The organism is Desulfosporosinus sp. HMP52 (genome assembly GCF_000765145.1).
Taxonomy (GTDB): Bacteria; Bacillota; Desulfitobacteriia; order Desulfitobacteriales; family Desulfitobacteriaceae; genus Desulfosporosinus.
The window spans coordinates 1-44,798 of the sequence record NZ_JMGA01000026.1 but is presented as its reverse complement, the minus strand read 5'-3'; the positions used below and the strand labels follow the sequence as shown (position 1 = coordinate 44,798).

Here is a 44,798-nt window from a genome sequence, read left to right as displayed (position 1 = left end):
GCGACTTGCTTTATATTAAATTGAGTAAAGAAGGAGAGAAAAAGAATGAAAACTCCAGAACAATATGAAGAGAGCCTACGTCAACTCAAACTTAAGGTGTATCTGCAAGGTGAACTCGTAGAAAACCCAGTCGATCATCCGATCATTCGACCATCTTTAAATTCAGTGAAAGCAACCTACGAGTTGGCGCAAAAACCTGAGTATGAAGATCTAATGACAGCGACATCTCATCTTACAGGTAAAAAAATTAATCGTTTCTGTAATTTACATCGCAGTACAGAGGATCTTGTCAAGAAGGTGAAAATGCAACGACTGCTCGGTCAAAAAACAGCTTCTTGCTTCCAACGTTGCGTGGGTATGGATGCCATCAATTCTGTTGATAGCGTAACCTTTGAGATGGATCAAAAACTAGGTACAAAATACCATGAACGGTTTACTCAGTTCCTCCTCAAAATCCAAGAAGAAGACTTGGTGGTCGACGGTGCCATGACCGATCCTAAAGGGGACCGCGGTATTGCTCCTAGTAAACAGTCTGATCCAGATCTTTACCTTCACATCGTTGAGAAGCGTGAAGATGGGATTGTCGTTCGGGGGGCCAAGGCTCACCAAACGGGTGCTATCAATTCTCACTGGATCCTTGTTATGCCGACGATCTCGATGGGCCAAGACGACTCCGATTATGCAGTATCTTTCGTAACCCCTTCTGATGCTGAAGGCATCTACTATATCTACGGTCGACAATCTTGCGATACTCGTAAATTAGAAGAAGGAGATATTGATGTCGGCAATAATAAGTTCGGTGGGCATGAAGCGTTAATGGTGTTTGATAACGTATTTGTCCCTTGGGAAAATGTATTTATGTGTGGTGAATATGAGTTTAGCGGTGCTTTAGTTGAGCGCTTCGCTGGGTACCATCGCCAAAGCTACGGGGGCTGTAAAGTGGGGGTAGGCGACGTCCTCATCGGTGCCACTGCCCTTGCCGCAGAGTATAATGGTGCTCATAAAGCTTCACATATTAAAGATAAATTGATCGAGATGGTACATCTCAACGAGACTCTCTACTCTTGTGGCATCGCTTGTTCGGCTGAAGGATCGAAGACGGCTTCCGGTAACTATATTATTGACTTGATGCTTGCTAATGTTTGTAAGCAGAATGTGACTCGTTTCCCTTATGAAATTACTCGGCTTGCCGAAGATATTGCTGGCGGATTAATGGTTACCATGCCATCTGAAAAAGACCTGCGTCATCCAGAGATAGGGAAGGTTATTGAAAAATACTTTAAGGGAGTCTCTAAAGTTCCAACCGAGCACCGCATGCGCATCCTACGTCTAATTGAAAATATCACACTCGGCACGGCGGCTGTCGGGTACCGTACGGAGTCGATGCATGGAGCTGGCTCACCTCAAGCTCAACGTATTATGATTTCTCGTCAAAGCAACATGGAACAGAAAAAGTCACTCGCTAAAGTAATTGCTGGTATTCCAACTGAAGAATGATATCTAACAAGGATTAATAGTGATATGACGTTAAGCATTAAATTTTGTGGCGGGTGTAACCCGCGGATCGATCGTGGCCGTATCGCGGATCAAATCAGGAATTACTTCGTCAAGTATGGTGTACCGGTGATAACTAACGATCTAGAGGCTGATATTATCATTTATATTAGTGGTTGTTCGGCAAACTGTTCTGAGCGCTACACTAAGTGTGATAAAACGTCTGTCGTTATCGCCGGTACCACCGTGAATGCTATAACGGTGTCTGAGCGGCAGTTAAGCTCTGTCGTCATTGAAAAAATTACTGAACTACTGGAATAGGGGGACTCTTCGTGGAAGACGTTGTTATTGTTGGGGGTGCGAGAACACCCATTGGAGATTTTACAGGTTCACTCAAGGATGTTTCCGCTGTAGATTTAGGTATAGTAGCTACTATAGGAGCTCTAGAGAAATCTGGAATTAATAGTAGTGTAGTAGAAGATGTAGTAGGCGGCATGGTCTATAAAGCGGGGGTTAAAGGAAATCCGGCTCGTCAAATTCAGCTAGGCGCTGGAATTCCAAAAGAAGGTGCTGCTACGACAGTCGATCAATTGTGCGGTTCGGCTATGCGTGCTCTTGAAATTGCGTCTCACCAATTAATGTTAGGCAAAACATCAGTGGGTCTTGTCGTAGGGATAGAAAGTATGTCTAGAGCACCCCATCTACTACTCAATGCCCGGCAAGGTATCCGTTTAGGCTCTGATACAATGCAAGACCATCTTCTCTACGATTGTTTGATTGACGCTTTCACAGGGTATCACATGGGTATGACGGCTGAAAATCTTGCTGAGAAGTACAATATTTCTAGACAAGAACAAGACGAGCTTGCAATGCTTAGTCACTATAGAGCTATTGAAGCAATAAATAGCGGCAAATTTAAGGATGAGATTGTACCTGTAGAAGTAAAAACGCGCAAAGGTACTACAATCGTTGAAGTTGATGAACATCCGCGGGCGGATATATCTATTGAAAAGCTCAGTAAACTGAAGCCAGCTTTCAAGAAAGATGGGACTGTAACTGCTGGGAACGCTTCCGGAGTCAATGATGGAGCTGCAGCAGTTGTCTTAATGACAGCAAGTAAAGCGAAGGAACTAGGAGTAAAGCCTATCGCCAAAGTTCTATCCACCGCTTCATATGGTGTTGAACCCGAAATCATGGGAATTGGTCCGGCCTACGCGATCCCTAAAGCGCTAAACTATGCGAACCTTAAGCTTAGCGATATCGACTACTTTGAAATCAATGAAGCTTTCGCTGCCCAATTTCTAGCCTGTAATAGAGAACTAAAAATCAACCTAGATAAGGTTAATGCTAACGGCTCAGGGATTGCGTTAGGCCATCCCGTTGGATGTACAGGTGTCCGAATTATCGTGACAATGCTTAATGAACTTAAACGTCGTGGCGGGAAATATGGTGTTGCCTCCTTATGTGTGGGAGGTGGGCCAGCCATGGCTACCGTTATCGAAATGTTACCGTAGATTGGAAGGGATAAACGTGAAAAAAGTTGTTGTTCTTGGTGCTGGTACAATGGGTGCGGGTATTGCGCTCGTAACAGCTCAAGCTGGTATGAAGGTTATTCTTCGTGACGTTTCAGAAAGTCTCGTTCAAAAGGGTCTGAGTATTATTGAAAAGAACCTAAATAAAGCGGTTGAAAAGGGTAAAATTACAGCTGAGAAAAAGGCGGAGACTATTGGGAACCTCATAGGGGTTTATGATTCCGAACAATTCACTGAAGAATTACAGGACACGGACCTAATTATTGAAGCGATTGTTGAAAAAATGTCCGTAAAGAAAGCCGTATACCAAGAATTGGATATGCAATGTCCAGAAAAAACAATCTTTGCTACAAATACTTCTGCATTAAGTATTAGTGAAATAGCCTCATCCACAAACCGTTCCCAAAATGTAATCGGGTTGCACTTTTTTAATCCGGCAAATGTAATGCAACTTGTTGAAGTTATAGCTGGAGCATCGACGAGTCCTGAAACGATTGAACTCATTAACGATTTTGTAAACAGAATCGGGAAAGTACCCGTTCAAGTGAAAGAAGCTCCTGGCTTTATCGTCAATAGAATGTTAGTGCCTATGATTAATGAGGCAGCCTTTATTTATATGGAGAATGTAGCATCTGCGGAAGATATCGATACTGCAATGCGCCTGGGAGCGAACCACCCGATTGGGCCTCTTGCTTTGGCTGATATGATTGGTATAGATGTGTGTCTTGCTATAATGGAAACATTGTACACTGAATTCGGTGACCCCAAGTATCGTCCTTGTCTGGTGCTGAAAAAGATGGTCCGATCTGGTTTCTTAGGGCGTAAAACAGGTAAAGGGTTCTATCAATATTTGCCTTATGCTTTGGAGAAGACCAAAGAGAAGGGATGTCTGCATTTTTAGAGAAGAGATCGCCTAATTTTGTTCAAACCTAAAATGGGCTAAACCTAAGAATTCGTTAAAGGTGAAAGGAGAAATTTTAATGAAAGTTATTCGTTTTGAATATCAAGATAAAACTGGCTATGGGGAGCTCGAAGGGGAAAAAATATTTCTTTTAGACCGATCTTATCTCGAAGAAAACTGTAAACGTACTGGGGAAATGGTCAATTTAAATGAAGTTAAATTATTAACTCCAGTACAACCGAGTAAAATTATTTGTGTTGGCTTGAATTATTCAAAACATATTGAAGAAATGGGAGATATCCTTCATGAAGAACCCGTTATCTTTCTCAAACCGCTGACTTCATTAATTGGACCGGAAGATGAAGTGATTATTCCTAAAATGAGTAACCGTGTGGAGTATGAAGCAGAGCTTGTTGTAGTTGTCGGAAAGACTTTGAAGGATAAGGCAGAAGATCAGGTGCTTGACTCTATTTTTGGATACACCTGTGGCAATGACGTGACAGCGAGGGATCTTCAACAGAAGGACGGTCAATGGACTCGGGGTAAGGGATTTGATACCTTCTGTCCAATCGGACCTTGGATCGTAACAGATTTAGATGTAAGCGAACTTGGTATTCGTTCAGTTCTTAACGGAGAGACCAAACAATCGTCCAATACTAAATATTTTATTCATTCGGTTGCTAAACTGATCAGTTATATTTCTCAGGTCATGACCATAAATCCAGGTGATGTAATTATGACGGGTACTCCTGAAGGAGTAGGCCCTATGAAATCGGGGGATAAAATTGTGATCGAAGTAGAAGGAATTGGTCAGCTGCGCAATAAGATTGGATAAGATTCCTTAGAATTTTTTCACCCTTTCTTTGGATGTGTTGTGCAGCTTAATTTTTAAATTTATTATATACAATGTTAAACACCTTTAACTCGTATGTTGAGACGGGTTAAAGGTGTTTCTGTCTTGTTTCCTTTGCTCCACCATGAGTGTCGACACGGGAATATCCCTGAATCTCATAGACAGAAACTTCATCAAGTATTGGGGACCACTTCGTGGGAACAGGAAATATATCAAGAATCACCCCAACTAACATTGTTCGGTGATGTTGACATAGAAGGAATTGGCGAAGAGATCAGATGCACCGTGGAAACTTTTAAGCTATGCTGATGTTAATAGGGACGGCCTGAAGGATGAAGGAATCAATTTATCTTGATCAATCACAACGAGACAACGGGTCCGTCACGCTTCATATTTATGACAGTAGCGGCAATGATATATGGAACGAGCAGGCCGGCACTTCACATGTGGGCTGGACTTCACTTTTCCTCTGCGAACAGGGCGGAGAATATTATCTTTTGCGATATCTCCCAGGCATGTGGCAGGGTTATTGTACATATACCTATACCCTTTTCACTCTGGAAGGCGGCGCCGAGCATGCCGTCCGCAGTAACACAATCGAGTTTGACGTAAACGGCGTGAATAAACTGGACGCGCCCAATATGATCGCCTTTGCGGAGGAAGTGAATGGGTTGCTCGAAAAGAGTACCCTTCTCCTGAGCAGCGAAGGCGGAGAATATTCCTTTGGCCCGTCGTCAGCTGACCGGTTCTTTGAGCGATATTCATGGCTGGATGGAATGCCGAAGTTTATGCAGACGGTGACGACCTTAAGACACCTGGTTATGGATGGAAAAAATGTTTCTTTACATGATTTTGGACGTGCACTCACAGCTTTTGAGGGTTTTAATATGGATTTTCAGATAAGGGATCTGTCCGAAGAAGTCCTTGGGAAAGAAGGAGCTCTCCTTTTCTGAGTGGGGCAGGGAGAAGTAATCCCTTGAAGGAGAAATTGCCTGTGTGTTGAATATAGTTATTAAAGATTTAACCATAATAAATGGCTTTGACCGAAGGCGAATACACAGCGTTCCGAGTGGAAAAACAAAGGAGTTGTTTGGAAATGTTGACGTTACTGGCAACCTTAAAAGTAAAACCTGGCAAAGAGGTCGAAGTGACCGAAATTTGTACTCAATTGGCCAAGGAAGTTCTTGGTAAGGAAAAGGACTCTTTGAAAAGTACAAGGATAAAGAGGCCTTCAAAGCCCATGGGAGTTCAGCTTATTTTCAGGAAGCAGCCCAAAAGTTTGAAGACCTACTAGAGGGTAAGATCCAGGTTAAATTTCTTGAAGAAGTTTAATAGGCAGCAGCGAGCGATTGATGCCAAACATAAAAGTAATAAGTAAGAGGAGGCTTCGCGTGTCGATGCGAAAGCCTCCAGTTGCTTTACTTATCTCAAATAACTACAAGAACAAGGGCTAAGTGAGGGAGGGTTAATATGAGTAAATATCGAGCTTGGCTGTTACTTGTTGCAACCACTTTATTTTGGGCGGGGAACTATGTATTTGGCAAGTATGTAATCATGGAGATGACACCGCTTTGGATTACCTTCTCTCGGTGGCTGTTAGCCTTACTTTTATTAATTCCGATCGCTTACTTTCTTGAAAAACCGAAATGGCAGATAGTAAAAAAGGCGTGGATACCTTTAATAGGTATGGGAGTATTGGGGAGCATCGGTTACAACCTGGTTCTTTATTCAGCCCTAGCGTACACTTCGCCAACGAATGCCGCGTTAGTTAGCGCCTTAAACCCTGCTGTCATCGTCTTATTTTCTGTCTTTTTACTCCGTGAAAGAATAACATGGCTTCAAACTTCAGGGATTGTTCTTTCCCTGATAGGAGCTTTCGTGCTCATAACACAAGGCAATTTTGGACAGTTACTTCAACATGAGTATAACAAGGGAGATGTATTCATGCTTGGAGCTGTTGTTATATGGACTCTATACTCGATTATTGGAAGGCGCCTGACAAGCGTTCCCCCTATCACTTCTACGGCAGTATCCGCTGTGTTTGCAACGTTAATCTTGGCTCCGTTTGCTATCGCGCAGGGGATCGATGTGACAAAGATCAGCCCCTTAACAATGACCGGGATTCTTTACATCGCAATTTTTCCGTCAGTGTTTTCATTTATTTTCTGGAATATGTCCATTCGAGCAATTGGAATTAGCCTAGCGGGGATATTTCTGAATCTAATCCCTGTCTTTACTGCCATTATTAGCTGGATTTTGGGAGAAAGAATTACGGGAACTCAGGTCCTTGGCGGAGCGCTCGTTTTCCTGGGAGTATATCTAACATCAGGAATGTTGAATCATAGATTTGAGCGGTCCTATTTTCGAAGCACAAGTGATTAGCTGTTCAGGTTAGGGTTATGAACGTCAACGGTTGAAAGCAGCATATTGATGCATTGTTATAGGGAATAATTTTAAAAACATTAGGCAAAACTAGTGTACTGTTTTTGGGAACGAGCAAAATATTAATGGAGAATGTTGAATATTAAGTGAATTTACAAAGCTTAGGTATAACTCCAACCTTTGTAAACAGTTTTAGAAGTTAAGCCAAATAGACATCTAAGACGAAAACCCAAAGGAGGGAAGCCGGAATGACGAGATTAGGGCTCATAACAAAGAGCCGTTCCGTATTTAAGACCTTTCTGTCTCAAATTAATGATGTTTTAGGAGAACTCGTTTCTGTGGTTGGATACTGTCTTGATGAACAATCTCCTGTACCATTGGAATGTGACCTTTGCCTAGTTTCTTTTTTCGGGATTCGGGAGCTAGCTGAAGAATTGACTCATAAGAAAGTCATTGTAGCCCATCGAACACTGGATATTACTCAGCTGAATAAAGTCTTCGAGTTAAAGGAAGGCACTAAAGTATTTGTAGTCAATAACTTTAAAGAGTCTACAGAAGAAACCATTGAACTCCTTCAAACAATGGGGCTATCCCATCTTAATTTCTTCCCTTATTATCCAGGCATTGATCTTCCCTTGTGGCAATTACACCTGGAATGAGAAAATGAATAAGCAGATGCAGATCGTCTTGGACAATATTAGTGACGGGGTTATTGCTATTGATCACCATCTAAAAATCATATCCTGTAATGATTTCGCTAAAGTTTTACTCAAAGTGCCATTGGATAAGGATTTAACAAATGAACCTCTTCCTCACATTATTCCAGGTTTAGATCTCGAGTCTATTACTGCTAATGGGATACCAGAAGTCAACAAACTATGGAAAATTAATAATACTCAAATGTTAGTGACGAAGACTCCGCTTTTCGATGATCTTGGATTAAATGGAATTATGCTTATTTTAAAACATATCACTGAAGCGACAAAGACCTTAGAATGTCAGAATAGTAATCGGAACAGTGGATACCTTGCGAATAGCACAATCTGAATCGATGAAGAGAGTGATTCATACGGCTCAGAAAATTGCAACAACGGATCTTCCTGTTTTGATATTAGGGGAAAGCGGAACAGGCAAAGAGCTAATAGCACAGGCTATCCACAATGCCTCCTGGAGACAAAATAAACCGTTCATCGCCATTAATTTAGCTTCCTTGCCTGAAACCTTAATTGAGAGTGAGCTTTTTGGTTATGAAGAAGGTGCCTTCACGGGCGCACAAAAAGCGGGCAAACCCGGATTGTTCGAGCTTGCGATCGGGGGTACTCTTTTCTTGGATGAAATCGGTGAAATTTCACCGCATATTCAAGTGAAATTACTCCGGGTTTTAGAAGAAAAAGAAATAAGGCGCATTGGCGGAGCAAAAATAATCCCTATCGATCTTAGAATTATCGCGGCTACTAATCAAGATATCAATAAGATGGTTAAGGAAGGTTCTTTCCGCCGAGATCTTTATTTCCGGATATGTGTATCCCCACTCGAAATTCCACCTTTGCGTACCAGAGTCGATGATATTATGGAATTGGGTGAGTACTTTTTCTCGAGTTACAATAAAAAGAATACTAAAATTACCCCTGACACACTAAATTTAATGCTAGCTTACGATTGGCCAGGAAATGTTCGTGAATTAAAAGAAATAATTAGGTTTTGCACGCAGTTAGGAGAAGATGAGCACGAAGGTTTTGAATTGTTTAACCAAACCCTCTATCGCTTAACTGAGCGAGCAACCCTTAAGAGTATGGAGGAAGTCGTCGAATCTGCTTGGGAGTCGTTGAGTGCAATGGGGAATGTTCGGGACTTCCTAGCTATGCTACAGGAACTGATACAAGCGAAGAAAAATGGGGAACGTATCGGACGAGAGTCCCTTCAGAGGAAGCTCGAATCTAAGGGGATTCATCTTTCTCAACAGCAAGTACGGACACGTTTGGAGAGCTTGCAGAAGCTTGGATGTATTAAGAGTAGTTCAGGCAGAAGGGGAAGTTTTATTACCTCTGAAGGTGAACGGTTACTTCATTACCTAGAATCTTAAGTTTTCTGCTTCCAACAGGTTGTAATAGGTTAAGAGAATTTAACCTATTACAACCTGTTTTTTTGACTGAACCAAGATAATACCTAATATTTAGACTATTTTAAATTGGCATACTTCTTGCAATCTCAATTTACAAATTATTATAAAGGGGGCTACTACTTTGGAAAACATTCCTACTCAGGACAATCAAATCCAAGTAAAAGGAGGATCGGGGAGGGTTAGGGCTGTTACCGCAGGCGCGGTTGGTAATGTCATGGAATGGTTCGATTATGGTATATACGGCACCTTAGCACCCATTATCTCATTAGCTTTTTTCCCTAGTAAGGATCCAATAACCAGTTTGTTGTTAACATTTGTGGTTTTCGGCGTCGGTTTTGTAATGCGTCCACTTGGTGCAATAATATTTGGATACATTGGAGACAAATACGGACGCAAACAAGCCCTATCTATAACGATTTTGATTATGGCCTTTTCCACTTTTGCTATCGGGCTTATTCCTCCTTATGCCTCAATCGGAATTTTCGCACCTTTGTTACTTACATTAGCTAGGTTGCTCCAAGGAGTTTCTACCGGAGGTGAATGGGGCGGGTCAACCTCATTTATAGTAGAAATGAAAAAGGTATCATTCTGCTGGATGTAAGGTCTGAGGCTGAATACGCAGAGAAGCACATCCCCGGAAGTTTGTTAATCCCGGTTGAGACTATCGAGACACAGGCAATGGAAAAGCTTAAAGACAAGGATGCAGCCATTTTCGTTTATTGTCGAAGCGGTAATCGAAGCGCTGTTGCTGCTTAGGCACTTGCTAATATGAATTATGCCAATGTCTATGATTTAGGCGGTATCAATAGCTGGCCGTATGAAACGGAAACGACTCCCAGTCCCAATCATGAAGTCAGTAATCTGGAGTTGACTTAATCTCGTACTTCCTGAGTTTTTTATATAAGGTAACTCGACTGATTCCTAAATGGGCAGCAACTTTTGATTTGCAGTTGTTATGCTCCTTAAGCAGGCTGATAATCATATGTTTTTCGGGACTTAATTCAGGGAGAGTGGTTTCTGGTAAACTTTCAGTTGGGGGAAAGTCGATTCTATCAAAGTAATTATTTGATAGGATTGGCTCTTCACATAAGATGGCAGCTCTTTCAATTACATTCATGAGTTCTCTGACATTACCATACCAATTATAGTTGAGAAGGGAGTTCATGATGTCCTGGGAAACTTCCATTATTTCTTTCTGATACTGGGCGTTGAAAACATTTAAAAAATGCTTGATGAGCAAGGGGATATCTTCGCGTCTCTTTCTTAAAGAAGGAACTTCAAAATTTATGACATTGAGACGGTAAAAGAGGTCTTCCCGATATTTACCTTCTGTCATTAACACTCTCAAATTTTTATTGGTGGCGGCAATAAACCGGATATCAACGCTGAGAGGTTTCGTACCTCCGATTCGATCAAAGCATTTATCTTCTAAAACTCTCAGTAGTTTGGCCTGAAGGGCCAGGGGGAGATCTCCAATTTCATCAAGGAAAATAGTTCCCTTGTGAGCCAGTTCAAATTTACCGGGTTTTCCGCCTTTCTTAGCACCGGAAAATGCTCCTTCTTCATAGCCGAACAATTCGGATTCCAGGAGGTCAGCAGGTATGCTGGCACAATTAATCTTGATAAACTTTCCGGAGCGGTTGGATAGTTCGTGAACGGCATTGGCAATTAATTCTTTACCCGTACCGCTCTCCCCAAGGATCAAAACCGTAGAATTGGTTTTAGCAATGATGGGGAGCTCTCGCTTGATATTTTTAACTAAGGGATTAGCGGTAATAATCTTCTTTAAACAACTGAATTCATCAATTGCACTGTCTGCCATTAATTTAGAGGTATCAACCATTGATTCCAAGGTTTGAAGACGGGAAAGTAAGGTCTTAAGATGATCAATCGGTTTGTAGGTTATCTTGAAGATATACCCATAAATCTCCTTTTTGGAGATGATTTTATGGATAGAGACCAGACAATTAGTGTTATTAATCAATATTACTTCTGAGTAATCATCGGGGAGCAGGGGAAGTTTTTTATGGGCTAATACGGGGATGAAATCAACAATTTTCTGTTCTTGTATCCTGGAAGGGCTAAGCCCTAATAATTCGGAAAAGCTTTTACTGTTAAAGTTAATCCTTCCTAGCAGGTCAGTAATGACCAGAGCATCATAGGCATTTTCTAAAACTGTTTGCAGGGTGTTAATGAGTCCTTGGGTAGTTTTTAATTCCAGAGCAATATTATCTAAGGAAGATAATTCTTGAAATATAATGGAGACACTGTCAATCTTTTCAGACTCAATTAAAGGAAGCATGGTTACATAACAATTCAAATTCCTAAGCGCGAGTTTATTGAGGATAAGTTTTTCTTTCGTCCGAAAAATCTCTTTTAAGTAATGACCAAGTTCAGGAAAACAGTCTGTAAGCAGTTGATTATTCAGGTTGTGATGAGTCAGTCCTAAGATCTCATGACTTGCTTTATTGGAATGAATAACTTTCTTATTGTTATCCACGACAATGATCCCAATGGGAATGTTTTGAGTTATCGAATTTAAACGCTCTATAAACACATCTCGTTCCCGAAAGAATCCTTGGATTAGATCGCTTTTTGTGACTACTCCAAGGATTTTTTTTTCTTCATCCAACACGACGGCATGGGCAACATTGGCCTGAAGGAGCTTTTGACGACCACTGTGCAAATCTTCATCTGAGTTCAGAGTCAGGACATTGCTGAGATACAATCCATCGATGGTAGTATCTAAGGTTGCTCCTGCCAGGAGAGAGCGGTATATTACATATTTTGTAGTGATTCCAATCAGCAGTTCCCGGGAATCTACAACACAGGCAATATCCGAACGATATTCAATAAAGGCGGCAAGAACCTCTCTAATCGTTGATTGGGGCCTAAGTTTGATAAAGTCTGTGGTTATTAAATCCAGAGATGTATACATTAAGGCCACCCCGTTCCTGTTGCTTCTACAAGTTTGGGCTGAGCAGCAAGTCCTTTGTCAAATATACTCTAACGCAAAAAGGTTAAGAAGACAAGGTTATTGTCTGAATATTCGGTTTTAAGACAATATTTGTGTTATAGTCTTTTCAGGAGATTAGCTGCGCCAGAGCAGGTAAGATGACAGAACTTACCACTTGGTATTGAATTTGCATATCTTAAAAGGCACAAGTAGTGAGTCTTCCCCTAGTAGATGTCTGCTTGTAAGCAGGAAGTAAATTAAGTAAAGGAGAGAGTCCATGAAGAAGATTTTAGGGATCATAGCTTCCCGTCGAAAAATTGCTAATGGAGAGATCCTTTTGAAGGAAGCCTGTAAGGCAGTTGAAGAAAACTATCAGCTGGAGTTGATCAGGCTTCCTGACTTAAAACTGGAACCCTGTAAAGGTTGCTATGCTTGTCTTAACCCGGAAAAATTATGCCCTTTGGGAGATGATTTGTATTATTTGGCGGATAAAATTAAAGCAGCAGATGGAGTCATTGTCTCTTCCCCCTGCTATGTCTTGGGGCCGGCCGCTATTACTAAATTATTAAGTGATCGAACCATTGCTTTGGCTCAATTGTTAGACGATTTCTGGGGAAAACCTTGCGTGATTATTGGTACCGCCGGGATAAAAGAGTGGGAAGGGTATACCATGTCCGCACTTGTCATGATGACTCGCAGTATTGGTTTAGATGTAAAGGATGCTCATATGTTTATTGGTGCCTTGCCCGGCGAGGCTGTGGAGGCAGCTGGTGCCCTTCCTCGTATTCGGCAATTAGGGAAAGCTCTGTTTGGGGAAAAACGTGGAGCAGAAAATGGTCAGTGTCCAACCTGCTGGTCGGATCTTTGGAAGTTTCCCAAGCCTGACCTGTCTGTTTGTCCAATTTGTGGTCAAGAAGCAAACCTTATCATTAATGATTCTGGTCTAAGCTGGGAATATGGACCTAGTGGAGCGAGGCTTGGATACGAAGAACTTAAACGACATTTTCAAAAGTGGCTTCCGGAGAAGGCTCAGGAGTTTGGTGCACGGCGCAAAGAGTTGGAACTCGTTCGCAACAGATATAAAAATCAGGGACAGTGGTTAACACCACCTACTTAACGCTATTTACAGTTGTTAATTTACAAATGTAAAGGGGTAGGGGGGTCAGCCTGGGTTAAAGTGAGATTAAAGGCCAATTAATATGCCATAATAGTCATACTATTCTGGCATATTAATTGCATAAATAGATTGGCATAACAAGCATTAAGCTTAAGCAAAATTAATTTCTAACTCAGAATTGGTTAATCGGGTGAAAGGATGGAGTTGATTATGAAGTCAGTTAGGATTGGGGCTTCGGTTGGTTTTTGGGGGGATATATTTACTTCCGCCGTTGATGTTGCACGATATGGAGATGTCAAATATATCTGTGGTGATTCCTTAGCCGAGTTGACCATGGCGATCCTGCAAAAGGCAAAGAATAAGAACCCCAAGGACGGGTACACCAAAGATGTTTTTCCCTTAATGACTAGTTTGCTGCCCATCTGTAAAGAAAAAGGAATTAAGATCATCAGCAACTGCGGGGGTATTAACCCCCTGGGGGCCATGGAAGCTGTCAAGGGGATTGCTAAAAAATTGGGTCTGTCGGATCTGAAGATTGCTGTAGTCGAAGGGGACAATATCCTGGATCGTCTTAAAGAGTTTGGTGACAAGGGATATTTAGGAGATATAGGCGCGGAACATGGCGGCTTATGGGATAAGGTTCTCTTTGCTAATGTTTACCTGGGCGGAAAGGAAATTGCTAAAGCCTTGTCAACGGGTGCTGATATTGTCATAACCGGCAGAACTACGGATAGCGGACAATTTCTTGGCCCGGCAATGTATGAATTAGGCTGGCAGGAAGATGACTGGGATAAAATTGCCCAAGGAATTGTCCTAGGACATCTTATGGAATGCTCCGGACAGGCGACAGGTGGAAATTTTAGCGGTGAGTGGTGGAAGGTCGATAAGCTGGGAAACCTCGGCTATCCTGTTTCTGAAATCTATGAAAACGGAGAATTTATTTTCAGCAAACCTAGAAATACCGGGGGGATGGTAAGTGTTGATACGGTAAAAGAGCAGCTTCTCTATGAGATCCACGATCCTACATGTTACCTTACCCCTGATGGGATCGTCGATTTCTCCACAGTTAAATTAGAGAATGTAGGAACTGACCAGGTCAAAGTAAGCGGAGCCACGGGAAAACCTAAGCCCCCAACCCTCAAAGCCATCTTAGGTTATACTGCTGGATTTGTTGGAGAGGGGAGTATTACTTACTCATGGCCTGATGCTCTGCCAAAAGCTCGCAAAGCCGAAGAAATCCTGCGACAACGAATTGACATGCAGGGTATTAACTATGAAGAAATACACAGCGAATATATCGGACTTAACTCCATTCATGGCCCTCTGGCCCCAGAACCGGAGTATGAAACCAATGAGGTCATGCTTAGGGTTGCTGTCCGCACAAGTAGTAAAGACGAGGCAGCTAAGATAGGCAGAGAATTTCCTGCTCTGGCCCTAAACGGACCACCCCATGCCAGCGGCCTGGGTGGGATGCATTCAATAAGGGAATTAATTGGTCAAAAAACTGCCTTGATTCCGAGAGAGGAAATTGAACCTCTCGTTAAAATATCCGTCGAGGAGGTGTAAGAATGATTGTTCAACTTTGCGAAATAGCCCAAGTGCGATCGGGCGACAAGGGTGATTGCAGCGATATATCCCTATTTGCTCAGAATAAAGAAATGTTTGAAGTGTTTAAAGTGGAAATCACCGCGGAAAAGGTTTTTGAACACTTTAAACCTATGGCCGCGGGGCCGGTACAAAGATTTGAAATGGAGAATGTGTTAGCTCTTAAGTTTTTAATCGACGGGGCTTTAGCTGGGGGCGCATCTCAATCATTACGCAGTGATAATCTGGGAAAATGCTTTGGCTCTAATCTTTTGCGGATGAAGATAGATGTTCCGGATCATATTTTGCAGGGGGCCAAGTGCTTCAGGTATCCTCACTCCTGAGGGACCTCTGAGGTCGTTAGATTTTTCAGAGTAGCCTGCCATGCCTCTGGCGCGGCACCAAGACCTTATAAGAAACGAGGAGATAACCATGGATGAAAGACAGGCCAAATATTTAAAGGAAGTGGAGAGAATTCATAAAGGAGGACCGGAAAAGTATCATCTGAAACTCAAAGAAGAAAACAAGCTCTTTGTCCGTGACCGGCTAAAGTTACTCTTTGATGAGGGATCGATTGTCGAAGAAGGGACCTTTAGTAACTGCCTGGATCCTGAGCTTCCGGAAGATGCTAATATCGTAGGAATGGCCAGGATCAACGGCAGGCAGGTTTGTTTCTCTGCCGCAGACTTTACGGTCAAGGCTGGGTCATGGGGGGCAAAGGCTGTACAAAAAATCCTGCTTCTCCAGGAGAAAGCCCTGGCTATGAAGCTCCCGATTATTTACCTCATTGATTCAGCGGGAGCTAGAATTACTGATCAAAAATTAGTATTCCCCGGCCGAAATCACGGAGGCAAAGTTTTTTACAATCAGGTGAAATTATCTGGGATTATTCCGCAAATCACGATTCTTTTTGGAGCTTCTCCGGCGGGTGCCGCTTATGTCCCGGCTTTCAGTGATTTAGTAATCATGGTGGAAGGAAAAGCCAGTGCCTTTTTAGGATCTCCGCGGATGGTGGAAGCAGTTATCGGGGAAAAGGTGTCTCTGGAGGAACTTGGAGGAGCGCGCATGCATTGCACGGTGAGCGGGCTTGGGGATGTTCTGGCTAAAGATGACACTCAGGCCATTGAACTATGTAAGAAGTATTTTGCTTATTTGCCTCAAAGTTACCTGGAAAAACCGGCGAGGTCCGGTGCTGAGGAACCCAGTCAGGGTAGACCCGTCTCAGAAATAATTCCCCATAACCAGAATCAACCTTTTGATATGCAGGAATTAATCGAGAGGATTGTGGACGAGGGCAGCTTTTTGGAGTATAAAGCTTTGTTTGCCCAAGAGCTCATTACAGGATGGGCCAGAATCAAGGGAGAGGTGACCGGGATTGTTGCCAACCAGTCAAAGGTTAAAGGAGGGACATTATTTGTAGATTCCTCGGATAAGGGAGCCAGGTTTATTTGGTTATGTAATGCTTACAATATTCCCTTGGTTTTTCTGGCGGATATACCGGGATATATGGTGGGGTCTCAGGTGGAGCGGGCGGGAATCATCCGGCATGGAGCCAAGATGATTTCAGCAGTTTCTGAAGCGACGGTTCCTAAACTCACCCTTATTGTGCGCAAATGCTATGGAGCGGGTCTGTATGCTATGGCCGGGCCCGCCTTTGGGACAGATTCTGTGCTGGCCCTCCCGTCAGCTCTCATTGCGGTAATGGGTCCGGAAGCCGCGGTTAAAGCTGTCTATTCCAACAAAATTGCCGAGTTGGAAGGGGAGGCCAGACTGGCCTATGTGAATAAGAAGAAGGAAGAATATGCGGACAATATCAACATTTATGATTTGGCCTCCGAGCTGATTGTGGATCAAATCATTGGTTTCGAAGGGATTAGGGAAGAACTGTCTTATCGTTTAGAAGCCTATGGGGGCAAAGAACGAGTATGGCCAAAGAAGAACAATCCCATTCATCCGGTGTAAAGAGGTGAGGATATGAGGTGTGACAACCTACTATATGAAGAAAAAGAGGGGATTGTCTTTTTGAAGCTTAACAATCCCCAGCGGAAAAATAGTTTAAGTGACGAGTTAGCCGAGGAACTGGCCGCACTCTTAAGAAGCTTAAATGAACGGGATGAGGTTAAAGTTATTTTGTTATCGGCTATGGGGGATACCTTTTCGGCCGGAGGGAATTTAAAGGCTTTTGAGAAGGACATAGAGCTTTCTCCCGCCCAACATTATGTGCGTTTGCGAAAGAACTTGGAAATCTTCAAGAGTATCCATGAATTGCATAAACCATTGATCATCGGAGTCAATGGAGCTGCTTTCGGAGGGGGAGTAGGATTAGTAGCTGCCGGGCATCTGGCGGTGGCCTCTGATGAAGCGGTTTTTGGACTTACAGAAATTAACCTGGGCCTGGCTCCCTTCGTAATTTATCCCATGATTAAGGAAGCTGTGGGCAGTAAGAAAGCCTTAGAACTCATGTTAACAGCAGAAAAGTTTACTGCCGCGCAAGCGTTAGAGTTCGGCTTAGTCAATAAGGTCGTACCTGGAGAAACCCTGGAACGCACTCTCTGGGAGTTTGGCAGGCGCTATGCTCGTTTAAGTCCATTAACCATGGATCTGGGGTTAAAGATTCATAACTTAAACAGAGAGGCTGACCTGGAGAAGATGATGGAAATCATGGGGGTTTACCGAATCATTTCTTTTACAAGTCAGGACTTAAAAGAAGGGATCAGCTCATTTATGGAAAAACGACCGGCAAACTTTACGGGAGTCTAAGGGTGGATAAGCAAATTCAAGGAGGTAGAAACCATGAAAATCCTGGCGAATATGAGTGGTATCATTAACGACATACGGGTCAAAGAAGGTGATCTGGTAAAAGCCGGAGATGTGGTGGCGGTTATTGAATCCATGAAGATGTTGATTGACGTCAAGGCGGAAGCTCCTGGGCTTATCATGAAAGTAGTCTGCCAAGTAGAAGATTTTGTTCAAGAGGGTCAGTTGTTGTTTGAATAAAAGCGAGGTGGAGTTATGAAGGATGTTTTAAATTCCTACTTTTCCCAAGAACATGAGAGGTTGCGCGAAGAAATTAGAGTCTTTGTGGCCCAATGCATCTCTCCCTTTATTAACGACTGGGAGGAAAAGGGCTGCGCTCCTAAAGAAGTCCTGCGGGAAATGGGAAAGAGGGGTTTTCTTGGTCTGCGTTACCCCAAAGAAGTGGGAGGATACGGCGGAGATTATTTTATGAACATTATTCTAATGGAAGAATTAGCACGATGTGGAGCGGGAGGATTCCCTTTAGGAATAGCTGTTCAGACAGATATGGCCAACCCGCCTATTCTGCAGTTTGGCACACCGGCCCAGATAGCAAACTATTTTACGAAGGCGATCCAAGGGGAAAAATTAGGTGCCATCGGAATAACTGAGCCGGATCACGGTTCTGATGTCGCCTCAATCAAGACCAGAGGGGTTAAGAAAAATGGTAAATGGGTGATTAATGGGAGTAAAACCTTTATCACCAATGGTCCCTCGGCAGACTACATCGTTTTAGTGACCAGAACAAATCCCGGACCGGGTTTTAAGGGAGTTTCCCTGATTATTGTAGATCTGGACTCACCGGGAGTAACTGTGAGCAAGAAACTTAACAAATTAGGAATGTGTTCTTCGGATACGGCTCTGCTTACTTTTGAAGATGTAGAGGTGCCTGAAGAAAATTTGTTAGGACAAGAGGGTAAAGGCTTTTATGAAATCATGTGGGAACTTCAGGGAGAACGACTGATTGGGGCGGCAGGGGCCATGGGGTATGCCGGTTACTTATTGGAAAGGTGGGATGAACTAGCCAGAGAAGATCCCGCCTGGAAGAGCATCGCGGAGAAGGCCGCTCAAGAGATTAAGCAGCTAAAGGCGAGGGTTGAGACTGCCAAACTGTTTAATTATGGCCTTGTCAAGAAATTTATCCATGGCCAATATGATACCCAGCTCGTCTCTATTGCTAAATATTACTGCGCAAGATTGGCCTACCAGGTTGCTGAACAATTGCTCCTTTTGGCAGGACCTTTGGGTGTAAAAAAGGACAATCCCTTCGAACGAATTTGGCGTGACTCCCGCGTGTATCGAATTGGCGGAGGTACGGATGAAATCATGTTAGAAGTGATCGCCAAAGATCTTAATTTAGCCTAAAGGAGGGCGGAACCATGAGTGAAGCGTCAATCTATCAGGAGACATTGGAGCGCTTTGTAAAAAGCGAAATGCAATTAACTGAGCAAACGGAAATTTCCTGGGACTACTTTCAGAGTGCGTATAAGAAGTTAGCTGAGCTGGGCTTTACAGAGGTGATCAGGCTGGAGGAGGTTGATAAGCCCCTGCTCCTTAAGAATATGGCACAAATCTTTACGAAAAGCAGCCATCTTTCCTTAGCCCTGGCCATTCTTTGGCAGCTTGCCGTAAATCTGACGGTGCTGGATGAACTTGAAGGTTTCAGTGAAGCAAAGGATAGGTTGGCAGCGAGTATCGTAAAGGGCGAGACCTATGTAAACTGGCCGTGGCATAATCTTTCCTCCGGCGATAGGATCTACCCTCTATCCTTCTGTTCACCGGACGAGAAGTATTTTATTCTCGATAGAGATGAAGATAAGGGTTTTAGAGTTTTCCTTCAATCAACGCTTCCTGAAGGCAGCCAGTCTGTGGAGAGATTTGGGTGGTCCGGTCTGAAAGAGATTCGATGGGCCAGAGAGGGGGAGCAGCTCCAAGGCAGTATCTACCTGGGGAAGCTAAGCAAACAAGGTTTCCAGACCGTGCAGGATCTTGAACGCTTTCTGACCATTGCTTGTGCCCTGGGGCTGATGGACATGACCCTGAAGGCAGGCTATAAGTTCGTCAAAGAGAGAACACAATTCGGCCAAAAAATTTGGGATTTTCAAGTGATCAAACACTATTTGGCGGATGCCTACAGCAAATATCAAGCGGTGAGCATTGCCTTCGCAGAATTAACCGAGTACTTCTCCCGGGGAAACAAGATTACAGGAGAGGGAAAAGCAATCCAACAAGTGGGGTTCGATTATTTACAGCAGGTAACTGACATTACCTTGCAGGTTCACGGCGGGAGCGGATATATGCGAGAATACCCGGTGCAAAGATTTTGGCGGGATGGAATGTTATTGATTCTCTATGGAAAATAGAAGGGAGGACTGGAGATGGACGGGGATCTGAATTATAATCTGATTTCCAGAATAGCTGCAGGGGATATTTTAAGGAGGGTAAGCCGTAAGTGTCCAAACAAAGTGGCTTTGATCGACGGTGATTATGCCATTACCTTCAAGGATTTAAACCAGCGAGCCAACCGCTTTGCTAATTATCTTCTGGCTAAGGGTTTGCAAAAGGGTGACAAAGTTGCAGTCCTTGGTATTAATTCCATAGACTTCATAACCTGTTATTTTGGAATCTTTAAAGCTGGTTTGGTTTGGGTTCCTATCAATTTCGGATTGTCAGTTGAGGATATCCATTACATTATTGAGCATTCAGAGAGTCAGTTCATCTTCGTCGATCAGATTTTGTTACCCAAACTGGGAGATCTCCCCCAAAGTCCTGCTTGGCAGAGTCGCATAGTGATCCTGGAAGGAGACGTGGAGAAGTACCCAAGATTTGAAGATTGTATCAGCGAGACAGCCATCGAACCTCGGGTCTTCATAGCAGACCGTGACCCCGTTTTAATCATATATACTAGCGGTACCACCGGAAAACCCAAGGGGGTGGTACAGTCGAACCTCAGTATTTTTACGACGAGTTTGGCCAATGCTTTAGAACTAAAACTTAATTCAACGGATGTGACCACTTCTGTTCTTCCCTTGTTTCATATTGCTCAATTTATCTTGAGTTTCTCCTGTCTTAATATGGGCGGAACTCAGGTGATTTTCCGGAGATTTGATCCGAAACAATTTGCTGAGTCGGTGGCTCGGGAAAAGATTAACTGGGTCTTTTTGCTGCCCATGATGTACAGGGCAATTATGGCCTCGCCTTACGTTAAACCTGAACAGTTCACGACCGTCCGTTTTTGTCTCTATGCCATAGCCCCTATGGACGAGGTGTCCTTAAAGAAAGGTATTGAGTATTTTAATGCCGAGTTCGCTTTGGCTACCGGTCAGACAGAGATGTGTCCGGCGACCTTATCCTTTAAGCCGGAATATCAGTTAGTAAAGTTCGGACCTTATTGGGGCGAGTCGAGTCTGATCATCGATACAGAGATCATGGATGATGAAGGGAATATTCTGGGCAAAGGCGAGGTCGGAGAAATTGTTCATCGGGGTCCGTCGGTCATGGTGGAATACTGGAAAAATGAACAGGAAACGAATCAATCCAGAGCTTTTGGCTGGCACCACACAGGTGACCTGGGCAAGCTTGATGAAGATGGTTTGCTTATCTTCGTCGATCGAAAAAAGGACCTAATTAAATCTGGGGGAGAAAACGTTCCTTCAATTCTTGTGGAATCCGTAATTATGGCTCATCCAAAAGTACTCAATACAGTCGTTGTAGGTCTGTCCCACCTTCGCTGGGGTGAGGCTGTTACGGCCTTTGTTATTCCTAAGCCCGGAGAAAACATCACCAAGGAGGAAATTATCGGACATTGTAAAGAGCGCTTGGCAAAGTTCCAGGTTCCGAAGGATGTTATTTACGTGCAGGAATTGCCGATTAATTCTAGCGGAAAAATTCAGAAATTTCAGATAAAAGAAAAGTACAGAGATCATTTTCAGGAAAGCTCTCAGGATGATGTCTTTGAGAAGAGGAGACGAGATGTTTAATAAAATTCTTATCGCAAATCGCGGAGAAATTGCTCTGCGTGTGATCACGGCGTGTAAAGAACTAAAGATACAAACCGTTGCCGTATTTTCTGAAGCGGATAGGGCGGCTTTGCATGTTAAAGAGGCCGATGAAGCGGTTTTCATTGGCCCGGCGTCGAGTTTGAAGAGTTACCTTAATATCTCCAATATCCTGGAGGCTGCCGTACAAACGGGTGCCGATGCAATCCATCCGGGTTATGGTTTTTTAGCAGAAAATGCCCGTTTCGCTGAGACGTGTGAATCATTGGGATTGACGTTTATTGGACCGTCAGCCCAAGCCATGGAAACAATGGGCGATAAAGCAAAAGCCCGCAAGACAATGATAGAAGCAGGTGTTCCGGTAGTACCCGGTTCCAGTGATGTGCTCACCGATCAAGAGATGGCAGACAGGGCTGAGAAGATTGGATATCCAATATTGGTCAAGGCCTCGGCCGGTGGCGGCGGTCGAGGAATGCGGATTGCCCGAAATGCTGAAGAACTAACTGAGGCAGTTCAGAACGCTCAAAAAGAAGCGCAAATGTTCTTTGGTAATCCGGAACTGTATTTAGAAAAATATCTGGAAGAAGCCCGCCATATCGAATTTCAAATTCTGGCAGATAAGCAGGGGAATATTGTGCATTTGGGGGAGCGGGATTGCTCGCTGCAACGACGCCATCAAAAATTACTGGAAGAAGCACCTTCCAGCGTAATCTCACCGACATTGAGAGCGAAGATGGGATTAACGGCGGTTCAAGCAGCCAAGTCAGTGAATTATTCGAGCGTTGGAACGGTAGAATTTTTGCTGGATAAGGATCATAATTTCTACTTTATGGAGATGAACACCAGAATCCAGGTAGAGCACCCGGTTACAGAAATGGTCACTGGAATTGATATCGTAAAAGAACAAATTCGTTCGGCTGCGGGAGAACCATTACGGTATGAACAAAAAGACATCCTGATTTCCGGGTGGGCGATTGAATGCAGGATTAATGCTGAGAATCCGGAGAAGAACTTTATGCCTTCGCCGGGTACTATTAAAGCGTATCAGGCTCCCCAGGGTGATGGAATTCGCGTTGATAGTGCTGTCAATCAGGGCTCTGTTATTTCACCCTATTATGACTCTATGATTTGCAAGCTGATTGTTTGGGGAGAAACCCGGCAAAAAGCTATCGGAAAAATGGAAAAGGCCTTAAGGAATCTTAGAATTGAAGGCGTCCCGACGACTGTTCCCTTTCATTTGAAAGTGCTCGGGAATCCCCATTTCCTTAGGGGGGATGTTGATACGGATTATATCGAACGATGCATACTAGTATCCAGTCCGTGAAAATGAATATTTGTCACCTAGGCATCTGCTGATGAAGGCAGATGCTTATTTTCGGGAAATGATAGCAATAAAGTGCTTGCAGGATAAAAACCCTAGGGAAGTTTAAGCCAGGCTTACATTCAGAAAGCGAGAAATATCAAACTCCAAAGCAGCAATGCAAATTTTTCTTGACAACTCCAGACTATTGCAATAGTATAAACAAAACTATTGCAATAGTCTGGAGTTGTTTTCCGAAATTCGTTTATGGAGATTATCTGGGAGCAGTCAGTAGTTCATGCTTACTAATCCTGGATTGTGAGGGAGATGATAGGTTGAAAAGGAAGATACAATTAGTTCTTATGCTTGGCTTGCTTTGTGCCTTCTTATGGTCATCGTTAGCATTCAGCAAGCCTGAAATTAGTTCAGGTAAGAGTGATCCAGAGAATACTGATGAAGGATTACCCGTGGCAGAGCTGAATTTGCATAATGGTTTTAATAACGAAAATAATTGGGCTACGATCAGCGGAAAAACAACAAATTATGTCAAATTGGAAGATATAAACCCTAGCATGGTTCCTGAGATAAAGATGGATATAAACATTGATTCTTTAGGTGGTTTGATTGTCAGAGAAACAGAGGATGGGATACTCTGCAGTTATAAAGTAAATTTTGCAACGAGTTTGGTTAATGAAAATAATTCTAAAAGCAGACCCAAAATATCAAAGCTGGATCTTGAAGGTAACCTTGTCTGGGACAAGGTTTATATGTATCCGACAATCTCGGGAGAGATCAATAATTTGCAGGTTTTTCCTGATGGAAGTTATATCTTTTCAGTGCAGACATTTCCCCGTTACAGTGATCAGGGCATGTTATGGGAAAAAAGTATCCTTGTAAAATGTGATAAGAATGGAGAAGAACTTTGGCAACAGGAGTTTGACGATGATCTAGGGGATATGCTGCGTTATCTTTTTATCACGGAGAAGGATGAAATCCTAGCGGTAGGAAGGTGGTCGGGTGAAAAGGGGAAGCAGACGAGGACTGGAGCATTTGATATTGTCGTTACAAAGCTGGCTAAAGATGGTCAGGTCATACTGCAAAAAGGGTTTGGGGGCAGTGGCTTTGAAAATCTTGACGGCGCAAAATATGATAAGGATCTGGGAATGATCATCAATGGTCACACGACATCACAAAATGGAGATTTCGGACTGCATGAAGGAGGAAAGTTTGCTGATTTTGTTGCTAGGATTGATGTAAACCTTTCCTTGCAATGGGTAGTCAAGACTAAAGAAAATGAACACTTTGTCTACAATCAACTGGGCCTTGCTGAAGGTTATGTCTATGTTCTCGGGTATGAGGGGAGCAGCGCCGTTGAAGGTACGCTTGGCAGCGGTTTTCTAATAAAGCTTGATGAAAACGGAAACAGAGTGTGGTTGAAATCCGGCCTTCATAAAGGGTTGTGGGGGCGTGTCTTATCTTTGCTTCCACATATCAATATTATTATTGCGGCAGGACAACAAAATCAAGGGAGTATCTTGATTGTTGATTATAATGGGCAGGAAGAGAAAAGTCTTGAAGATTTAAAATATGCTACAAGGAATATCAGGCCCACGTCGGACGGCGGTTACATAGTTACTGCTGTCAGGGAAATAAACTGTATACCTCAACCTGCCTATGTCTCTTCCGTTTGGTATGATACTGAGCTTGTCGTGATCAAATATAAGCATGATAACACTATTGAATGGCGAAAAACTTATGATAAGTACAAAGATGAAATGGGTTTGGACTTTGTGTTTCCTTTAGATAATGGTAAGGTTATCGTCGAAGGTTGAATAAGACCATTGTTCTCCGATCAGTTCGACAATACTATCACTGAGAGCGGCAGCGAGTTTTTCAGGATAGGATAGGTAGGTTGTTTTTAGGTCCACTACAAATTGAACACCCTCCTGCGTTGATTTAATGCAGGAGGGTATTTTCATTTAGACGACCGGGCCTTCAGACAATGCCCAGCTTCGTCCAGTTATGGGGGATGGTCTATTATCCGTGCCCCCGATATGATTTATGCTACATGATCTATCTTCTTGTCTTCGCATGCTGCTTGATCATGTTGCATCTTAGTAATGTGTTTCATTTCTAAATAAATTAGGATAGCGGTTAATAGGGTTGCTAATCCATCTGCAATAGGGGCAGTTCTCCAGATGCCATCGATTCCCCAGAATTTTGGCAAGAATATTAAGAGAGGGATAAACAGTAAAACCTGTCTGGACAGACTGAGTATAATGGAGGGGATTGCTTTTCCCACGGCTTGAAAGTAACTGGAACCAATGATCTGAAAACCAATCAAAGGGCACAACGCAAAATATACCAGCATGGCCTCAGCCGTCATGTTCGTAAGTGCCACATCGTTGTTACTGAACAATCCTACAATTTGTGTTGGCCATAGATAGATAGCTAAAAAGCCAAGGATAGAGATCCCAGTACCTGCGATAGCTGCCTTCTGCAAAGTCTCTTTTACTCGGGCATATTGCTTCGCTCCGTAATTATAACCAATAATGGGTTGAGCACCCTGACTAACCCCTACGACAGGCATCAATAGCAACATAGCGACGCTCATAATGATTCCTACGGCAGACAAAGCTAAATCTCCGCCATAGGCGAACAGACTTTTGTTAAGTATCAGATTTTGAAGGCTGTTTGCAAGCTGCATGGCAAAAGGTGCGAATCCTATGGCTACGATACTGGTTAGTATAGCGATCTGAGGTTTCATATTTCTCAACCTGATTTTTACGATGCTTCGTCCTGAAAAGAAATAGCTTAATACCAAGAACGTCGTAACCATCTGACCTGATATTGTTGCTAAAGCGGATCCTTTAATACCTAAGCCCAATTTAAAGATAAAGATATAGTTTAGCACCACGTTGATAAACGTGCCTGTTAGTTGTGTAATCATGGCCAATCTGGGATTGCCTTCTGCTCTTATGAAGTTGTTCATGCCCATCCCCAGTGAGCCTAAAACGGAACCCAGCATGATAATGTGCGTGAAATCTCTGGCATAGGGTAAGACTTCCGGACTGGCACCAAATAGAATCAGAATGGGATCTGAAAAAAGAAGATAGATGACCGATATAATTAGGGGTAAGATGATTAACATCGTTAAGGCGTTGCCGATGATTTTTTCCGCTTCTTCCTTTTTCTGTTCTCCCAGACGTATAGAGATCAACGCTGTAGCCCCAATTCCTATCAGCATCGAAAAGGCCATCAAAATAAGCATTATGGGAAAGGCTACTGTTGTCGCCGCAATAGCCAGTGATCCAATTCCGCGGCCAACAAATATTCGGTCAATAATATTATAAAGTGCGTTCACCAGCATACCGACGATGGCTGGAAGAGAGAATTTCCAAAGCAAACTGCCAACGTTCTGTTTCCCCATGGCTAATTCATTGCTCATAATTAATCCACCTTCTATAATTTGTTCATAAATTTCACAACGTTCTTTAGGTTATCTGCAAATTGCTCCATTTCATCGGAATCGACATTCTGAAATAGTTCCTGCATACTCTGGAGGTGATTGGCAATAACAATTTCTATTTGTGCTTTTCCGGAATCGGTCAGCGAAACCAAGGACTTTCGACGGTCATTGGCAAAATCGCAACGTAAAACAAAACCGGATTCTGTCAATTGGTCTATTAAAGTGGTTACACTGCCTTTCTCCATATATAACATCTTAGCAATTTCAGTGGAGGTCAAATTTTTAAACCGATATAATATCATAATGATTTTGACATGATTTTTCTTCATGCCGGTTTTACTTTCATTGTTTTTCCGAAAGGAATAAAGGAATTTTTCATGAAACATATCCATAAAACTAAAGAGTAAATCATGTAATTCTCTAGTCTCAGAATAATTCAAAGCCTACACCACCAATCTTGTTAGAAATCTAACTGTTAGAATACTAACTTTAAGAATACTAACCTAGTTTACTCCGAACATTTATCCTCGTCAAGTATAAAATAAGAAAATGCCTTTTCTTTATACTCATAGCGCCTCTTCTTAATAGAGGGTGGATGTGCAAACAGAAACCTCGGAATGAGACATACGCATTCCACACAAATATTACCAGGAGGAAAATTCATCACGCCAACGAATACTTAACCTAAGCCATAATATTGATCATTTGGTCAAATATACTTAAGTCTAAATAGAGGCAGTAAGATGCTTCAAGAGCGATGGTTAAATGAATCTAAAGAGACGTGAGGAGAAAAAATAAGATCATGAGTAAAATAAAAAAAGCCTTAGCTGCTCTGGTTATGGCAAGTATGACATTGACAATGGTCCCTCTTAACGTATTTGCTTCCGACACGATTCCGACTCGATTGGCAGGTACAAATGCTGAACAAACCGCAGTCAGAATTGCTGATCAAACAGGTTGGACTGGAACGGCAATTCTTGCTTCTTCAACTTCCTATGGTATGGTTGATGCCCTAACCTCCGGTCCGCTGGCCTATTATTTAAAAGCGCCTATCCTTCTGACCGGAGCTGGAAACACACTTGACTCTGCTACCAAAGACGAACTTGTTAAACTCGCCGTTACGAAGGTTTATGTGACCAGCGGAACTGCGGTGATCAGGCAAGGAGTCCTCGATGAGCTGAAAGCAATGAATATTACGGTTGTACCCCTTGGTGGAGGTGACCGATTTGAAACCTCGGTTAAGATCGCTCAACTGATGGTTACCCTCGGGGCACCGGTGACGAAAGTTGCGGTTGCCTACGGCTGGTTAACCCAAGACGCCCTCTCAATTGCCTCTATTGCTTCCCAGGCCAGTCAACCGATTCTTTTGACGAACAGTGCTGAACTTCCTGATATTGTCCAAGAATTCTTAAAAGAAAATCCTCACATCACGACTTCTGATGTCATTGGCGGAACCGGCGTCATTAATGGTACTGTGTTAAACCAACTTCCAAAGCCTACCCGCCATTCTGGGATCACAGCTTATGATACGAATGATCAAGTCATTAAAGACTTTGCCGGTTCTCTATTCTTTGACCAGGTATACTTAGCCAATGGAGTTACAGGTATTGATGCTCTTTCCGGTGCACCGCTGGCTGCTCAAACTAAGTCTGCAATAGTCCTCACTGACGGTGTTAAGTCTCCTGCTGCAGGTGTTTTCGTGAAAAGCAAGATGTCCGTTAATAGTATTGTCACTGCACTTGGAGGCGACGCAGTAGTTACGGAGAGTCAACGTTATCTTGTAAATACAAGGGATACAAATGGACAAAACGCAATAATTGCCCAAAAAATAGAGGATATAGCCAATCAGAATGATATTCCGCCTGCGCTGGTTAAAGCTATTGCTTGGATAGAGAGTGGATGGAAACAATACGAATCAGATCCAACAACAGGACAGCCTTTAACCGATCAACCCTTTATATCTGCCGACGGCGGCATAGGAATTATGCAGATTTCTCCGGCCAATTATCCCGAATACGATGTTTCCAGGCTGAAAAGTGATCTGGATTATAATATTGACACAGGCTGTAAAATTCTCAATAACAAGTTTCGAGCCTACCCCAAGATTGGAGACGGGAATCGCAACGTCTTAGAGAATTGGTATTTTGCCCTATGGGCCTATAATGCTTGGACCAAAGAAAATAACCCGAATTACTATACGGGTCAAGACGCCTATCAGGATAAGGTATTTGGCCTTCTCGGGCAAAAATACAACAGTGCAATTACCTTTGCTCCAGGTGCCACAATTCTTCCCAGATCCCTATTACCCCTTACAGATCCGCCGAATCTCTCCAGTTGCTGGAGCACTCCAACTCCCATGCACAGCGGGGACCTGGCCTTTGATTCTGAGTCATTAATGACGAATGGAGATTTCTGGTATAACTATGAAATCCCTCAGCAGCCCAGGGGCGATTACTATGTACAAGCTTTAGCATTTTATAATACTCTTTACAATAGCCCATTGGTCTCGTCAGGGGATAAGACCATCGTTTCTCAGAAAATCCTTAACACCTATAACAACCTCTTAGATTCAGCGGATGCTTTGGTGTTAGAGAATAATGCAACATCCTGCGCAATTGCAGCAAAATATTACTGGACCGTTCTTCAAGGACCGAACTTGGATTCTGCAATTAAGAACCGGGCTGGTTCGGGTTATCAGAATACTTCTGCTAAAGTAAACCAGTCCTAAGATTTAAAACTGTTCAAATCCTCCATTAAAGCGTTGACGCTGTCAAAGGTTTGCTCATATTGGGATGGTTATTGATATCATCAATAGCAGCCAAGCTTTCAGCATTAGGTTGTTCAATGCGGAGGTCAAAAGGAATGCCGCCGTAGCGAACGGAATAATGCAGGAAATATTCATAGCTGTGTAGCAGACTGTAAAGTATGCAACTGGCTCACCTATATATTGATCCATATGCCGGGGATGGGGAGAAGTAAAAGCATGGTCAAGAATGACAACGTTGTCGTTTCTGGGCCATGCTTAATTTTCGAATGATCTTCCTTTTGACAATAATTGTAATTGCTTTTGCTTTAGCGATAGGAAGCGAAATAATGGGAATAGATTATGGAGCTAAATTTTTGGAATTACGAAAGAAGAATAAATTAAGTCAAAAGATCTGGCCGGTATTGTAGAAATCGGTCAACCTACGATTAGCGAGAGTCGAAAAACCATTGAGCGGGAAATCAAGACGTGTTTTGCCAATGAGCACAGAGGCTGCTCCATCCAATTGGAAAAACAAGCTTAGGACTACATTCTGGAGAACATTCGCAATGCCATTAATACTAAGCGTAATATAATCAGCAAGCTCTATGATCATATAGAGACTAAACAGGAGCTAAAGGTCAATGGGAGAAAGGTTGAGTAACTAATCTCTATAATTAAAGATTTCCTAGATAGGTACTTTAAATATTTTCGCAATATCACTGAGAGAGCAATCTCTAGACTTAACGAAAGTTGTTTCGAGCTTAGCAGATGCAAATACATCAGTAAAAGGCTTGAAGGCTATTCCAATGATATTAAAGGTGTTTTAGAAATAATCGATAAAATATCTAAATTTGAGACTCCCAAGGAATATTAGTTGCCCTTGCAAAAATCTCATATAATTCTGAATTGACTTGTATCTGAGTGTTAAGTATATTACATTTATAAAGTTTAGGCTTCAAAGAGTATAGAAGAATGAAGCTTACGCTTTATTCCTTTGTAAACCGATATAGCAAGGAGGACTGAATAAAAAATGCGCCTACATAAGATTATCCTGCATCAATTGCAGATGCCTCTGAAGAAACCCTTCGAAACAAGTTTTGGTGTTCAGAATGACCGCGTCTTTTTGTTGGTGGAGGTGCATGGCAAAGAGGCAGTTGGCTATGGAGAAGTCACTGTCATGGCTGCACCCTTTTACAACGAAGAAACTCCTCAGACTGCTCGGCATATTATTAAGGACTTCCTTGCTCCCCTGGTACTCAACAAAGAAATCGGGCACCCGAGGGAAGTCACCAATCTCTTTAAGCCTATCAGAAGAAACAATATGGCCAAGTCGGGACTGGAAGGGGCAATTTGGGATCTCTGGGCTAAGGAAGAGGGCCTATCTCTGAGTAAGGCTCTTGGCGGTGTCAAAGAAAAAATCGCCGTGGGGGTGAGCGTCGGAATTCAGCCGTCAATGTCTGATTTAGTTGAAGTGGTCGGCAGATACCTTACGGAGGGATACCGCAAGATCAAGGTGAAGATTAAACCAGGCCGAGATCTTGAAACCGTAAGCATCTTACGTGCAGAATTCGGAGATATTCCTCTAATGGTCGATGCCAATTCGGCTTATTCACTCGCTGATTCAGATATCTTCAAAGAAATGGATCAGTATGGCTTAATGATGATCGAACAGCCCCTGTCCCATGATGATGTGATTGACCACCGGAAACTCCAAGCAGTGATAAAAACCCCCATCTGTCTTGATGAAAGCATTCATACCTTGGATGACGCTCGCCAGGCCATCGAACTAGACAGCTGCAGAATCGTGAACATTAAGGTCGGTAGAGTTGGCGGCTTGCAGGAGGTTATCCGGATTCATAACTACTGCCAAGAGCATAAAATTCCGGTCTGGTGTGGCGGAATGCTGGAATCAGGCGTTGGACGGGCGCATAATCTCGCCCTTTCATCTTTACCGAATTTCACCTTACCTGGTGATACATCAGCATCTTCTCGTTATTGGGACACTGATATTATCGAGCCCGAGGTGATGATGTCCAGTGATGGGTATATTCAAGTTCCCAGCGGACCGGGTATCGGCTTCCGGGTCGTGGACTCTCAAGTTAAGCGATATTTGATAAATAGTGAAAGTATAATTTGACAGGTGATAACATGCAAAACATCAAAGAACAGATACGCAAAGGATATCAGGAATTAACAACCCGTCAAAAGACCGTGGCTAAATTCGTGATCGGTCAACCGAAAACTATCGCTCTTCATTCTGCCCAGAAAATTGGCGAGCTGACTGAAACAAGTGAAACCACGGTGATTAGATTCTGTTATGCTCTTGGATATTCTGGTTATAGTGCTCTGCAAACAGAAATTAGAGAGTCGTTGCTTAATTCCGACGAAGAGGAAGGACCGCTCAAGAACTACCGCGATACTACTGGAGAACTGATTGGTGAGAATAATCTCATCCAACGCGTAATGGAGCAAGATGTTGCTTTCATTCAACAAACTCTTAGTTCGATTAATAACGAACTCTTTACCAAGGCTGTTGATCTTATCATACAGGCGAAGAAGATTGTTGTCGTAGGGTTTAGAACCTCATATTCCTTGGCCAACTGGACTTCTTTAACACTAAACCTGATTCGCGGTGACACTTCTCTCTATAGGGGCCCGATTGATGACGCCGACAGTATTATCATGGAAATGGATGAACATTGGCTGGTCATCGCCTTTTCCTTCCCACGTTACGCATCAGAGACAATTTCTTTTGTACAGGCAGCGAAAACTAAAGGGGTTAAAGTTCTGGGGATTTCGGATGATGAGCTTTCCCCCATAGGGCTTGAGGCCAATGTCTTACTGAAAGCCATTACTCCGCAGCCATCTGCTTTGAATGGTATGGCCGCAATTTTCTCTCTCCTGAAAGCCCTAACTACGGGGGTGGCAGCGGCTGATTGGCCAAAGGTTCAGGATCGAGTGAGGACCTACGACGGACAATCTGGTTTTGAGTTTCACATACCAACCACAGAATCATGGGGTTAAAGAGATTAGGAGGACGGAAGCAGTGAAACATGAAATTAATTATAAAGTTTTAACCTCCGTAAGTGAAATTGAAGAGACCCTGACTATGCAGAAAAGAATTTGGAGCGCCAGCGTCGCTGCCTCCCTCCCTGAGATGATGGCTACAAGCCATAATGGAGGTGTGGTCATCGGGGCGTTTATGGACAAGATCATGATTGGCTTTTGTTATGGGTTTCCTGGTTATAAAGGAACAGAGGCCTACCTTTGTTCTCATATGCTTGCAGTTGACCCGAACTACAGGAATCTCGGGTTAGGCAGAGAGCTAAAGCTGAAGCAAAGGGATTGGGCTATAAATTATGGCTACCGGAAAATGGTCTGGACCTTCGATCCCTTGGAGGCTCGCAATGCCTACCTGAATCTTTGCAAACTGGGAGCTTATACCAAAACCTATCTCCCGAGTTATTATGGAGAGATGGAAGATCAGTTGAACCAGGGTCTGCCCTCAGACCGCTTTTGGGTAGAGTGGGAGCTGCTCTCCGAAGGAGTGACGAAGGCTATAGACGGTTCCTCCTTGAGATCAACTCAATGGCAGAGTTATCCGCTGCTTTCTGAATGGAGTCTCCAGGGAGAATATCCAAGACCAGAAGCCCTGAAGGAAATTCAAGCTGCCTCCGGCTTTCTGGTCCCAGTTCCATGTTCTATCCAGGAGATCAAGGCTAATAACCCGGATCTGGCCAGAGAGTGGCGACTGGCGGTTCGCAGTCAAATGATACTAATGTTTGCCAAGGGATATTCTGCGGTAGGATTATTGCGTCAGGATGCCTCCATCAGCTATTATGTTTTAGAAAAAATTTAACCTGACTGCCATCTGTTCAGAGCAATTTCTAAGAAACCAGGGTCTGGAATAATACATACAGAAATCAGAAATTGACGATTTCCGTATAATCTTTTTTAAAGGAGACTGTTTAATGTCAGAACTTCTCCATATTCTCAAAGAACGCCAAGGCGAGATGCTATCCTCTCTGGAACGACTTGTTAAAGCGGAGTCTCCCAGCAATTCCAGAGAATTAGTAAACAAGTCCGGTGAACTGGTTGAACATCTTTTTGCTCAGCATTTAGACATTCGTGCTGAAAAAATTCTTCAATCTCAAGTGGGCCACCACCTAAAGCTGACTTACGGTAAAGGGGTAGAACAGATTCTGGTCCTCGCCCACCTGGACACGGTTTGGGATGTAGGGCGTTTGCCCTTTAGAATTGAAGGAAATCGCGCCTATGGCCCGGGTATTCTGGATATGAAGGGTGGAATTATTCAGTCTCTCTGGGCAGTGAAGACTTTAAGAGAATTAGGGGTGCGCTTAAAAAAACGAATTGTCTTTCTTATAACCTCGGATGAAGAGATTGGAAGTCCTACTTCCAGAGCCTACATAGAAGCGGAGGCTCTAAAAAGCAAAGTTGTTTTAGTAGCAGAACCGGCTGAAGCTAAAACTGGGGCGCTTAAAACCGGGCGTAAAGGGGTTGGAATGTTTGTTGTGAAAGCACAGGGAATAGCAACCCATGCCGGAAACAATCATGCTCAAGGGGTAAGCGCCATTGAAGAATTAGCACACCAGATTCTTAAACTACAACAATTAACGGATTATGAGAAAGGCACAACTCTGAACGTCGGAGTGATTAAAGGAGGTACACGCTCGAATGTAGTTGCCTCGGAAGCTGAGGCCGAAGTGGACCTTCGAGTAGCTACTGCGGCGGAAGGCAAACGCTTAGAACAAGCTATATTTGGCTTAGAACCAAAGTTAAAGGGTTCATCACTAGTTGTTACGGGTGAAATGAATAGGCCGCCCCTCGAACGAACAGCTGCAATTGGGGCGCTTTATGGGATTGCCCGCAATATCGCGGATTCTCTTGGTTTTGAATTGGGGGAGGCTAGCGTGGGTGGAGGAAGCGACGGAAACTTCACCGCAGCCTTGGGTATCCCCACCCTGGACGGCTTGGGTTGCATTGGCGACGGAGCTCATGGGGAGAATGAACACATTGAGATCGATAAGTTAGCCGAACGGGCAGCGCTCTTTGCTAACCTGCTGGTGAAAATAGACTAAGTAATAGATTGATTAAGGGAAGAATAGGCTGATATAATGATATTTACACCATACACTATTTGATTTGATTCAAAGGGGGGAGGAAATCAATGTATGATTTCCTGCTACATGTTATTATCCTAAACATCCTAGTGGTTCCCCTGGCGTTTGTCGCTGGCTATCAGCTCAGAAGATTCGTTCCACAGAAGATAAGACTGATGATCGGATTTACAGTGGTATTAGTCTTAACAACAGTTACAGTTATTCTAGCCTTAGAATTTCAGATCCATTCAACACTACTTCGCTCAGCGCAAATAGCGATTGCTGTAGGGTTTCCCCTTGGAATAGCGGGTCCACCACTTAATGACTGGAAAAAGAAGAATAATTAATTGCGCGGAAACAAGGGTTGGTCCACTGTAGTATTGCGACAGTGCTTATAACAGTTCTCTTTGCTCTTGAAGGCATAGAGAGCTGTTCTTTACATTATAGCGCAAGTTATTATCACGGCTCATAATTAAATAAGAATCGTAGAAAAGATCAGGCCGCCTCGTGTTTGAGGCGGCCTGAGCCATGGAATAATCAGGGATAAGTTTCATCATTTTGTCTGGAAGATTATGCTATAATAGTTGCAACAGTTTGTCTTGGGACGGTTGGCCACACCCTTTTAGAAAGGGGGTGGTAGGATGATCTCAATGTTTGAGGCAATGTATCTCATGATTGCATTTGCGGCACTCGTTGTTATGATCATGAAAAAGAAATAACCGCCCCTAGCCGGATGGCGGTTATTTCTTATAACCCCTAATTCGGGCTAACCGTTGCGGTTAGACAACCTGCCGGGCTGACGTGCTTGCAACACGTCAGTCCTTTTATAATATTATACCCATGAATTGTTAATTATGCAACCAGCATACCTATAGCTGAAGCCTCTATTGGACCTATGTTAGGTAGGCTTTAAAAAAGTCATATAAATAGAAGGTATGTCTAAATCTACATAGAATTAGTAATGATACACCAGAAAATGGCTTTTGAAGGATAATATTCATGGCGTTATGATGAGTGGAGGTAATAAATGTTTGGAGTAAACAAGAATAACCAGGAAATGATGAGAAGAATGCGGCGCCAGCAGGAGGAAATCATCGTCAATCAGAGACTTCTGGCCGACAGACTGGAAGCCATCGAGAACAAACTGGGGATTAAACCCCCTGCATCCCCTTCTGTCGTTAAAGAATCGCCCCAAGCCCACATGCCGGCTAAACCTTTAAGAGAAGATGCCGGGGTACAGATGCAGATGAAGGTGAAACCGGAGTCAGTATCGGACCTGCAAGCTATACCGGAGCGCATGGGCAGGGAACAAGGGAATATTGAGTTTGAAATAGGCAGGACCTGGTTCAACCGCCTTGGGGCGGCAGCCGTTATTCTGGGATTGGTTTATTTCCTGAAGTACAGCTTTGATAACCAGTGGATTGGTCCCACAGGGCGTATTGTCCTAGGTATTATGGTGGGTCTGGTCATGCTGGGTGCAGGGGAAAGGCTGAGGAAGAAATATGTTATCTATTCCCAAGGACTGATAGGAGCCGGGAGCCTGGCTCTATACTTCTCCGTCTATGCCGCCTATAATTTTTATCATCTCATCTCACCCGCCTGGGCTTTCGCTTTTCTCATCGTAGTTATGGCCAATACAGTCTTTACCGCCGTCCGCCATGACTCCCTGACTATCGGCATCCTGGGCATTGTCGGCGGTTACGGGGCCCCCCTGCTGATATCTACGGGGACTCCTCTGCCCTGGATTTTCTTCGGCTACTTATGCATTCTCACTTTGGGAATTTTGGGAGTATCCATATATAAGCGCTGGGATTCCTTCCGTCTCATCAGCTTTTTCTTCAATCAGCTGCTGATTTTGGTCTGGTACTTCGGAATGTATAGGAATGAATTCATACTGCCTACATTTATCTTCGTCGTGGTGAATTTCCTGGCTTATCTGGCTATTGCCAGCGGCTACAATATCAAAGTTAAATCTCAGGTTAATTCCGCCGAGACTATCCTAATCTTCCTCAATGCCACCACCTTTTTCATCTGGAGCAGGATTTTCCTGCAGGGTACCATAATCAAAGACTACATGGGCTTTTACGCTCTGGCCACGGCCCTGGCCTACATCTATATCGGACGTCTGGCCTACCGGCTGAACCAGGAAGATAAAAAGCAGGTCTATACCCTCTTTGTCGTAGCTATCAAACTTATCACCGTGGCCTTTTATCTGCAATTAAATCACAAATATGTGGGTTATGCCTGGGTCCTGGAAGCCTGCGGGATTTTCTTTTTGGGAAGTCTATTGAAAAGCCGCTTTTTGGTCCTGGTCGGTATTATTGTGCTGATCCTGGGCAATATGGCAATACCAGCCTGGTCCAGGAATGAAAATTACCTGGCTATTTCCTGGCTGGGGGAAGCTCTGGGCCTGTTCCTAATGGGATATAAGCTGAAAATTCCGGACATCCGCTTCAGTAGTATGGCCGTCCTGATCCTAGGGAGCATCGTGGCCCTGGAGAATGCCAGCGGTTATCAAATGTATAGGGCCAAGGTTTTCCTCCTGAACTGGCCGTCCTTTGCACTGCTTTTGGCCGTCTCTGTCTCGGGAGCCATCTATTACCTCTATAACCGACTGGTCCTTGAGAAAGAGAAATACGTGAAATTTGGAGTAGGAGTATGGGCCCTTAGTTTAATATTTGTTTCCTTGACCTTTGAAAACAGGCACTTTTTCCAACTCCACCCCTACAAATACTTCCTCTCTCCGGAACAGTTAAGCTTAGGCCTCTTATGGATGATTTATGCTATTGTCCTCTTTAGCTGGGGCTTAAAAAGAAATATTAAGGGGATGAGATATGCCGCTTTAGGTTTAACCTCCGTCACCATGCTTAAAGCCTTCTTGATGGATTTGGCCAGTTTAGCAACCATTTATCGAATTGTGCTATTTATCATTTTAGGCTTAATCCTTCTAGGCATCTCCTTTGCTTACCAGAAGAAGCAAAATCTCTTTGACAGGGGTGAATCACAGTGAGGTTCACAGGCCGGACCGCCGGAAAAAGGATAATCAAAGTTCTGATGGTTTTGATTCTATTTCTAATTCCCATGCTCTATTCGCCAAATATTTTGGCTGCAGTTCCTGAGGATTTCCACTATGTTGGCGAGGTGAGTCCCGGTTCCCCTAATTCTACGGGCTTTTTCATCCTGGAGATTGAGGCTGAACCTAATTCCGTGATGGACGCCTCCCTGCGGGATCTGCGGATATTCAACAAGGAGGGCCGCGAAACAGGCTATACCAGGCTCCAGACTCAGGAATCCAAGGAGAGCCTCATACCCCTGGAAATCATCAACAAAGGTAACATTCAGGGTACGGATCAATACAACTTTACTCTCAAGGGTATCCCCGCCGGCGGGGCTGAAATTACCATAAGGCTGGATAAACCTGAGTACCTGGTTAAGGCTCATATTTTGGGAAGCAATGACAATGAGAAATGGCAGGAAATTGGGGTCCAGACCCTTTACGGGATTAATGACAGCAATAACCAGTTTACATTGAGGGGATTGGAGTATTCCTTTATAAAGTTCGAGTTTGCCCAGCCCAAAGGTGAGAATTTGAGTGTATCCAGTGCAGGATACAAGAGCTTGAAAAAAGACAAACCAGAGGTTGATTATAGTTCTTTTCCCATTCTCCAGGAGGAGAATGGGAAAACCACCACCCTTACCCTGGACTTGAAATACGCCAATCAAAACAGCAGGCTTATGAAGCTCATCACCGGGGAGAAGGGTTTTTACCGCCGGGCTTACTTGGAAGCCAGCAATGACGGTCAGCAGTGGCGAAGGGTCACCTCCGGCTATCTCTACAGAGGAACTGAGCGGGGGGATGAGAGCCTTTCCTTGGAATACCCCCTGACCCAGGCCCGCTGCCTGCGGGTTATCCTGCAGAATGATGATAATCAGCCCGTGAAGTTTTCCCAGGCCCAGATAGGGCTGGTTCCTATCCGCCTCCTGGTCAAGGACGAAGGGGATAATGGGCCCTTCAAGATATTCTGGGGTAATGAGCAAATGGCTTTCCCCACATATGATGCCCGGGAGGTCTTCCTGCAGAGTAAAATCAAGGAAGACGACCTTCAGATCCTGTTTTTAAAAAGTTACAGCGTAAACTCCCAGTACAAAGAGGCCAAGCCCCCCCTGACAGAGCGCTTTCCCTTTCTTTTACCCCTGGCCTTAGGTTTGGCTGTCCTGGTGGTGGGGATTATCCAGTTCAGATCCTTTAAGAAAATGAGTTAAAAGGATATGGTTCAGCAGGGCCTGTGCTGTGAGGAATAAAACGAGCCGTCTCGTGGTATGAGATGGCCCGAACCCGTTGGTATAGTCAGAGAGTTTTCATCTTTTGGTTGGAAGATTATGCTCTAATACTTATAACAGGTTGTCGAGGGACGGTTAACCAAACCCTTTTCGGAAGAGGGGGTATTCGGTTAGACAATCTGCCGGCTGGCGTACTTGCAATACGTCAGTCCTTGATTAATAATACATCCATAGATTGTAAAATATGCAACCGCTCACCTACGGTATAAATTGAGCAAAGTGAAAGGGTAAGTGCATTGGCTAACAGTATTAAGAAGGATGCAGAATGGGCTGAAGCAAAAAAGAAATGCAGACGTAACGAAGAAACCTTAAAAATGGCTAAAGAGATGGGATTAAATCCTAAAAGTTTAATTAAAAACATACCTAGTAAAAGTGAACAGTGGAAGGCCCCTGTGAGTGTTTGGATCCGGGAAATGTATGAAAAAAGACAAGATAAGTCATTTCCGAAAAAGGCCCGCAAGGGAGAAAATCACATCTTTAGGAAAGAAGGGGAAGCAAAATAAGTTCACTCCATATTCATGTTATTCTCTTCTTTGAGCCCATTTTTGCATGGTATAATGGGACAGAGAGTAATGTCTCAGAAATGGGATAACAGCAATTCCAGAATAGAACCGGAAGATGCAGCAGAACCAGCCGATTTGATTATTTTTGCAGTGAAATTCAATGGACTGAAGGATGCTATTCAAGCTGTCAGGAATCAGGTAGGTGAACATACTATCATCTTATCCGCCCTGAATGGAATTACAATAGTCTAAACGGAAAAGTTCTTGTGCAAATGAATATTGGAGAGCAAAGCAAAGTACTCCGAGCTATTTGACTAGGCAAGGAGTACTTTGCTTTTTCAGAAGATCACCGATGTAAAACATTGAGGTGTGATTCGTGATTAGATGATGCAAATGTATCGGTAAAAAGGCTTGAAGGCTATTCCAGTGATATTAAAGGTATTTTGGAGATAATCGATAACATATCTAGTCAAACTTCTTACTTTTCTCAGAATGGTATTGGAATAAAGAAGGAAATAAAAGGATCATGTGGAAATGCTTCATAAGGCGATTTTGAGGAGGAGAGTTTACAGTGAAAAAAACAAAAGGGCTAATTGGTTCTATTATTGTCTCAATGCTATTGATCATTAGTTTTTGCACAATGGCTTGGGCTAGCAGCGGTAAGAGGATGGCAGATCTCAAGACAATTACTATTCTGCATACCAATGATACACATTCTAGGGTGGTTGAAGGAGAGTATGATGGGATCGGCTTTGCAAAACTAGCTGCTATGTTCAAGGAGTTCAAAGCCCAAAACCCTAATACATTAGTCCTTGATGCCGGGGATACCTTTCACGGACAGACGGTTGCTACTCTATTAAGAGGTGAGAGTATCGCTAAACTGATGAATATCATGGGCTACGATGCTATGACGCCAGGTAACCATGATTTCAATTACGGCTATCAGCGTTTACTGGAACTCGATGAGATAACCAACTTTCCAATCTTGAGTGCCAATGTAAAAACAGTGGATGGCACGCGAGTTCTGACTCCTTTTGTTATTAAAGAGGTAGAGGGTATCAAGATTGGTATTATTGGTCTGTCCACCCCTGAGACGGCCTATAAAACCCATCCTAAGAATGTCGCAGGTCTTAAGTTCACTGACCCAGTGGAAGAGGCCAGAGTGATGGTAAGTGAACTTAAAGAAAAGGTAGATGTTATGGTTGTCTTAGCGCACCTAGGTATGGATCCATCTAGTCAGGACACGAGTATAAAACTTGCCCAGGCAGTACCGCAGATTGATCTCATTGTAGATGGTCACAGTCACACTACATTAAATGAAGGCATGATGATCGGTAACACTCTGATTGTAAGTGCAGGAGAATATGATAAGAACCTGGGTTCCGTCCAACTAACGTTTGAAGGAAAAAAATTAATTGGCAAACAAGCTAAACTGGTTACTAAAGAAGACGCTGAACAAACCCCAGACGATCAAGACGTTCTAAAGACTATTAACGGGATACTAGCTGAAAATAAACTAATACTGTCTCAAGTCATTGGAAAAACTGCCGTCAAATTAGAGGGTGAACGGGAACGTGTCCGCAAGGGTGAGACTAATCTAGGTAACCTCATTGCTGATGCAATAATAAGTGAGTCTGGAGCGGACGTGGCCATTGTCAATGGTGGAGGGATACGTGCCAGCATTGAAGCAGGACCTATTACTAAGGGTCAAATTATTACCGTATTACCGTTTGGTAATTTTATCGTAACCAAGAAAGTGAAAGGTACGGATATCAAGGCTGCTTTGGAGAATGGTCTAAAGAGTTATCCTGAGCTTAGTGGCGGCTTCCCTCATGTATCGGGCATTAAGTATACTATTGACCCCTCGAAGTCGGCTGGAGAGAAAGTGACTGAGATTATTTTTAAAGGGAACCCCTTAGATCTGAATCAAGACTATATATTGGCTGTCAATGATTTCATGGCCAGCGGCGGAGATGGCTATTCGATGTTAGCTGATGACGCAATTGCGAATGAATATCCGGCTTTAGACGAGATAGTAATAAACTTCATTCAGGCTAAGCAGGTCGTAGACCCCCAAGTGGAGGGAAGAATTGTTGAGAAACAAGCCATTGGCCTAGGGCCTACTATAGAGCCTGCCATCTATATCGTTAAGCCTGGTGATGTACTGTATCGGATTGCCAAGCAATTCGGTACGACTTGGCAAAAACTTCAGGAACTTAATCAATTAAAAAATCCTCACTTAATTTTCCCTGGTCAAAATATTATCGTGCCTGTCAGTAAATAATTTTTATATGCAAGTGGGAGGCAATCATAATTCTAAAAACGTTGATTGCTGTGAGAAATATGAGAAAGCAAAGCAGTTTTATCACGACGTTTAGGATTAGAGATTCTTGCTGATTTTAGGGCAAATGTGACTTTGACAGGCGGTATTGCATTGCAGACTGCTGATACTTGGAAAGGCTTTATTCATAAGCAAGATGAAGATATTGTTTTTGGAAACAATGCCTGTGAGTTATATTTTGAGGAAGAAGATATGGACGGCTTTGTTACAAAATTAAACATTATGAAAGCTATTGAATATGTTCATCCGCTCTTTGAACATTCGTGGGGTCAGAGAGTAGTTCGTTTCTATGATCTGGACAAGCACATTATTGAAGTCGGCGAAAACATGATTATGGTTGTTAAGAGATTTATCAACACCGGACTTTCGATTGAAGAAACGGCCACACGTATGAATGTGCCAGTTGATTATGTGAGGTCGTGCTTAACGTAAAAAATGCAATCATGTGGATTCGTTAGGCATGTCAATGATATTGTAGAAATGCTGAAAACTAGAGGTTTATCCGATTACGAATCGATTATAGATTCGGTGTGATTTCATAATCTAGTCGTTCCCAGTCTATTGACGCTGTTTGCAATCCTATAGAAAGAAGACCGGTTCCTTTCGCTCTCTATACAGATTATTCAGTCGCGTTGCAGCTTCTTTGACCAGGCCGGCTTTCATTGTTCTGGCATTTTGCGGACAGTTTTTAATACAGGCACAACAGGTAATGCATTTTTCAGTATCAATCAGATTGCTGTTTTCTGAATCAATAGCACCGACAGGACATACATCTGCACAAATTCCGTATTGCGTACACCTATCACTGACCGCAATAAAATCAACACTCCATAGCTCAGTAATTCCTCCATAGGGATAGCTGCCGGGTATATTTATTGTAGAAATGTGATCGACTGATGAAACAGACAGTAATTTTTCATTAATTTTATGCCCAAATAGTTCTGCATGATTTAAGTCACTTGCATCAGGACGACCCTCGGCTGTTGGTGTTTCGGAACTGGAAAAGGAGTGCTCTCCAATATATGCGGCCCCGGCGATCGGTTTACATCCACATTTTACAAGAATGTTTTAAGCTCAAGCAGTGCATTTTCATACGCCCGGTTACACGTTATATAGAACAAAGAAGGGAATGAGTTATTATGGATTTTCGATTTGAACCTATGACATTAGCTCATGGGAAGGAAGCAATGGACATTTTCAATTATTACGTGGAAAACAGTCATGCAGCATATTTCGAGAATAAACTAACCTAATGAGTTTTTTGGGAAATTTCTTGAAATGACAAAAGGTTATCCAGCATATGTAATGAAGAATAATTCAACTGGCAAAGTGGTAGGGTTTTGTTTTCTAAAAGCACATAGTCCTTTGCCGGTTTTTAAACATACAGCTGAGATTACATGTTTTATTGGAAAAGAGGAAGTTGGAAAAGGCATAGGGAAAGAGGCTTTGAATTTGCTTGAGGAAGAAGGCAAAGCTTTGGGGATAAAACAAATTCTTGCAAGCATATCTTCAAGTAATGAACAAAGTATTGAATTTCATAGAAAGAATGGATTTTTAGAATGTGGGAGATTTCTGAACATAGGTAAGAAAAATGGTAATATCTTTGACGTTGTATGGATGGAAAAAGAAATCGGTGCGTAAGAGGATGTTTAGGGGCCGACGTCCTGTCGGCCACTCTGTTTGCAATGGAAAAAGATTTGCAATCTATTGAAAGTAAGCAATTCATGTTTCCAAAATTATCTCATCCATAATTGAACGGAGATTAATAGGATAAGAAGTTGCACTAATATGTCGTATTATTTCTCATTTGCCGCAGGATTCTGGTATTAGCTGAACTTCACAAAATCTATATTGAATAGGGTTCTATTCTATTGCAGCTCCGGTCGGCCCGATTGTAGTTCTTTGTATTAGACGGACCTTGGCCGAGGGAAGACTGGCGTGCTTTGTTTCCGACATGTACTCGGCGGAACTTGTCGTTCCGCGTAGGTTCCATGATCCTCCTTGGAACGACAAGTTCCGCCGATTTAAAACGCACCTAGCCCTAGGTGCGTTTTATTGCTTTGTGCAGTTACTTGATTTCTATGGATTGAAAGATACAACTTATTAAAGATGCAAATAATCACTTGCCAGTGGCAACTCTATTACGGGGTCAGGTTTATTTTGTGGTCTTCGTAGCGAGGTGATGGACAGGGAATGCGCTGCGCCTTAATGTTTACATATACACATAAGAAGCTCACAATCTGTAACTATCGACGGCTTTCCAAGCTAGTACTTTATTATGCTACAAGGATTGCGACAGGTTCGAATTTTTTGTTCCGTCAGTTCGGAGTGATTTGTGTCATGCTATTGGCTTTGGCCTAGTTATCATCGCTTATTCATTTTTTCCATTTGTGAGAACGATCCGCATGACCTATAGTATTCTTGATTTATGTGGGTACAAGAAAGAGGAGCTTCAGATGATTTTCTATACGGCTTAAAAAGGGCTAGTGATTCTCAATGGCCTGAGCTTTTTCTGCTTGGGCCTGATCTCTGTCCTCAATCGCCTGGTTCTTTTCGTTGACTGTTTGCTGCAGCTCTCGGGTGGACATATTATCAATTGCATTGTCTTCAATAAATTTCCCCCGCTCTTCTTCCGGGACACCTAAGAGGATAAGGGCTTGGGTGTAAGTCAAATTGTGCAGCGCTGCATAATTTGAACTGATGTTTCCTTCGGAAACGTCGAGGAGTTTAGGGCCGTACTCCTTATAGATTTGCATGAGTCTGGTGGCGGTGCTTTGGGAGTAACAGACCGATTCTTTCAGCCACTGGCCCCATTCCCCATGCTTAAGCATTGCCTTGGAACTCTCCTTTTCCGTGTGGGCAGGGAGAATTAATCTTTGAAGGAGAAATTGCTGGGTGTTGAACAAATCAGGCCGCCTCGTGTTCATATGAGGCGGCCTGAACCCTGTGAAAGTCAGGGATAAGTTTCATTATTTTGTCTGGAAGATTATGCTATAATACTTGCAACAGGTTGTCGAGGGACGGTTGGCCACACCCTTTTAGAAAGGGGGTGGTAGGATGATCTCAATGTTTGAGGCAATGTATCTCATGATTGCATTTTCAGCACTCGTTGTTATGATCATGAAAAAGAAATAACCGCCCCTAGCCGGATGGCGGTTATTTCTTATAACTCCAATTCGGGCTAACCGTTGCGGTTAGACAACCTGCCGGGCTGGCGTGCTTCCAACACGTCAGTCCTTTTAT

40 protein-coding genes and 2 pseudogenes are annotated in these 44,798 nt (G+C 43.2%); 36 read left to right on the top strand and 6 right to left on the bottom strand.

Annotated elements, in window-relative coordinates; genetic code table 11:
* Window positions 1–45: 45 nt before the first annotated feature.
* From DP73_RS11790 to DP73_RS11735, 12 genes are all read left to right on the top strand, one after another.
* Entirely contained in the window at window positions 46–1,497 is a 1,452-nt protein-coding gene (locus DP73_RS11790; RefSeq protein WP_034599696.1) for a 4-hydroxyphenylacetate 3-hydroxylase family protein, read from the top strand.
* Window positions 1,498–1,623: 126 nt separating this feature from the next.
* Complete coding sequence (locus DP73_RS11785; RefSeq protein ID WP_128751411.1) at window positions 1,624–1,815, top strand: hypothetical protein; 192 nt, start codon at window positions 1,624–1,626, stop codon at window positions 1,813–1,815.
* A gap of 11 nt (window positions 1,816–1,826) precedes the next feature.
* Window positions 1,827–3,008, top strand: coding sequence for a thiolase family protein (locus DP73_RS11780; protein WP_034599693.1), 1,182 nt, complete (start codon window positions 1,827–1,829; stop codon window positions 3,006–3,008).
* A gap of 16 nt (window positions 3,009–3,024) precedes the next feature.
* Window positions 3,025–3,927, top strand: a complete 903-nt coding sequence (locus DP73_RS11775; RefSeq protein ID WP_052090626.1) for a 3-hydroxybutyryl-CoA dehydrogenase — start codon at window positions 3,025–3,027, stop codon at window positions 3,925–3,927.
* A gap of 79 nt (window positions 3,928–4,006) precedes the next feature.
* Window positions 4,007–4,762, top strand: coding sequence for a fumarylacetoacetate hydrolase family protein (locus DP73_RS11770; protein WP_034599692.1), 756 nt, complete (start codon window positions 4,007–4,009; stop codon window positions 4,760–4,762).
* A 350-nt stretch (window positions 4,763–5,112) separates the two neighbouring features.
* Window positions 5,113–5,733 carry a hypothetical protein gene (locus tag DP73_RS23460; RefSeq protein ID WP_034599691.1) on the top strand — a complete coding sequence of 207 codons (621 nt, stop codon included), beginning with the start codon at window positions 5,113–5,115 and terminating at the stop codon, window positions 5,731–5,733.
* Between the two features lie 143 nt (window positions 5,734–5,876).
* Window positions 5,877–6,074, top strand: coding sequence for a hypothetical protein (locus DP73_RS11760; RefSeq protein ID WP_242865746.1), 198 nt, complete (start codon window positions 5,877–5,879; stop codon window positions 6,072–6,074).
* 176 nt (window positions 6,075–6,250) lie between these two features.
* Entirely contained in the window at window positions 6,251–7,162 is a 912-nt protein-coding gene (locus tag DP73_RS11755) for a DMT family transporter (RefSeq protein ID WP_034599690.1), read from the top strand.
* A gap of 248 nt (window positions 7,163–7,410) precedes the next feature.
* Window positions 7,411–7,821: a hypothetical protein gene (locus DP73_RS11750; protein WP_034599689.1), complete on the top strand. Its 411-nt coding sequence runs from the start codon at window positions 7,411–7,413 to the stop codon at window positions 7,819–7,821.
* A 4-nt stretch (window positions 7,822–7,825) separates the two neighbouring features.
* The gene (locus DP73_RS11745) at window positions 7,826–8,209 is read left to right on the top strand and encodes a PAS domain-containing protein (RefSeq protein WP_034599688.1); all 384 of its coding nucleotides are present in this window, start codon (window positions 7,826–7,828) and stop codon (window positions 8,207–8,209) included.
* 13 nt (window positions 8,210–8,222) lie between these two features.
* Complete coding sequence (locus DP73_RS11740) at window positions 8,223–9,245, top strand: sigma 54-interacting transcriptional regulator (protein ID WP_052090623.1); 1,023 nt, start codon at window positions 8,223–8,225, stop codon at window positions 9,243–9,245.
* 160 nt (window positions 9,246–9,405) lie between these two features.
* Complete coding sequence (locus tag DP73_RS11735; RefSeq protein WP_034599686.1) at window positions 9,406–9,885, top strand: MFS transporter; 480 nt, start codon at window positions 9,406–9,408, stop codon at window positions 9,883–9,885.
* A gap of 252 nt (window positions 9,886–10,137) precedes the next feature.
* Here DP73_RS11735 and DP73_RS11730 read toward each other — a convergent pair whose 3' ends face one another.
* Window positions 10,138–12,222 carry a sigma-54-dependent Fis family transcriptional regulator gene (locus DP73_RS11730; protein ID WP_034599685.1) on the bottom strand — a complete coding sequence of 695 codons (2,085 nt, stop codon included), beginning with the start codon at window positions 12,220–12,222 and terminating at the stop codon, window positions 10,138–10,140.
* Window positions 12,223–12,517: 295 nt separating this feature from the next.
* Between DP73_RS11730 and DP73_RS11725 the strand changes: the two genes are divergently transcribed.
* From DP73_RS11725 to DP73_RS11675, 11 genes are all read left to right on the top strand, one after another.
* Window positions 12,518–13,357: a flavodoxin family protein gene (locus DP73_RS11725; RefSeq protein ID WP_034599684.1), complete on the top strand. Its 840-nt coding sequence runs from the start codon at window positions 12,518–12,520 to the stop codon at window positions 13,355–13,357.
* Between the two features lie 210 nt (window positions 13,358–13,567).
* Window positions 13,568–14,923: an acyclic terpene utilization AtuA family protein gene (locus tag DP73_RS11720; RefSeq protein WP_034599683.1), complete on the top strand. Its 1,356-nt coding sequence runs from the start codon at window positions 13,568–13,570 to the stop codon at window positions 14,921–14,923.
* A 2-nt stretch (window positions 14,924–14,925) separates the two neighbouring features.
* Entirely contained in the window at window positions 14,926–15,285 is a 360-nt protein-coding gene (locus DP73_RS11715) for a hypothetical protein (RefSeq protein ID WP_034599682.1), read from the top strand.
* Window positions 15,286–15,373: 88 nt separating this feature from the next.
* Window positions 15,374–16,903, top strand: coding sequence for an acyl-CoA carboxylase subunit beta (locus DP73_RS11710; protein ID WP_034599681.1), 1,530 nt, complete (start codon window positions 15,374–15,376; stop codon window positions 16,901–16,903).
* A 12-nt stretch (window positions 16,904–16,915) separates the two neighbouring features.
* Window positions 16,916–17,701 (top strand): enoyl-CoA hydratase/isomerase family protein, encoded by a 786-nt coding sequence (locus DP73_RS11705; protein WP_034599680.1) that lies wholly within the window; start codon window positions 16,916–16,918, stop codon window positions 17,699–17,701.
* A gap of 33 nt (window positions 17,702–17,734) precedes the next feature.
* Window positions 17,735–17,938, top strand: a complete 204-nt coding sequence (locus DP73_RS11700) for an acetyl-CoA carboxylase biotin carboxyl carrier protein subunit (RefSeq protein WP_034599679.1) — start codon at window positions 17,735–17,737, stop codon at window positions 17,936–17,938.
* A gap of 15 nt (window positions 17,939–17,953) precedes the next feature.
* Window positions 17,954–19,102 carry an acyl-CoA dehydrogenase family protein gene (locus DP73_RS11695; RefSeq protein ID WP_034599678.1) on the top strand — a complete coding sequence of 383 codons (1,149 nt, stop codon included), beginning with the start codon at window positions 17,954–17,956 and terminating at the stop codon, window positions 19,100–19,102.
* Window positions 19,103–19,116: 14 nt separating this feature from the next.
* Entirely contained in the window at window positions 19,117–20,100 is a 984-nt protein-coding gene (locus DP73_RS11690) for an acyl-CoA dehydrogenase family protein (protein WP_034599677.1), read from the top strand.
* Window positions 20,101–20,115: 15 nt separating this feature from the next.
* Window positions 20,116–21,717, top strand: coding sequence for an AMP-binding protein (locus DP73_RS11685; RefSeq protein ID WP_034599676.1), 1,602 nt, complete (start codon window positions 20,116–20,118; stop codon window positions 21,715–21,717).
* Window positions 21,710–23,059 carry an acetyl-CoA carboxylase biotin carboxylase subunit gene (gene accC, locus DP73_RS11680; RefSeq protein WP_034599675.1) on the top strand — a complete coding sequence of 450 codons (1,350 nt, stop codon included), beginning with the start codon at window positions 21,710–21,712 and terminating at the stop codon, window positions 23,057–23,059. The genes DP73_RS11685 and accC overlap by 8 nt, the downstream gene beginning before the upstream one ends.
* A gap of 311 nt (window positions 23,060–23,370) precedes the next feature.
* Window positions 23,371–24,867, top strand: coding sequence for a hypothetical protein (locus DP73_RS11675; protein WP_034599674.1), 1,497 nt, complete (start codon window positions 23,371–23,373; stop codon window positions 24,865–24,867).
* Here the strand turns inward: DP73_RS11675 and DP73_RS24200 are convergent.
* The 3 genes from DP73_RS24200 to DP73_RS11665 form a co-directional block, all read right to left on the bottom strand.
* Complete coding sequence (locus DP73_RS24200; RefSeq protein ID WP_282432675.1) at window positions 24,835–24,963, bottom strand: hypothetical protein; 129 nt, start codon at window positions 24,961–24,963, stop codon at window positions 24,835–24,837. The two genes, DP73_RS11675 and DP73_RS24200, sit on opposite strands and share 33 nt — an antisense overlap.
* Window positions 24,964–25,094: 131 nt before the next feature.
* Window positions 25,095–26,483, bottom strand: a complete 1,389-nt coding sequence (locus DP73_RS11670; RefSeq protein WP_034599673.1) for an MATE family efflux transporter — start codon at window positions 26,481–26,483, stop codon at window positions 25,095–25,097.
* 14 nt (window positions 26,484–26,497) lie between these two features.
* Complete coding sequence (locus DP73_RS11665) at window positions 26,498–26,944, bottom strand: MarR family transcriptional regulator (protein ID WP_034599672.1); 447 nt, start codon at window positions 26,942–26,944, stop codon at window positions 26,498–26,500.
* Between the two features lie 362 nt (window positions 26,945–27,306).
* Here DP73_RS11665 and DP73_RS11660 point away from each other — a divergent pair, with 362 nt between their 5' ends.
* The 12 genes and pseudogenes from DP73_RS11660 (at window position 27,307) to DP73_RS11605 (ending at window position 41,987) form a co-directional block, all read left to right on the top strand.
* Window positions 27,307–29,232 (top strand): cell wall-binding repeat-containing protein, encoded by a 1,926-nt coding sequence (locus DP73_RS11660; RefSeq protein ID WP_034599671.1) that lies wholly within the window; start codon window positions 27,307–27,309, stop codon window positions 29,230–29,232.
* A 1,048-nt stretch (window positions 29,233–30,280) separates the two neighbouring features.
* Window positions 30,281–31,387 carry an o-succinylbenzoate synthase gene (gene menC / locus DP73_RS11655; RefSeq protein WP_034599670.1) on the top strand — a complete coding sequence of 369 codons (1,107 nt, stop codon included), beginning with the start codon at window positions 30,281–30,283 and terminating at the stop codon, window positions 31,385–31,387.
* An 11-nt stretch (window positions 31,388–31,398) separates the two neighbouring features.
* Window positions 31,399–32,274: a MurR/RpiR family transcriptional regulator gene (locus tag DP73_RS11650; RefSeq protein ID WP_034599698.1), complete on the top strand. Its 876-nt coding sequence runs from the start codon at window positions 31,399–31,401 to the stop codon at window positions 32,272–32,274.
* 22 nt (window positions 32,275–32,296) lie between these two features.
* The gene (locus DP73_RS11645; protein WP_034599668.1) at window positions 32,297–33,109 is read left to right on the top strand and encodes a GNAT family N-acetyltransferase; all 813 of its coding nucleotides are present in this window, start codon (window positions 32,297–32,299) and stop codon (window positions 33,107–33,109) included.
* Between the two features lie 112 nt (window positions 33,110–33,221).
* Complete coding sequence (locus tag DP73_RS11640) at window positions 33,222–34,349, top strand: M20 family metallopeptidase (RefSeq protein WP_034599667.1); 1,128 nt, start codon at window positions 33,222–33,224, stop codon at window positions 34,347–34,349.
* Window positions 34,350–34,438: 89 nt separating this feature from the next.
* The gene (locus DP73_RS11635) at window positions 34,439–34,717 is read left to right on the top strand and encodes a hypothetical protein (protein WP_034599664.1); all 279 of its coding nucleotides are present in this window, start codon (window positions 34,439–34,441) and stop codon (window positions 34,715–34,717) included.
* Window positions 34,718–35,397: 680 nt separating this feature from the next.
* Window positions 35,398–37,380 (top strand): DUF2339 domain-containing protein, encoded by a 1,983-nt coding sequence (locus DP73_RS11630; protein ID WP_034599662.1) that lies wholly within the window; start codon window positions 35,398–35,400, stop codon window positions 37,378–37,380.
* Window positions 37,377–38,633 carry a hypothetical protein gene (locus tag DP73_RS11625; protein WP_034599661.1) on the top strand — a complete coding sequence of 419 codons (1,257 nt, stop codon included), beginning with the start codon at window positions 37,377–37,379 and terminating at the stop codon, window positions 38,631–38,633. Before DP73_RS11630 ends, DP73_RS11625 begins: the two co-directional genes overlap by 4 nt.
* Before the next feature lie 314 nt (window positions 38,634–38,947).
* Window positions 38,948–39,214, top strand: coding sequence for a hypothetical protein (locus tag DP73_RS11620; protein ID WP_034599659.1), 267 nt, complete (start codon window positions 38,948–38,950; stop codon window positions 39,212–39,214).
* Window positions 39,215–39,316: 102 nt separating this feature from the next.
* Window positions 39,317–39,457 (top strand): annotated as a pseudogene (locus DP73_RS23925) (2-dehydropantoate 2-reductase N-terminal domain-containing protein); the annotation flags it as partial.
* Between the two features lie 328 nt (window positions 39,458–39,785).
* Complete coding sequence (locus DP73_RS11610) at window positions 39,786–41,498, top strand: 5'-nucleotidase C-terminal domain-containing protein (protein WP_034599656.1); 1,713 nt, start codon at window positions 39,786–39,788, stop codon at window positions 41,496–41,498.
* A 7-nt stretch (window positions 41,499–41,505) separates the two neighbouring features.
* Window positions 41,506–41,987, top strand: a pseudogene (locus DP73_RS11605) (VOC family protein).
* 147 nt (window positions 41,988–42,134) lie between these two features.
* Here DP73_RS11605 and DP73_RS23920 read toward each other — a convergent pair.
* Window positions 42,135–42,266, bottom strand: coding sequence for a hypothetical protein (locus DP73_RS23920; protein WP_242865747.1), 132 nt, complete (start codon window positions 42,264–42,266; stop codon window positions 42,135–42,137).
* 567 nt (window positions 42,267–42,833) lie between these two features.
* Between DP73_RS23920 and DP73_RS11600 the strand changes: the two genes are divergently transcribed.
* Entirely contained in the window at window positions 42,834–43,196 is a 363-nt protein-coding gene (locus DP73_RS11600; RefSeq protein WP_052090621.1) for a GNAT family N-acetyltransferase, read from the top strand.
* Between the two features lie 842 nt (window positions 43,197–44,038).
* Here DP73_RS11600 and DP73_RS11595 read toward each other — a convergent pair.
* A complete protein-coding gene (locus DP73_RS11595) occupies window positions 44,039–44,386 on the bottom strand; it encodes a DUF3102 domain-containing protein (protein WP_242865745.1) in 348 nt (115 codons plus the stop codon).
* Window positions 44,387–44,798: the final 412 nt, after the last annotated feature.

What these genes read in the sequence shown, in the direction of transcription:
- DP73_RS11790 (WP_034599696.1), top strand. Translation starts at nt 46, where the DNA reads ATGAAAACTCCAGAACAATATGAAGAGAGCCTACGTCAACTCAAACTT.
- DP73_RS11770 (WP_034599692.1), top strand. Translation starts at nt 4,007, where the DNA reads ATGAAAGTTATTCGTTTTGAATATCAAGATAAAACTGGCTATGGGGAG.
- DP73_RS23460 (WP_034599691.1), top strand. Translation starts at nt 5,113, where the DNA reads ATGAAGGAATCAATTTATCTTGATCAATCACAACGAGACAACGGGTCC.
- DP73_RS11760 (WP_242865746.1), top strand. Translation starts at nt 5,877, where the DNA reads ATGTTGACGTTACTGGCAACCTTAAAAGTAAAACCTGGCAAAGAGGTC.
- DP73_RS11755 (WP_034599690.1), top strand. Translation starts at nt 6,251, where the DNA reads ATGAGTAAATATCGAGCTTGGCTGTTACTTGTTGCAACCACTTTATTT.
- DP73_RS11750 (WP_034599689.1), top strand. Translation starts at nt 7,411, where the DNA reads ATGACGAGATTAGGGCTCATAACAAAGAGCCGTTCCGTATTTAAGACC.
- DP73_RS11745 (WP_034599688.1), top strand. Translation starts at nt 7,826, where the DNA reads ATGAATAAGCAGATGCAGATCGTCTTGGACAATATTAGTGACGGGGTT.
- DP73_RS11730 (WP_034599685.1), bottom strand. Translation starts at nt 12,222, where the DNA reads ATGTATACATCTCTGGATTTAATAACCACAGACTTTATCAAACTTAGG.
- DP73_RS11725 (WP_034599684.1), top strand. Translation starts at nt 12,518, where the DNA reads ATGAAGAAGATTTTAGGGATCATAGCTTCCCGTCGAAAAATTGCTAAT.
- DP73_RS11720 (WP_034599683.1), top strand. Translation starts at nt 13,568, where the DNA reads ATGAAGTCAGTTAGGATTGGGGCTTCGGTTGGTTTTTGGGGGGATATA.
- DP73_RS11715 (WP_034599682.1), top strand. Translation starts at nt 14,926, where the DNA reads ATGATTGTTCAACTTTGCGAAATAGCCCAAGTGCGATCGGGCGACAAG.
- DP73_RS11710 (WP_034599681.1), top strand. Translation starts at nt 15,374, where the DNA reads ATGGATGAAAGACAGGCCAAATATTTAAAGGAAGTGGAGAGAATTCAT.
- DP73_RS11705 (WP_034599680.1), top strand. Translation starts at nt 16,916, where the DNA reads ATGAGGTGTGACAACCTACTATATGAAGAAAAAGAGGGGATTGTCTTT.
- DP73_RS11700 (WP_034599679.1), top strand. Translation starts at nt 17,735, where the DNA reads ATGAAAATCCTGGCGAATATGAGTGGTATCATTAACGACATACGGGTC.
- DP73_RS11695 (WP_034599678.1), top strand. Translation starts at nt 17,954, where the DNA reads ATGAAGGATGTTTTAAATTCCTACTTTTCCCAAGAACATGAGAGGTTG.
- DP73_RS11690 (WP_034599677.1), top strand. Translation starts at nt 19,117, where the DNA reads ATGAGTGAAGCGTCAATCTATCAGGAGACATTGGAGCGCTTTGTAAAA.
- DP73_RS11685 (WP_034599676.1), top strand. Translation starts at nt 20,116, where the DNA reads ATGGACGGGGATCTGAATTATAATCTGATTTCCAGAATAGCTGCAGGG.
- accC (WP_034599675.1), top strand. Translation starts at nt 21,710, where the DNA reads ATGTTTAATAAAATTCTTATCGCAAATCGCGGAGAAATTGCTCTGCGT.
- DP73_RS11670 (WP_034599673.1), bottom strand. Translation starts at nt 26,483, where the DNA reads ATGAGCAATGAATTAGCCATGGGGAAACAGAACGTTGGCAGTTTGCTT.
- DP73_RS11660 (WP_034599671.1), top strand. Translation starts at nt 27,307, where the DNA reads ATGAGTAAAATAAAAAAAGCCTTAGCTGCTCTGGTTATGGCAAGTATG.
- menC (WP_034599670.1), top strand. Translation starts at nt 30,281, where the DNA reads ATGCGCCTACATAAGATTATCCTGCATCAATTGCAGATGCCTCTGAAG.
- DP73_RS11650 (WP_034599698.1), top strand. Translation starts at nt 31,399, where the DNA reads ATGCAAAACATCAAAGAACAGATACGCAAAGGATATCAGGAATTAACA.
- DP73_RS11640 (WP_034599667.1), top strand. Translation starts at nt 33,222, where the DNA reads ATGTCAGAACTTCTCCATATTCTCAAAGAACGCCAAGGCGAGATGCTA.
- DP73_RS11635 (WP_034599664.1), top strand. Translation starts at nt 34,439, where the DNA reads ATGTATGATTTCCTGCTACATGTTATTATCCTAAACATCCTAGTGGTT.
- DP73_RS11630 (WP_034599662.1), top strand. Translation starts at nt 35,398, where the DNA reads ATGTTTGGAGTAAACAAGAATAACCAGGAAATGATGAGAAGAATGCGG.
- DP73_RS11600 (WP_052090621.1), top strand. Translation starts at nt 42,834, where the DNA reads ATGACAAAAGGTTATCCAGCATATGTAATGAAGAATAATTCAACTGGC.
- DP73_RS11595 (WP_242865745.1), bottom strand. Translation starts at nt 44,386, where the DNA reads ATGCTTAAGCATGGGGAATGGGGCCAGTGGCTGAAAGAATCGGTCTGT.